The 57671-nt window shown below is 50.6% G+C and carries 56 protein-coding genes and 1 riboswitch (2 of these 57 cut by a window edge); of the genes, 14 read left to right on the top strand and 42 right to left on the bottom strand.

Going from position 1 to position 57671, the window contains the following annotated elements; translation table 11 throughout:
- Positions 1 to 1276, bottom strand: the 5' end (the start) of a protein-coding gene (locus ACAN54_RS21475; protein ID WP_379160192.1) for a glycoside hydrolase family 10 protein. Its footprint begins 2711 nt before the window's first position; the window shows 1276 of its 3987 coding nt (coding positions 1–1276); it begins with the start codon at positions 1274 to 1276; the stop codon falls past the left edge of the window.
- A 165-nt stretch (positions 1277 to 1441) separates the two neighbouring features.
- Positions 1442 to 2632: an Acg family FMN-binding oxidoreductase gene (locus ACAN54_RS21470; protein WP_379160188.1), complete on the bottom strand. Its 1191-nt coding sequence runs from the start codon at positions 2630 to 2632 to the stop codon at positions 1442 to 1444.
- Positions 2633 to 2862: 230 nt separating this feature from the next.
- On the opposite strand from ACAN54_RS21470, the gene ACAN54_RS21465 reads away from it, so the two are divergent.
- Positions 2863 to 3447, top strand: a complete 585-nt coding sequence (locus ACAN54_RS21465) for an LOG family protein (protein ID WP_379160185.1) — start codon at positions 2863 to 2865, stop codon at positions 3445 to 3447.
- 104 nt (positions 3448 to 3551) lie between these two features.
- Here the strand turns inward: ACAN54_RS21465 and tyrS are convergent, their stop codons facing one another.
- Positions 3552 to 4811 carry a tyrosine--tRNA ligase gene (gene tyrS, locus ACAN54_RS21460; protein WP_379160182.1) on the bottom strand — a complete coding sequence of 420 codons (1260 nt, stop codon included), beginning with the start codon at positions 4809 to 4811 and terminating at the stop codon, positions 3552 to 3554.
- A 545-nt stretch (positions 4812 to 5356) separates the two neighbouring features.
- On the opposite strand from tyrS, the gene ACAN54_RS21455 reads away from it, so the two are divergent.
- Together ACAN54_RS21455 and ACAN54_RS21450 are read left to right on the top strand one after the other, a co-directional pair.
- On the top strand, positions 5357 to 6967 hold the full coding sequence (locus ACAN54_RS21455) for a cellulose binding domain-containing protein (protein WP_379160179.1): 1611 nt from the start codon (positions 5357 to 5359) through the stop codon (positions 6965 to 6967).
- 269 nt (positions 6968 to 7236) lie between these two features.
- On the top strand, positions 7237 to 8736 hold the full coding sequence (locus ACAN54_RS21450; protein WP_379160176.1) for an amidase: 1500 nt from the start codon (positions 7237 to 7239) through the stop codon (positions 8734 to 8736).
- A gap of 123 nt (positions 8737 to 8859) precedes the next feature.
- Here the strand turns inward: ACAN54_RS21450 and ACAN54_RS21445 are convergent, their stop codons facing one another.
- Positions 8860 to 9294: a MarR family winged helix-turn-helix transcriptional regulator gene (locus ACAN54_RS21445; RefSeq protein WP_379160173.1), complete on the bottom strand. Its 435-nt coding sequence runs from the start codon at positions 9292 to 9294 to the stop codon at positions 8860 to 8862.
- A gap of 131 nt (positions 9295 to 9425) precedes the next feature.
- On the opposite strand from ACAN54_RS21445, the gene ACAN54_RS21440 reads away from it, so the two are divergent.
- A complete protein-coding gene (locus tag ACAN54_RS21440; protein WP_379160170.1) occupies positions 9426 to 9881 on the top strand; it encodes a CBS domain-containing protein in 456 nt (151 codons plus the stop codon).
- A gap of 172 nt (positions 9882 to 10053) precedes the next feature.
- Entirely contained in the window at positions 10054 to 11259 is a 1206-nt protein-coding gene (locus tag ACAN54_RS21435) for an ROK family protein (RefSeq protein ID WP_379160167.1), read from the top strand.
- A 105-nt stretch (positions 11260 to 11364) separates the two neighbouring features.
- Here ACAN54_RS21435 and ACAN54_RS21430 read toward each other — a convergent pair whose 3' ends face one another.
- Positions 11365 to 12141 (bottom strand): DUF817 domain-containing protein, encoded by a 777-nt coding sequence (locus ACAN54_RS21430; protein WP_379160164.1) that lies wholly within the window; start codon positions 12139 to 12141, stop codon positions 11365 to 11367.
- Positions 12142 to 12548: 407 nt separating this feature from the next.
- Between ACAN54_RS21430 and ACAN54_RS21425 the strand changes: the two genes are divergently transcribed.
- The 3 genes from ACAN54_RS21425 to ACAN54_RS21415 all read left to right on the top strand — a co-directional run bounded on the left by ACAN54_RS21425 (position 12549) and on the right by ACAN54_RS21415 (position 14495).
- Complete coding sequence (locus ACAN54_RS21425; protein WP_379160161.1) at positions 12549 to 13076, top strand: hypothetical protein; 528 nt, start codon at positions 12549 to 12551, stop codon at positions 13074 to 13076.
- Between the two features lie 200 nt (positions 13077 to 13276).
- Complete coding sequence (locus ACAN54_RS21420; RefSeq protein WP_379160158.1) at positions 13277 to 13897, top strand: hypothetical protein; 621 nt, start codon at positions 13277 to 13279, stop codon at positions 13895 to 13897.
- Positions 13878 to 14495, top strand: a complete 618-nt coding sequence (locus ACAN54_RS21415; protein WP_379160155.1) for a hypothetical protein — start codon at positions 13878 to 13880, stop codon at positions 14493 to 14495. The genes ACAN54_RS21420 and ACAN54_RS21415 overlap by 20 nt, the downstream gene beginning before the upstream one ends.
- 141 nt (positions 14496 to 14636) lie before the next feature.
- On the opposite strand, the gene ACAN54_RS21410 is transcribed toward ACAN54_RS21415, so the two are convergent.
- From ACAN54_RS21410 to ACAN54_RS21400, 3 genes are all read right to left on the bottom strand, one after another.
- A complete protein-coding gene (locus ACAN54_RS21410; RefSeq protein WP_379160152.1) occupies positions 14637 to 15026 on the bottom strand; it encodes a collagen-like protein in 390 nt (129 codons plus the stop codon).
- A gap of 101 nt (positions 15027 to 15127) precedes the next feature.
- On the bottom strand, positions 15128 to 16384 hold the full coding sequence (locus ACAN54_RS21405; protein WP_379160149.1) for an acyltransferase family protein: 1257 nt from the start codon (positions 16382 to 16384) through the stop codon (positions 15128 to 15130).
- Positions 16385 to 16594: 210 nt separating this feature from the next.
- On the bottom strand, positions 16595 to 17563 hold the full coding sequence (locus tag ACAN54_RS21400; RefSeq protein ID WP_379160146.1) for a helix-turn-helix transcriptional regulator: 969 nt from the start codon (positions 17561 to 17563) through the stop codon (positions 16595 to 16597).
- Positions 17564 to 17782: 219 nt separating this feature from the next.
- Here ACAN54_RS21400 and ACAN54_RS21395 point away from each other — a divergent pair, with 219 nt between their 5' ends.
- Positions 17783 to 18265: a hypothetical protein gene (locus tag ACAN54_RS21395; RefSeq protein WP_379160143.1), complete on the top strand. Its 483-nt coding sequence runs from the start codon at positions 17783 to 17785 to the stop codon at positions 18263 to 18265.
- Positions 18266 to 18608: 343 nt separating this feature from the next.
- On the opposite strand, the gene ACAN54_RS21390 is transcribed toward ACAN54_RS21395, so the two are convergent.
- From ACAN54_RS21390 to ACAN54_RS21365, 6 genes are all read right to left on the bottom strand, one after another.
- Positions 18609 to 19571 (bottom strand): glycoside hydrolase family 43 protein, encoded by a 963-nt coding sequence (locus ACAN54_RS21390; protein ID WP_379160140.1) that lies wholly within the window; start codon positions 19569 to 19571, stop codon positions 18609 to 18611.
- A gap of 24 nt (positions 19572 to 19595) precedes the next feature.
- The gene (locus ACAN54_RS21385) at positions 19596 to 21071 is read right to left on the bottom strand and encodes an alpha-N-arabinofuranosidase (protein WP_379160137.1); all 1476 of its coding nucleotides are present in this window, start codon (positions 21069 to 21071) and stop codon (positions 19596 to 19598) included.
- Positions 21072 to 21108: 37 nt separating this feature from the next.
- Complete coding sequence (locus ACAN54_RS21380) at positions 21109 to 22476, bottom strand: arabinan endo-1,5-alpha-L-arabinosidase (RefSeq protein ID WP_379160914.1); 1368 nt, start codon at positions 22474 to 22476, stop codon at positions 21109 to 21111.
- Positions 22477 to 22480: 4 nt separating this feature from the next.
- A complete protein-coding gene (locus ACAN54_RS21375; RefSeq protein WP_379160134.1) occupies positions 22481 to 23317 on the bottom strand; it encodes a carbohydrate ABC transporter permease in 837 nt (278 codons plus the stop codon).
- Between the two features lie 24 nt (positions 23318 to 23341).
- Positions 23342 to 24232 (bottom strand): carbohydrate ABC transporter permease, encoded by an 891-nt coding sequence (locus ACAN54_RS21370; RefSeq protein WP_379160912.1) that lies wholly within the window; start codon positions 24230 to 24232, stop codon positions 23342 to 23344.
- A gap of 104 nt (positions 24233 to 24336) precedes the next feature.
- Positions 24337 to 25731, bottom strand: a complete 1395-nt coding sequence (locus ACAN54_RS21365; RefSeq protein ID WP_379160131.1) for an ABC transporter substrate-binding protein — start codon at positions 25729 to 25731, stop codon at positions 24337 to 24339.
- 447 nt (positions 25732 to 26178) lie between these two features.
- Here ACAN54_RS21365 and ACAN54_RS21360 point away from each other — a divergent pair, with 447 nt between their 5' ends.
- Together ACAN54_RS21360 and ACAN54_RS21355 are read left to right on the top strand one after the other, a co-directional pair.
- On the top strand, positions 26179 to 27135 hold the full coding sequence (locus tag ACAN54_RS21360; protein ID WP_379160128.1) for an ArsR/SmtB family transcription factor: 957 nt from the start codon (positions 26179 to 26181) through the stop codon (positions 27133 to 27135).
- A gap of 110 nt (positions 27136 to 27245) precedes the next feature.
- Positions 27246 to 27404 (top strand): hypothetical protein, encoded by a 159-nt coding sequence (locus tag ACAN54_RS21355; RefSeq protein ID WP_025705470.1) that lies wholly within the window; start codon positions 27246 to 27248, stop codon positions 27402 to 27404.
- A gap of 136 nt (positions 27405 to 27540) precedes the next feature.
- On the opposite strand, the gene ACAN54_RS21350 is transcribed toward ACAN54_RS21355, so the two are convergent.
- The 17 genes from ACAN54_RS21350 to ACAN54_RS21270 all read right to left on the bottom strand — a co-directional run bounded on the left by ACAN54_RS21350 (position 27541) and on the right by ACAN54_RS21270 (position 42298).
- Entirely contained in the window at positions 27541 to 28311 is a 771-nt protein-coding gene (locus ACAN54_RS21350; RefSeq protein ID WP_379160125.1) for a class I SAM-dependent DNA methyltransferase, read from the bottom strand.
- Positions 28312 to 28372: 61 nt separating this feature from the next.
- Positions 28373 to 29308, bottom strand: coding sequence for a CvfB family protein (locus ACAN54_RS21345; RefSeq protein WP_379160910.1), 936 nt, complete (start codon positions 29306 to 29308; stop codon positions 28373 to 28375).
- The gene (gene rsfS, locus ACAN54_RS21340; RefSeq protein WP_379160121.1) at positions 29305 to 29652 is read right to left on the bottom strand and encodes a ribosome silencing factor; all 348 of its coding nucleotides are present in this window, start codon (positions 29650 to 29652) and stop codon (positions 29305 to 29307) included. Before rsfS ends, ACAN54_RS21345 begins: the two co-directional genes overlap by 4 nt.
- Positions 29649 to 30227 carry a bis(5'-nucleosyl)-tetraphosphatase (symmetrical) YqeK gene (gene yqeK / locus ACAN54_RS21335; RefSeq protein ID WP_379160118.1) on the bottom strand — a complete coding sequence of 193 codons (579 nt, stop codon included), beginning with the start codon at positions 30225 to 30227 and terminating at the stop codon, positions 29649 to 29651. The genes rsfS and yqeK overlap by 4 nt, the downstream gene beginning before the upstream one ends.
- On the bottom strand, positions 30199 to 30801 hold the full coding sequence (locus ACAN54_RS21330) for a nicotinate-nucleotide adenylyltransferase (RefSeq protein WP_379160115.1): 603 nt from the start codon (positions 30799 to 30801) through the stop codon (positions 30199 to 30201). Before ACAN54_RS21330 ends, yqeK begins: the two co-directional genes overlap by 29 nt.
- A gap of 62 nt (positions 30802 to 30863) precedes the next feature.
- Positions 30864 to 31157: a ribosome assembly RNA-binding protein YhbY gene (gene yhbY / locus ACAN54_RS21325; RefSeq protein WP_019912522.1), complete on the bottom strand. Its 294-nt coding sequence runs from the start codon at positions 31155 to 31157 to the stop codon at positions 30864 to 30866.
- A 51-nt stretch (positions 31158 to 31208) separates the two neighbouring features.
- On the bottom strand, positions 31209 to 32084 hold the full coding sequence (gene aroE, locus ACAN54_RS21320) for a shikimate dehydrogenase (RefSeq protein ID WP_379160112.1): 876 nt from the start codon (positions 32082 to 32084) through the stop codon (positions 31209 to 31211).
- Between the two features lie 22 nt (positions 32085 to 32106).
- A complete protein-coding gene (gene yqeH / locus ACAN54_RS21315) occupies positions 32107 to 33225 on the bottom strand; it encodes a ribosome biogenesis GTPase YqeH (protein ID WP_379160908.1) in 1119 nt (372 codons plus the stop codon).
- A gap of 5 nt (positions 33226 to 33230) precedes the next feature.
- Positions 33231 to 33758: a YqeG family HAD IIIA-type phosphatase gene (locus ACAN54_RS21310; protein WP_379160109.1), complete on the bottom strand. Its 528-nt coding sequence runs from the start codon at positions 33756 to 33758 to the stop codon at positions 33231 to 33233.
- Between the two features lie 91 nt (positions 33759 to 33849).
- Entirely contained in the window at positions 33850 to 36093 is a 2244-nt protein-coding gene (locus ACAN54_RS21305) for a DUF4129 domain-containing transglutaminase family protein (RefSeq protein ID WP_379160105.1), read from the bottom strand.
- Positions 36090 to 37340, bottom strand: a complete 1251-nt coding sequence (locus tag ACAN54_RS21300) for a DUF58 domain-containing protein (protein WP_379160102.1) — start codon at positions 37338 to 37340, stop codon at positions 36090 to 36092. Before ACAN54_RS21300 ends, ACAN54_RS21305 begins: the two co-directional genes overlap by 4 nt.
- 1 nt (position 37341) lies before the next feature.
- Positions 37342 to 38298: an AAA family ATPase gene (locus ACAN54_RS21295; RefSeq protein ID WP_379160099.1), complete on the bottom strand. Its 957-nt coding sequence runs from the start codon at positions 38296 to 38298 to the stop codon at positions 37342 to 37344.
- A gap of 164 nt (positions 38299 to 38462) precedes the next feature.
- Positions 38463 to 39941, bottom strand: coding sequence for a methyl-accepting chemotaxis protein (locus ACAN54_RS21290; RefSeq protein WP_379160096.1), 1479 nt, complete (start codon positions 39939 to 39941; stop codon positions 38463 to 38465).
- 173 nt (positions 39942 to 40114) lie between these two features.
- The gene (gene spoVAE, locus ACAN54_RS21285) at positions 40115 to 40465 is read right to left on the bottom strand and encodes a stage V sporulation protein AE (RefSeq protein WP_379160093.1); all 351 of its coding nucleotides are present in this window, start codon (positions 40463 to 40465) and stop codon (positions 40115 to 40117) included.
- On the bottom strand, positions 40462 to 41496 hold the full coding sequence (gene spoVAD / locus ACAN54_RS21280) for a stage V sporulation protein AD (protein WP_379160090.1): 1035 nt from the start codon (positions 41494 to 41496) through the stop codon (positions 40462 to 40464). Before spoVAD ends, spoVAE begins: the two co-directional genes overlap by 4 nt.
- Complete coding sequence (gene spoVAC, locus ACAN54_RS21275) at positions 41493 to 41993, bottom strand: stage V sporulation protein AC (RefSeq protein WP_379160087.1); 501 nt, start codon at positions 41991 to 41993, stop codon at positions 41493 to 41495. The genes spoVAD and spoVAC overlap by 4 nt, the downstream gene beginning before the upstream one ends.
- 134 nt (positions 41994 to 42127) lie before the next feature.
- Positions 42128 to 42298 (bottom strand): hypothetical protein, encoded by a 171-nt coding sequence (locus ACAN54_RS21270; RefSeq protein WP_379160084.1) that lies wholly within the window; start codon positions 42296 to 42298, stop codon positions 42128 to 42130.
- Positions 42299 to 42451: 153 nt separating this feature from the next.
- Here ACAN54_RS21270 and ACAN54_RS21265 point away from each other — a divergent pair, with 153 nt between their 5' ends.
- Positions 42452 to 43525 carry a M42 family metallopeptidase gene (locus tag ACAN54_RS21265; RefSeq protein ID WP_379160081.1) on the top strand — a complete coding sequence of 358 codons (1074 nt, stop codon included), beginning with the start codon at positions 42452 to 42454 and terminating at the stop codon, positions 43523 to 43525.
- Between the two features lie 143 nt (positions 43526 to 43668).
- On the opposite strand, the gene ACAN54_RS21260 is transcribed toward ACAN54_RS21265, so the two are convergent.
- Genes ACAN54_RS21260 through ACAN54_RS21250 form a run of 3 tightly spaced genes read right to left on the bottom strand, consistent with a single transcriptional unit; the run spans position 43669 to position 46971 of the window.
- Positions 43669 to 44751: an ABC transporter permease gene (locus ACAN54_RS21260; RefSeq protein WP_379160078.1), complete on the bottom strand. Its 1083-nt coding sequence runs from the start codon at positions 44749 to 44751 to the stop codon at positions 43669 to 43671.
- Positions 44751 to 45797, bottom strand: a complete 1047-nt coding sequence (locus ACAN54_RS21255; protein WP_379160075.1) for an ABC transporter ATP-binding protein — start codon at positions 45795 to 45797, stop codon at positions 44751 to 44753. The genes ACAN54_RS21260 and ACAN54_RS21255 overlap by 1 nt, the downstream gene beginning before the upstream one ends.
- A gap of 4 nt (positions 45798 to 45801) precedes the next feature.
- Positions 45802 to 46971, bottom strand: coding sequence for a COG1470 family protein (locus ACAN54_RS21250; RefSeq protein ID WP_379160072.1), 1170 nt, complete (start codon positions 46969 to 46971; stop codon positions 45802 to 45804).
- Positions 46972 to 47176: 205 nt separating this feature from the next.
- Here ACAN54_RS21250 and ACAN54_RS21245 point away from each other — a divergent pair, with 205 nt between their 5' ends.
- Both ACAN54_RS21245 and ACAN54_RS21240 read left to right on the top strand, forming a co-directional pair.
- A complete protein-coding gene (locus ACAN54_RS21245; RefSeq protein ID WP_379160069.1) occupies positions 47177 to 47782 on the top strand; it encodes an RNA polymerase sigma factor in 606 nt (201 codons plus the stop codon).
- Positions 47760 to 48638, top strand: a complete 879-nt coding sequence (locus ACAN54_RS21240; RefSeq protein ID WP_379160066.1) for an anti-sigma factor — start codon at positions 47760 to 47762, stop codon at positions 48636 to 48638. Before ACAN54_RS21245 ends, ACAN54_RS21240 begins: the two co-directional genes overlap by 23 nt.
- Before the next feature lie 169 nt (positions 48639 to 48807).
- Here ACAN54_RS21240 and ACAN54_RS21235 read toward each other — a convergent pair whose 3' ends face one another.
- The 8 genes from ACAN54_RS21235 to ACAN54_RS21200 form a co-directional block, all read right to left on the bottom strand.
- Complete coding sequence (locus tag ACAN54_RS21235; protein WP_379160063.1) at positions 48808 to 49953, bottom strand: mannitol-1-phosphate 5-dehydrogenase; 1146 nt, start codon at positions 49951 to 49953, stop codon at positions 48808 to 48810.
- Positions 49953 to 50387, bottom strand: coding sequence for a PTS mannitol transporter subunit IIA (locus ACAN54_RS21230; RefSeq protein ID WP_379160060.1), 435 nt, complete (start codon positions 50385 to 50387; stop codon positions 49953 to 49955). The genes ACAN54_RS21235 and ACAN54_RS21230 overlap by 1 nt, the downstream gene beginning before the upstream one ends.
- Before the next feature lie 16 nt (positions 50388 to 50403).
- Positions 50404 to 52470, bottom strand: a complete 2067-nt coding sequence (locus ACAN54_RS21225; protein WP_379160057.1) for a BglG family transcription antiterminator — start codon at positions 52468 to 52470, stop codon at positions 50404 to 50406.
- Positions 52471 to 52628: 158 nt separating this feature from the next.
- Entirely contained in the window at positions 52629 to 54086 is a 1458-nt protein-coding gene (locus ACAN54_RS21220) for a PTS mannitol transporter subunit IIBC (RefSeq protein ID WP_379160054.1), read from the bottom strand.
- A gap of 261 nt (positions 54087 to 54347) precedes the next feature.
- Positions 54348 to 55691, bottom strand: coding sequence for a GH1 family beta-glucosidase (locus ACAN54_RS21215; RefSeq protein WP_379160051.1), 1344 nt, complete (start codon positions 55689 to 55691; stop codon positions 54348 to 54350).
- Positions 55692 to 55952: 261 nt separating this feature from the next.
- The gene (locus ACAN54_RS21210) at positions 55953 to 56816 is read right to left on the bottom strand and encodes an aldo/keto reductase (RefSeq protein WP_379160048.1); all 864 of its coding nucleotides are present in this window, start codon (positions 56814 to 56816) and stop codon (positions 55953 to 55955) included.
- A gap of 118 nt (positions 56817 to 56934) precedes the next feature.
- On the bottom strand, positions 56935 to 57249 hold the full coding sequence (locus tag ACAN54_RS21205; RefSeq protein ID WP_379160045.1) for a DMT family transporter: 315 nt from the start codon (positions 57247 to 57249) through the stop codon (positions 56935 to 56937).
- A 1-nt stretch (position 57250) separates the two neighbouring features.
- Entirely contained in the window at positions 57251 to 57595 is a 345-nt protein-coding gene (locus ACAN54_RS21200) for a DMT family transporter (protein WP_379160042.1), read from the bottom strand.
- Between the two features lie 60 nt (positions 57596 to 57655).
- Positions 57656 to 57671, bottom strand: a riboswitch (guanidine-I (ykkC/yxkD leader); it runs 90 nt beyond the window's last position.

Raw genomic sequence — 57671 nt, 5'->3', positions numbered from 1 at the left:
TGGCATCCGCTGCCTCAAAGGTGAATACCCCCTTTACCTGCTGCAGGGCATCCGGTTTCATGGCGTTGCCTGCGGTGGCCACATTGTGATGCATTGTTAGGAGCTCCAGCCGGACACCTTCCAGATCCTCGCTAGAGATCGCGTTGCCGATCAAGAAATCGTTTTGATAGGCATTTTTTACAGGAACCAGATCCTTCTGTATGGCAATGGGGCCTGTGCCGGTTTTCTCAAAGCTGATGTCGTCGATATAGAAGGACGCAGTTGCATTATTGGAGCTTTCGACGTAGAGGGTCAAATACTCCCCGCCTACACTGTTATAGCGGTAGCTTCCCTCAAACTTTACCCAGCCGTCGCTGGTGCTGATGGTTTTGGGTGAAAGAGCCACATAATTGGCACTGCTGCCACTGCCGGTCTGTGTGGATAGCTGGAGCTGGGAGCTTGCGGGATCGATCAGCTTGACCCAGGCCGATATGGTATATTCGCTTCCCTTGTCTACATACTTCTCCACACGCAATGAAGGCCCGTTCCAGGTAGCAGATCTGTTCTCTACCTTTAAGGCATAAGAACCGCCCTGGGTATGGTTATCCTCCCCTGAGAGGGTCAGCTTCTCCGTCCCGGCTCTGCCCTCGAAGCCACCCGTAGTCTGGTCTTCAAAGGTAATGGTATTGAAAGGCAGCGCAGGATCTCTTGGCGGTTCTTCGCCCCCGCCCGAAGCTCTCTTTTCGGTAATCAAGAGGTCCCCGATGTAGAAAGAAACGGCAGCTCCAGCTGTATTGGAGTTCATGCGCAACGCCTGATCTTTACTGGTATCCACGGTAAATTCTTTAGTCAAAGTAACGGCTGAGCCTGCTTCATAAGGAGTTTCTGCATAATTCCCATAGCTGCTTACAGTTTGAAGTGCAGCATTTGCACCAACCGGCAGAGTTATCCCATCATCTACATAGACGACAGCGGTCACTGTGTAGGTTTTTCCATTTACGAGTCCGAGACTGCTGAATTTAAAATCAGCCGCATCCCAGTTGTTCACCCTGTTGCTTACGTATAAAGCTGCTCCGTCCGCATTGCCGTCAAAAACCTTACCGGTGACAGCCGTCAGGCTTGCGCTACCCGATTGAACAGCCTGGCCTGCACCACCTGCAAAGGTTTCATGATAAACCGTTACGGTATCTTCTTGCTGCAAGGGTTCAGCTTTCACAACCGGAGCGAGCCAGCCGAACGGAATAAGCAGGATAGCCGCCAGAAAGGCTGGAAAGACTTGTTTGAACATTTTTCTCATGCGTTGCACTCCTCTGTATGGATTTGGGATGAATGAATTAAGCGCTTACAACTATGAAAGAAGACGCGCCCCCTTTCTCAACCCAAATCGTAGCATACAGAAAAAGAGGCGTCTTACTCAAAATTAAAGAATGTATCGTGGTTTTTTTAGATCATCCGCCATTGGCTAGTCTGCAATAAGCTCCGTAACCTCTCTTCTCATACTCAGCGGAGTCTCCCGTGTCTGCTGGCCCATGCGGACCAGAAGCTGAATCGTCTCACCACCCGGGGCATACTCCTTGTGAATTCTTGTGTAAAGCTCTTTCATCTCAGGGTATTCCTCCAGCACCTGACTCAGCGGCTGCATCACCAGTCCTTGCTCATGACCTGCCAGTATCAGCCTGCTGTAGAGCATACCTGCCTTAACCTGGCTGGTGCGGCTATTGTCCTTGCTCAGAATCAGGGCGTACGCCGGTGAGTGGTCCGCTGCTTCCCGGGCCGACTGAACGGCAAGCTTGGTGGATGCTTTCTCATTATTCATGGACGGAAAGAGGGTGATTAGTCCCTGAAGAAGATGTTTTTTCGCACCTGTGGTCCCTTGCCCTTCGAATGAGAACCCGTAGCGGTATTGATTCTTCTGATATTCATTGGAACGGAAGATACGTGCTGATTCCTCATTCATCCGCGTAAGGCCGGTTTCAATAGCCGTGCCCTCTACTCCATAAGCTCCCAGCTTCTGAATGCTGGCTGAATCCGTCAGTATATTTAGGGTTAAATCCTTATCATCATTCGTCTGCTTCAGCTGTTCTATCTGCTCCGGCGTTAGCGGATCAGGCTTATAAGCCATCCGGTTCGTGTCCGGCAGAAACATAGAGTCGAACAGCGGATTCACCCGGGGCGCTGTCTTAACCAGTGTAATTTCCGCCACAGCCTTCTGCTTCATGCTCTCGCTTAAGTTCTGCTCATCATATTCCCCGTTAGGGAACAGCTTCATCTCCGCCTGATACCCAAGCTGCTCGCCGGCAATCCTAAGGTATTCCAAAAAAGTACCCTGCGAGACCAGAGTCTGCCGGGCCAAGGGGTCTGATTCCAGCGCAAGTCTCGTATAATCTGTATATAAAGAGAGCTTAAGCGGATTGTGCTTGTCCAGGCGAATTGTCCAGGGCTGCATATTGTGTCCATTCGCTGCCAGGAGCCCGTACGCTGCCACTTGCAGGCGCGGATCTTCGAATTGGCTGGCATAATCCCGTTTCCAGGGGTCCAGATATTTCGCCTTCTTGAATGCACCGCTTGCCGTATATAACACCCCGACCAGTAACACGAACAGAACAACGACTGACAGCAGTACGATCATTGATCTTTGAGTACGCTTGCTCATAGCCATCTCCCTTATCTATCTATAATTTATGAACCTATTCCCATTCAGGCGTAAGTGCCTTTCCGGTTACAATGACAAGCCGCACAGTTCCAAGGGTTCAGGACATGAATTGCCGCTTTCTATTCATACCGGTGTGCAATAAGTTCATTGATGTGCTACCGTTAAGAAGTGTGCTCCGGGAGACCGCTTCCGGTGAGTGAATTCACTATGCAAAGGAGAGTTATTCACCTATGAAAAGTATCGCTGTATTTTGCGGATCACGTGACGGAGCTTCTCCCGTCTACAAGGAAAGCGCCCATGCGCTGGGTCAAGCGCTTGCTGAACATGGCATCACCCTGATCTACGGCGGAGCCACTGTTGGCCTCATGGGCGAGGTGGCGGATGCCGCGCTGGGTGCTGGCGGTAACGTTATCGGGGTAATCCCCCATTTTCTCAAAGGCCGGGAAATCGAGCATAAACAGCTCACGGAACTGATCGTGGTGGATTCGATGCATGAACGCAAATTAAAAATGTCGGAGCTGGCCGAAGGATTCATTGCTTTACCGGGCGGGCCGGGGACGATGGAAGAATACTTTGAGATTTTTACGTGGGCACAATTGGGGCTGCATCAGAAGCCTTGCGGTATATTGAACATACAGCATTATTATGATCCGCTGATTTCCCTGTTTGACCAGATGGCCCGGGAGCAATTCATGCTGGACAAACACCGGACTATGTTTCTCACCGATACAACACCTAAGGGGATTCTAGAGCAATTCGCTACCTACTCTCCTCCTTCTGTAAGGACTTATCTCACAGACGAACAGCGTACCTGACCGGGAATACTTTTTATGCAGCTAAAAAAGTAAGGGAGTGCATACAGCCATGAATATGGCTGTGCGCACTCCCTTTTTGGCGAACTGATATCCAGGCACCAGCTCTAGGCCAGCTTCACCAGACTGTAATTCTTCTTGCCCTTGCGAATGATGATAAAACGCCCGCCGATTGCATCTTCGGCAGTTACTTCCACCCCAAGATCGGTCACGCGCTCACCGTTCAGTGAAATCGCTCCCTTGGTGATATCTTCACGGGCCTGACGCTTGGACGGCTCAATCCCCAGATCGACCAGCCAATCCACGATATTCTTCGAATCCCTGCCAGATGTGAAGGTCGGCATTTCCTTAAATCCTTCCTCGATTTCCTCTGCCGTCAGGGAACGTATATCTCCGCTGAACAAGGCTGCGGTTATACGCTTCGCCTGTTCCAATAACTCCTCACCATGAACGAACCGGGTCATTTCTTCAGCCAATGCTTTCTGCGCTTCGCGCTTATGCGGTTCGGTCTGCACCTTCTCCTCCAGTGCGGCGATTTCCTCCTGGGTCAGGAAGGTGAAATATTTGAGGTATTTTACCACATCACGGTCATCGGCATTTGCCCAGAACTGATAGAACTCATATGGCGTTGTTTTTTTCGGATCAAGCCATATCGCGCCGCCTGCGCTTTTGCCGAATTTGGTGCCGTCCGATTTGAGCATCAGAGGGATTGTAAGGCCGAACACCTTGGCGTCCGCGCCCTCTTTTTTACGGATCAGATCCAATCCGCTTGTAATATTGCCCCATTGGTCGGAGCCGCCGACCTGCAGCTGCACATCCTCATGCTGGTACAAATGCAGGTAGTCGAGCGACTGCAGAATCTGGTAGGAGAATTCCGTGAACGAAATCCCGCTGTCCAGACGGCTCGATACCACATCTTTGGCGAGCATGGTGTTGATGCTGAAGTTTTTGCCATAATCTCTTAGAAATTCGATGACGTTAATCTTGTGGGTCCAGTCATAGTTGTTGACCATACGCACCTGATTGTCGCTATCGGTCACAAACAGCTTCTTCATCTGTGCTGTCAGTGCATCCACATTCGCCTGTATTTGTTCCATGGTCTGCAGGGTACGCTCACTCTGGCGGCCGCTGGGATCACCGATGGTTCCCGTTGCCCCGCCAATCAATATGACCGGACGGTGTCCGGCAAGCTGGAAGCGTTTTAGCACCATGAAGGGAATCAAATGGCCGATATGCATACTGTCGCCCGTTGGATCCACACCGCAGTAGAGTGAAACTGCCTTCGTGTTCGTTAATTCCCGCAGTCCTTCTGCATCGGTCTGCTGATTGATGGCGTCGCGCCATTCCAGTTCATCAATAATGTTCAAGCTGATACAGCCCCTTTGTTATGATTTTGGTATTTGTGGGAGATCAGGAAGCAACAAAAAAATCGCCCCCTTGTCTATTCAGACACAGGGACGATTATCATTAACCGTGTTACCACCCAAATTGCGCAGTCCGCCTGACGGCAGGGTCTGCACCACTCACAGCGAGGTATCGTTCGCTTGATCTCCGCTTGGCATTACCCAAGATACTCCAGAGTGTAATTCGCAGTCCATGTGTGTGCCAGGGTTCCATCCCCCCCGGCTTTCTGTAACAGGGACAAAGGCTGCTACTGTCTCGTTCATCGCATATCAGTTATAAGATTACTGAAAGTATAGTCAATTCAAAATTTGTTGTCAATGCAGGCAGGCATGTCCTCTATAAAATTAAATTTTTGTTATCATTTTTACATAACTATTCCCAAACAAACCTCTATATGTTATGTTGGATATATATGGATATTGGAGGTGGTCTGAGCCAGGTACCTCATACACTTCGGGGAGTATGCAGAATTAGATGGCAATTCAAATCCGCAAAGGAGGAACTATCCATGAAACTGAGTAAGCATTTTTCGTTCCGCAGCTTTAGTGTTTTGGCTCTAACGTGTGTCCTCATCCTCTCTCTCTCGCTCCCCCAGAAGCAGGCAGCAGCAGCGGGAACTTCCGTCAAGGGTTTTCATGTAAGCGGTACCAAATTGATTGATGCCACAGGCAGTCCCTTTGTTATGAGAGGGATAAATCATGCGCACACATGGTATAAAAACGACCTGGCAACAGCCATTCCTGCCATAGCAGCCACCGGCGCAAATGTAGTGCGGATCGTGCTCTCTGATGGGGGCCAGTGGTCTCTCGACAGCCTCTCCGATGTACAAGCTATGCTTGCCCTCTGTGATCAGTACAAGCTTACAGCCATGCTCGAGGTGCATGACGCAACCGGCTCGGATAATGCTTCTACACTGAATGCGGCCGTCAACTACTGGATCAGCATCAAGGATGCGCTAATCGGTAAGGAAGACCGGGTTATCGTCAATATTGCCAATGAATGGTTCGGCTCCTGGGGCACGCCGGCCTGGGCCAGCGGTTATCAGTCCGCCATTCCAGCCCTTCGGGCTGCAGGCATCAAGAATACGCTGGTCGTGGATGCCGCAGGCTGGGGTCAGTATCCATCCTCTATTTTCACTAGCGGGAACGTCGTGTTTAATTCCGATCCGCTAGCTAACACGATTTTTTCCATTCATATGTATGAATATGCCGGAGGATCTGCAACAACAGTAAAGAGCAATATTGACAACGCCCTGGCCATTGGGGTGCCGGTCATCGTCGGAGAGTTCGGCTGGAAGCATACCGGCGGAGATGTCGATGAAGCGACCATCATGAGTTATGCGCAGGAAAAAGGCGTAGGCTGGTTAGCGTGGTCCTGGTATGGAAACGGCGGTGGGGTCGAATATCTCGATCTGGCCAGCGGTCCTGCCGGCAGCCTCTCGGATTGGGGGAAATCCGTTGTGAACGGTGCCTATGGCCTGAAGGCAACCTCTGTGCTCAACAAAATCTATACCACACCCGGTTACGTGCCTGTTCCGGACAACGGAACAACACCTGCACCTTCAGCTACCGTGACACCGACTGCAACACCAACACCAACACCAACAGCAACACCGACACCCACTGCCACTGCAACTTCAACTCCAACAGTTGCGCCAACAGCGGCTCCAACAGGTCTTGCACTCTATTACCGCACCGCTGATACGAATGCAACGGACAACCAGATCAAACCCCATTTCAATATCAAGAATAACGGTACCTCCGCCGTCAGCTTAAGCGGACTGAAGATCCGTTATTATTTCACCAAAGACGGGTCACAGACGCTGAATGGTGCGGTTGATTGGGCACAACTGGGTGCTGCCAATATCACCCTTACCTTTGGAACGGCAAATGCCGCAGGTGCTGATTCCTATGTAGAAGTCGGTTTTACCCCGGGAGCAGGCCTTCTTCCGGCTGGAGGGCAGACTGGAGATATTCAGCTGCGGTTATTTAAAAGCGACTGGAGTAATTTTAGCGAAGCAGATGATTATTCGTTTGATCCTGCCAAAACGGCTTACAGTACCTGGAATCATGTAACCCTATATCAAAATGGCATCCTCGTATCAGGCGTACAGCCTTAAGCAAGGTTATTACAATCTGAATCCAACAAAAGGGGAGTACCGGCAGCCGCATCGCGGTCCGCAGTACTCCCCTTTGCATATGGCTTCCCTGACAGCGGGACGGGACAGAAGCGCTCCTCCTATTCTTCAAATATGTAACGGCTGGTGTATAATGCAAGAAGCATCTCTGAAATTCCCTGGTGTAGTGATACATAAGGTTAACCATTTCCAATACTACAACTCAGCGGACCCTGCCATTCAAGAGTCCCTGCCGAAAAGAGGTTGTCATCATGACATTATCTGCTTATTCCACCTATGATGCGCTGGGTCTTGCCGCGCTGGTCCGGGCACGGGAGGTGTCGCCACGTGAGCTGGTTGAGGCGGCTTTCGCCAGACTGGACGAGGTCAATCCCCTGCTCAATGCCGTTGTCCGCACCCGCCGGGAGGCGGCTTTGAAGGAGGCCGATGCCATGCCGGCAGCTGATCCGTCCCGGCCATTTGCCGGTGTCCCCTTTCTGCTGAAGGATATTTCCCAGGCGATTGGCGGCGAGCCGCTGACCTCTGGCGCCCTGCTCCTGAAGGATAACATTGCCAAACGCGATTCGAACTATGTCGCCCGTATCCGCAGCGGCGGGTTTATTCCGCTTGGTCACACGAATACTCCGGAATTCGGGCTAAAAAACATCACCGAACCCCTCCTGCACGGGCCTGCCCGGAATCCCTGGAGCACGGACCGCTCTCCCGGAGGCTCCAGCGGCGGAGCTGCCGCTGCGGTGGCCTCCGGAATCGTGCCGGCTGCGGGTGCCAGCGACGGAGGCGGCTCGATCCGCATCCCGGCCTCCTTCACCGGCCTGTTCGGGCTGAAGCCTACCCGTGGCCGTACGCCGGTAGGACCGGGAGTCGGCCGCCAATGGCAGGGCGCCTCCATCGATTTTGCGCTGACACGTTCCGTACGCGACAGCGCAGCCATGCTGGATCTGCTGCAGATTGTGCAGCCGGAAGCCGCATTTCAGACGCCGCTGTACCCCGGCGTCTATCTGGACGACCTGATGAAGCCCGCACAGCGCAAGCTGCGGATCGCATTCACAACAGCCTCCCCTGTTGGAACGCCAGTCACCGGAGAGGCTGCGGCGGCGGTATTAAAAACCGTAAAATGGCTCCAGGACGAAGGTCATGAGGTCGAAGAGAAGCTGAGTCCGGTGAACGGTGTGCGTCTGATGGAAAATTATTATACAATGAACGCCGGAGAAGTGGCAGCGATGTTCCTGTCACTGGAAACCGGGATGGGGCGCAGCATTGCGGCACATGAAGTGGATATCGTAACCTGGGTGCTGGGCGAAGCCGGTAAAAAGGTCTCCGCCGCTGAATTCGTGCACAGCCTGAATGAATGGGATGTAGCCGCTGCGCAAATGGCGGGTCTGCTGAGCCGCTATGATCTGTATATCACACCTGCGAACGCAGACTCGGCCCCTAAGATAGGGGAGCTTACTCAGCAGCCGGAGGAAATAGAAGCTTTGCTGCAAGTAAGCGAGCTGCCGAAGGAAGCGCAGCGGCGGATGATCTACGAGATGTTCGAGCCCAGTCTGACGTATACGCCTTTCACACAGCTGGCCAATCTCACAGGTCAGCCGGCAATGAGCGTCCCCTTGCACCTTACGCCCGCTGGCCTGCCCATTGGAGTTCAGGTTATGGCTTCCAAGGGCCGCGAGGATCTGCTGCTGCAGCTGGCCGCCCAATTGGAGCAGTCAGAACTCTGGGTCGGTATGCAAGGGAACCCTATGTTTCCTTGACATTGAACCAACCATTCTGCTGTATTTCGTACAATGCATTTCCCGGTTTCGGCCCCAAGGGGCCTTTTCCACGGAAATCCGTTACACAGAATACAGCAGTTTCTGTTTGGCGGCACCCTTCGGCTACTCCGGAACCTCTTCATGAATTGCAGCATTAAATTTCCGCAAAAGCTCGCCAAAAATCACACGTTCCCCATCGCTCCAACTGCTGAGCATTTTTCCGATAATGTCCTGCCGGGCCTTCTTATTCTCATTCAGCACTTCCTCTCCCTCATCCGTCATTTCCAGCGAATACGCCCGCCCGTCTTCCGGATCGGGAATACGCTTAACATACCCTTTTTGCTCCAGCGCTGCCGCCTGTCTGCTGACCGTAGATATATCCAGGTGGAATTCATCGGACAAAGCCTTCACGCCAGCCGAGCCGTGGGAGGCTATTTGATGCAGCAGCAGATAAGCGGAGCGGTCCAGATTGCCGACTTTTTTATAGGTGGTCATTGATACGAGGCGGCGGACCATAACGGCCATCTCCAGCTCTATGATATCTATTGAATTTTCCATGACAGTATTGTCCTTTCGTATACAACATGCATAGTATGATCATTGACATTACCATTCCCACTTGTATAATACAAGTATATACTTTCATCATACAAGTTATTTGACGGAATAGCAGGCTGTGGAGGGAAATTATGAAAGCTCATGAGTTTATGGTCAGACAAGTATACAAAGTAAAGGAAGGCGACACGGTTCGCACCTTTATTGAACGATGCATTCAGTTCCGGATCAGCGGCATGCCGGTAGTGAATGACAGAAATGAAATTGTCGCTTATTTAAGCGATGGGGATATTATGCGGTATATCGGCAAACATGAGGATCTTATCGTCGATTCTTTTTTTCAGATCAATGTATTTGTCGGGGATAATGAAGAGTTTGAGGAGCGGACCCGCAGACTGCTGAACCTGAATGTCATGAATATCGCCAAGAAGAAGGTCATCAGCGTTCCCTGGGACGAAGATATTGAGAGAATTGCTACCATTCTCGGCAAAAAACAGATTAAAAAGGTACCTGTGGAGCGAGATCATGTGCTTGTCGGCATTATCAGCCGCGGTGATGTGATTCGCCACACCTTTAAAACCCTGCTCTGACCCGTATTCTTCCATTATCAGATGCTCCGCAGCCGTTTTCCGGCCGTGGAGCCTTTTTTATTTATGTGATAGAAGTTGCGGGCCCCCCCTTTTTATGTCATTCTGTTATCAAGTTTAATCGGAATTATCCCCCTAATCTGATCGGGATATCTATTAATAAGGAGAGACCTTTGTGCTGCCTATTCATGAACTTATTCCCAGTCCCAGAGCCAAGGATATGTATATGTCCGTCAGAAAAAAAGGGACTGTATCCAAACAAACGCTGCTGGAAGAAAGCGGCCTGACCGTCAGTACCTTAACCCGTATCCTCGATGAACTGCTTGCCCAAAGCCTGCTGCTGGAGGTAGGTTACGGGGAGTCGACCGGAGGCAGACGGCCTACACTATATGAGACCAATCCCGCTTACGGTTATGTATTTGGCCTGGAAATTTCCCGGACACATTCCAGGCTTGTGCTTACGGATCTCCATTTGGTACTGCTGGGTGAATATACTTGGCCCATGGATGAGGATCTTACACCTGAACGCTTGATGAATTCCGTATATACCCAGGTGCTGAGCATGCTGGAGCAGGCTTCCATTGACATCAGCCGGGTCATCGGTCTTGGGATCGGAGCCGTTGGCCCCTTGGACCGCAAGGAGGGAACCATTCTGACACCAGCCGGATTCGCCGCTCCCGGCTGGTCGCAGGTGCGCATCAAAGAACGGCTGGAGCAGCTTCTTGATATTCCAGTGTATCTGGATAATGGAGCTAACACTGCGCTTCTCGGCGAATATTGGGCGGGTGGCGACCGGCGGCAGCATCAGCTGCTTTATCTTCATGCCGGCATCGGCCTGCGCTCGGCTATTATGAATGAGGGCCGGATTCTGTACGGTGTCACTGACACCGAAGGAGCGGTCGGGCAGATGATCATCGAGACTACTGGCCTTCCCTCCAGCGTACCTGGAGGCAATTACGGGGCCTGGGAATCCTACGTGTCCATCCGTACACTGGAAATGCAGGCCCGTGGGGAGTGGAACCGCGGCAGAGCCACTCTGCTCCGTGAACTGGCAAACCGCCCGGAGCATGTGGAATTCTCGCATTTAATTGAAGCCCTGCAGGCCGGTGATTCCGTGGTTAACGAAATCTTCAGGCAAGCAGCGGTGTATTGTGGCATTGGCCTTGCCAATCTCATCAACATTCTCCACCCGGAGGAGGTCATTCTGGGCGGCCCTTTATTCTCATCTGCAGATGTTTTCTATCAGGAGGCCACACGGACCGCCCTCGAAAAAACTTACTACCGCGAGCAGTATAAGGTCCGCTTCACCAAAGGCAGCCTGAGTGACAACGCAGTTGCTGCAGGGGCGGCTGCCCTGATCCTCAATCAGCTTACGTCTTGAACAGGTACATAAAGAAACAGCGACAGCCTGGACCGTATAACGAAGTCCCAGACTGCCGCTATTTTATTACACAATAGTTCTTCGTCAGTATTCGAGTAGCCGCTATCATGAATCTTGCGTGTCCCGGCCGGCTTTAACATGTTTAAGCTGGGCAACAATAATGACGCTGATAATGACCAGAAGGAACCATGAACTGATCTTACTGAAGCTAACCAGATGCCAGGCCTCATGCTGGTTAGGATATTTCCATGCACTAAAGAATGTCGCTATATTTTCAGCTAACCAGATAAAAAAACCTACAATAAAAAAAGCTAGTGTCAGTGGCATTCGGTAAGTAATGTTCTGCACCCGGTAGATGATCCATGTTCTCCAGAAGACAACAACCACAAGCGCCGTCAGCCACCAGCGAAGATCCGGTAGAAAATGATGTGTAAAAAAGTTCAGATAGATAGCCCCTCCCAATAGCCCCGCAAAGCTAAGTCCCGGCCAGCCGGTCATATCCATCTTTAGTCTTCTCCATACCTGACACATGTAGCTTGCCACACTGGCATACATAAATCCGCTATAGAGCGGTACACCGAGTAACTTTGTGAATCCAGGTTCAGGATATGACCACGATCCCATTCTCACCTTATACATTTCCAGCAATAATCCAATAACATGAAATATACAGATCACTTTAATTTCATCGAGTGTCTCAAGTCCACTGCGGTACATAAGATACTGTACTGCAAGCAGTACTAGAAGAACGGCATCATAACGGTAAATGAAAGGTACCTCCGCTACGCTGGAAAGAGCCAAGGTTCCAAAGATCGCAACCGGAAATATACAGCTCATCGCCTGATGATAGCCAAAATGCAGTAGTTGTATGATTGGTTTCAACAATGGTATCTCCTCTTTTAACACACAAACCGCACAACATCCTGACTAGAATCCTGATAATCCTCCAGTTTGCGTCCCGTTTATATTAATATATTCAGATTGACCCGGGATATCACCCGGCCTTATCATACGTTCAAAATACCGCTCTTTGCAACAAAGCTCAGCCATTCACCAGCAATCAGGTCATGACCGGAGTGCGTTAGCAGAATGTCAGGTTCTCATTTAAACAGGAATCCGTTTCAGCACGCAAGCCTAATTTCCCTGTTCCAGAAGTCCGAAACTTTTTGCAACATTTTTGCCGGAACTACGTTTATAGAGGTACAAAGCCCGTTTGAGAAAATCAGCGGAGGGTAATTAGGTATATAGACGTATACCGTGTCATATTCTTATCAAGGGGGAATTTTTACATGTTCAAAAGAAAATCGGTTGTTTTGTTTCCTGCTTTGGTCCTCCTGTTCCTTTCCCTCGTGACTACGGCTAGTACGGTAGGTACACACGCAGAAGCGCATAGCGGATCTAAAAGTCAGGAATTGACGGTTTATATACATGAGCTTAAGACCAAAGACGGACATACGACCATGACCGCCGACCAGATCGAATGGTACGAAGGTACTGAAGCGGACCGTATCTTTGCTGAACGTGAGCCTGAATCCGCAGCAGAGCTGGGCGGCGCACTGGACGGTTATTATATTGTAAATGACAGTGACTCGCTTACTTCGTATCCCGTTGCTGATAATGCTGCTGTAACGATGCAGATTTACGATCATACCGGGAACCTGGAAGATTTGGATATCCGATGGAATGAAAGCATCACGCTTCATAAGTTCTTGGCCGAATTCGCCAAAAAGGACGTCTTCGACCTAAGTCAATCCCCATATCACATTACGATTCAGGATGGCAAGGTAACCTCAATCGTACAGCAATATACTCCATAACTTTTACGGCTATATACCACAAAGAGCATCGTCCATAGGGCGGTGCTCTTTGTGGTATGCAGTAACGCATGGATCAGCTTCACACCATTTCCTGCACATCGTATAAAATCCTGTTGACTTTGAGTCGCCACCCCTTTACATTAATATTAACTTCAGTACATTTATTTACCATGGTTAATATTTATCAAGGAGGTTATTTCATGCTTCATACACTGGCTAAAAGTCTGGAAACTGTAACGTTTAAGCTGTGGTTGCTGTTTCTGTTAGGGTCACAAGCTATTTATGCCATTATGCTAAGCTATTCTATTCCACACATAAGCCAAGAAGCTGATGGCCTTTTGATCTTTGATATGAATTCTTTAGGATATGATTATGAATATGCGCATAATTTTCTATCTCAGTTATCGGAAAAAGGCTATACCATGTATCTGCATATTCAGTTACCCCTCGATATTTTGTTTCCTATCCTCAATTGCTTAACTGGATTATCTACTTTCATTTTGCTGATTCGTCTATATCATAAGGTGAAGCATACATCAGCATTCCCAGTATATTCTTTTTGTACAAAAGCCGCATTATCCCTCCCTGTGGTTGCCATGTTATGTGATTACCTGGAAAACCTCATGATCTTCATGATGCTTTCGTACAAAGCGGCAGTTCCAACAATTCTCGTATATGTTGCAAGTATCTTTACAATCATCAAAAGCTTCGCAACTTCAATATTTTATATGGTGCTTGTTGCTATCTTACTCGTAAACTGTGTAGCCTGGATTAGAAGCAGGATCAGGAAGGAGCAAAGAGATGGAGAGTTTCGGAATTAGAGAAAAAAAGGCTGCTCTTTTGAAGGTATCCATACTGGAAGAGATGCTTCGTCTGCTAACAACAAAAAGTATTAATGACTTAACCCTTGATGAGTTGTGTTCTAACATCAATACGACTAAAGTAACCTTTTTTAAAAACTTCAGCTACAAGGAACAGGTTTTGGATTACTTCATATGTAAGTGGCTTTATGATAGGAGTTTTGATATTCACTGCAAAAGGGATCAAGGCGAAGCCGGATTATATAGAGTCTTTCAATCGATTTGTGATGATACGGTTCCCGGTAAAAAAATCATGATCTCACTCATTCAATATTATAGTAAGCTTACAGAAAGACCACCCGCTATCGAGCCTGCACCTTATGAGTATTACCTGTTTAATAAGGAAGCATTTGGCCAAAAGGTAGAGCCACTAAGCCTGCAGCAGGTTTTTATCTACCATCTTTCGGAGATACCTACGATCCATCCTTCTCAGTACAATGAGTTCGTAAGTCATTTATTCGCTTTAATGTATGGTGTGCCCATCCAAACACATATTATGGAACTGGATGATATGTACCCTTTCTATGAGGCCGGTATTAAGAGGATTATAGGAGGATAATGTGATTTTCTGGAATGTCTTATGGTATGTTGAATGTACAAAGAAACCGCTCCTCTGGAATGGTTGGGTAGTCCCCCATTTACCAAAAAAGTGGTTTCTTTTTTTGCGTTTTTTAAGAATGCAGATACACGTCCCCCTGTCTTAGAAGCACGTGAATGAGCTAATCCGATTCAAATCGATACCATAATATCCCCAGAAGAAACCGAACCATCTGAACCCTGCAATAGAATTACGCCCAACAAATACCGGATAGAACCAGAATTGCTCACCGTTGTTCAGCCAAATGTATGTGTTACGGAACAGGCAGCGTCTGATCCCGCCGGGGTCGACGGCATATGTGGCAGCCTGCATTTGCGGTACGAATTGCGGCGGCGGAGCCGTTGGCGCTTGAACGCCTCCCGGTGCACCTCCCGGAGTCCCTGAAGGTCCTCCAGGAAATCCGCCTGGAAACCCCGGTCCTCTCGGCACGCCAGGTCCACCCGGAAATCCCGGAAATCCTCCACCAGTTCCCGGCGTTGGAAAATATCCCATATATGATCGCTCCTTTCATTGAGTAGGCATTATCATCATATGCATTCGCGGAAAGGGCGCCTGGGCGGATACCATTAAAACATCTGAGAAAGAGAAATAATTTATGCGGCATTAACCGGAGGTGTATCCGTCCCCTTACGCCGGAAGAACGGTTTGCCCTTCGACCAATGGATGAACGGCTGCTCTATGCCGTAATATGATATCGTAGCCGCCGCATATGAGATAGCGACGACAGATACACTGATGCCTAACCATCGCCACACGTCCTCAATCCCGGAATAGCGATAGTCCTTGATGCCGTACTTTTCGATTAACGTAATGAACAAATAGTGCCAAATATACAGGCCGAACGAAATTTTTGCAGTAAACCGGAAAAAGCGGTTATCAAGCAAGCGTCCTAAGATCACACTGAACGGTGCAGACAGCAGCACGACCCCGAACAAAATGGCATAAGCCGGGAAGTAGTATGGCTGGTGCTGAAGGCTGAAGTCAAATTCGCCCTGGTGGCGCATACGCCAGATCAGCAAACCGGCAAGCCCCAATGCCACTGCTCCAACTGCGTCGAACAGCCCGAGCCTGCGGATCCGCTCCGTTGCAGTGCCATGCTGCATGAATGCGGTTGTTACAACTGCAGCCAGGATGCCGATGGTGAAGTGGCCGAAGAATCCGATCGGATTGTAATTCGGCATCCAGAATTTCGCACCGCCAATTAGACCATAATCCCAGCCCCGGCCCTGTTCGCTTGGCGTAAACCATTGATGGACAAAGGAATTGGCGACAAGCACCAATCCAAATGCGACACACCAGAACAAGATCGCCTTTCCGAACGAACGCCGCTTGCCGAGCACAAACAATACAGCCATAAACAAAGGCATAAGCGCATAGCAAAATACCTCGAAGCTGATCGACCAGAAAGGCCCGTTCAAGTCGGAGGGGAAAAACGTTGTATAATGGAAGCCTGACGTAAATGTGAAGCCCGTTATGATTCGCCGCCACAAGAACTCCGCAGGAATATCCAGCCTCCATACAAGCAACAGGCAAACCAGGAATGAAACATAGAAGCCAGGCATAATTCTTGCAGCACGGCGCACTGCATAAGTGCGGATACTCGGATACGGCTCATTCTCTACGTAAGCGCTCCAAAAGGGAAACGAAAGCAAGAAACCGCTTAACAAGAAAAACAAGCTAACCCCGCTGTTCCCCAGTAAGAAAACCGATTGTACCTCTTGAAGCCAAGGCTTTTGTGCGGGCATCATCAGCCGTTGTGACAAATGATGCAGAATGACGGACAGGCAAGCGATCGCACGAATGCCATCCGCTCCTGTTAATCGGGTACTGCCTAACCGAATCTTTGACATCAGTTCATTTTCCCCTTTGTACAAATGATTCCCTGAGCGGGTGATCGCCCGCGTAGACAACGGCAATCACATCTGTGCACACACTACTCCCATTCCCAATAACGCCGCACATCGATTTCAGGTACTCCTATCTTTCAATAAATTACAGGAAAATCCTTCAACGTTTGTATTATTCAGCAATAAAAATTAGGCGGATGTTGAAATAATCTGTTATGACTTTCGCACGGGTCTGATATATTTAAAATACCGTTCCGGATTAAAATAAAAGTAAATGATTCTGCCAGGGGATGGATCAAAGCAGTAACCGGTGCGTGCAAAATCAAACGTTGCCATTGTCTTTTCCATCCGTTCCTCCACACTACGATTTTCCTGTTCATAATCAAAAGCCCCATGTTCAAAAACAATATACTCAGCTTCGGAAACATCAATCATAAGCATTTGTGTGGGTACTTCGCCATTATAATCAAAAGGAAGACGTACACCATAACACTCTGTACGTGGAATACCCCAATCGCAGAGTCTGCCGTCCGGGTCATTCATGTATGCCATAATCTGACCGTTGCCACTATTAGATTCGCTCCCGCCATCGTCATCCAATTTGCCCTTGATACTATCGAGTAAGCCGCAAATGGTCTCGCAGTCCTGCCCCGGAATGAGACTTTGCTTTTGCCAAAAATCCCAATACCCGTTACTCTCATAGTTTTTAATGTGCAAAAATTTATGTGCCGGAATGGTAATAAAATAAACTTTGATATCCTCTGTAGATTTCATCATCCCAATCTCTCCCAATCCTAAAAAGTAGCGGTCGAAAGGATTAATTTTTGTGCGAAGAACGACAGGCTTAGGTTTATTCCGGTATTCGCTTGGAGCTACACCATATACTCCTTTGAAAGCTCTGGTAAACGCCTCATGTGATGAAAAACCATAATCAAAAGCAATATCCAAAAGGCTTTTTTCGCTATCCCGAACCTCTTTTAGGGCAAAGGCTAATTTTCTATGCCGCAGATAATCCCTAAATTGCATACCCGATATTTCCTTGAATTTTCTCGTAGTATGAAATTCGGAATAACCTAACTTGCGAGAAAGAAATCGCAGCGTTATTGCTTCACTGTTACGATTTTTAATACACTCGTCAATCTCATCAACGATGATTTGGATTTGCTTATGCCACTCGTACATTCGTCTATTCACCCCGCTTCAACCACTCTAAGGTCATTATGGAGCAAGAGAAATTACATTGCTTGATTCCACTTGCGAAAAAGAGATAAAGAAACTGCCAATGTGGTTTAAATCGAATAAAATGAATCTAAGCTTTAAATTCGCGAAAAAGAAGAACTGGTCTAAGACCCTCTCTTCTTTTATATCTAAAAATAACGCAAAGAAAGGGCCTTTAGAAAAATGAAACGAAACAGATTGTTTTCATATTTTATTGTATTGGTACTGACAACAATAATATTATCTGCTTGCGGTCAAAAAGTTTCTGAGCATATAACCGGCGACGAAAAGACAGCAGCTGAGTATATTATATCTAAAGGATATAATATACTCTCGTATGAAGGGGAAATTAGCAAATACACGCTTGATAAACAGAAACTTTCCCAGTATGCCTATAAAGAGATTTGGGATGTTCAAGAAGTTAAGCCTGACAGTTATATCGGTGAAGAAATTGTCACCTATGGATTTATAGTTAACCAGCATCCGCTAGATAAAAAATACGCTTCACTTTATAAACAATATAACTATGAAACGGTGTTAAACGTCATGCTTTCTGATGGAAAAATAATTGGAGGCACCTCCTCTCCCGAACAGAAGGACAAAGAGTTTTTGTCAACAGGTGGCTACTATTCCCTTGAGGCCAAAGAACTCGATTCCCCTGAATAATCTCTGCCTGTCACACCAATTCTACATAGCCCTTGTATCATAAAGAAAGGAATAATGTAATGCTTAGCGTCGATCGATGACCACCATTGGTCGAAGGCTTCGAAATCATTCATTGATGATATGTTTCCCGAATTAACGACTTTTAAAGGCGGGAATTCGATTACACGGACCCTCTCCATTTTCACAAAACCTCCATGGAATTGATGTGCTTTACCTTTAAGTGCTTCCTGTCCTCATATAGCAGCAAAAAGTGCCCCGCCACCCTATATAGGGTTGCCAGGACACTTTTCACTTGAAGAATGGCTATTCATTTGCCAATTTTATAATACCAATGTTCGCTTCCTTACTTCCCGCTATCTTTGACCGGCACTCCGAAATTCGGTGTACCGTCTTCATTCCATTTCAGCACCTGGGCACGGGTATGGCGGTTAGGATCATATAGCGGATCTCCGGTGATCTCCTTGTAATTGCGCGCATGGTAGATCAGCACATCTTCCCCATTTTCGTTGACCGTGAAGCTGTTGTGCCCCGGACCATATTGTCCGTTCTCTTCACTGGTTTGGAATACAGGATCAGGGTACTTGCTCCAGGAGGCCGCATCCAGCAGATCGCTGTCTTCGTCGGCCATCAGCAGCCCTAGGCAGTAATTATGGTCCGTAGCACTGGCCGAGTAACTTATGAAGATTTTGCCGCCCCGTTTCAGGACCGCCGCGCCTTCATTGACACTGAATCCAATAACTTCCCATGGATACTCCGGTTTGGATATCATCGTCTGCGGATCTTTCAGTGTCCAAGGATTCTCCATCTCTGAAATGTACAGGTTGGAATTCCCCGGAATGTCCGGGTCCTTCTGTGCCCATACATAGTAGAGCACTCCCTTGTGCTGGAAGCTGGTCGCATCCAAGGCGAAAGACTCCCAGGCAGTTATCACCTGGCCCTTCTCCACCCAATGTCCCTCGAGCGGATTCGCCGATTCGTTCTCCAGTGCATACATGCGGTGATCGAACAGCCCTTCCTTGGTCTCCGTCGTCCGGGCAGCCGCGAAGTAAATGTACCATTTGCCTTGAATATAATGGATTTCGGGGGCCCAGATGTTGGCACTGAGCGGTCCGGTCTCATATTTGCGCCAGGCCACTGCAGGCACGGCATCTCGAAGACCTTCAATGGTATCGGCTCTCCTTACTTCAATCCGGTCGTATTCCGGCACCGAAGCCGTGAAGTAATAATAACCATCTGTATGCTTATATACCCAGGGATCCGCACGCTGCTCCACAAGCGGATTGCTGTACTCTTTATTCCTGCTCATTATAGTCTCTCCTTTATAAGTTCTTTACACCAGGGTAAGGACAACCACCGATGCCGGAGGTAGCTGGCAGTCCAGTACTCCATCCTTCAGTGCAGCCCCTGTAAAAAGAGCCGTCGCAACGGTTTCCGGTGCCTCAAAGGTATTGTGGGCATTCAGATCAGAATGGGTCAGAATTTGACCCGATACGGTTCCCGCCGAAGTACCAATCATCTCAATGCTTAGGCTCGCGCTGTCCGCATGGCTGATGTTGCATAGGGAAATGCAAATCTTGCCGGCCGCATCCCGGGAAGCGGATATGCTCACCTGAGGGAGAGACTCACCGCCCATGCTATACACCGGACTCTCAAAAGCCACCTCAAGAAGCTCGTTATCCTGATGCACCTTGTACATCTCAAAGACATGATACGTAGGTGTAAGCAGCATTTTGTCACCTTCGGTTAAGATCAGCGCCTGCAATACGTTGACCATTTGCGCAATATTCGCCATATGCACCCGTTTGCTGTGGTTCTGGAAAATATTCAGGTGAATCCCGGCCACTAGTCCATCACGCAGTGTATTCTGCTGATATAAGAACCCGGGATTGGTTCCCGGCTCACTGAGGAACCAAGTTCCCCATTCATCTATAATCAATCCTACCCGCTGCTCCGGATCATATTTGTCCATGATCGCTGAATGCCGGGTAATCAACTCATCCATATGGAGGGATTTCTTCATCGTCTCGAACCATTCGCCATGGTCGAAGCCGAGTGCATATCGTTTCTCTTCCCAGCTGCCCGGAATGGTATAGGAATGCAGGCTAAGACCATCCATGTACCGTCCGGCTTCGCGCATCAGCACTTCCGTCCAGTTATAGTCGTCCACGTTGGCGCCTCCGGCAATTTTGTAGAGCTTATTATCACCGTAATTACGCGCATACGTCTGGTAGCGGCGGTACAGATCGGCATAATATTCCGGACGCATATTGCCTCCACAGCCCCAATTCTCATTTCCGACGCCAAAATATTTCAGTGTCCACGGTTGTTCCCGTCCATTCTCAGCCCGTAGCCCTGCCATTGGCGATTCGCCGTCAAAGGTCATATACTCGACCCATTCGGACATCTCCTGAACAGTACCACTGCCGACATTGCCGCAGATATACGGTTCACATTCCAGAAGCTCACAAAGGCGGAAGAATTCATGTGTGCCAAAGTGGTTATTCTCGACTACCCCGCCCCAGTGGGTGTTGATCATCCGCTTGCGGGTTTCCGGAAGGCCGATACCGTCCTTCCAGTGATATTCATCGGCGAAGCAGCCGCCCGGCCAGCGGAGCACCGGAATATCCAGTTTGCGCAGCGCAGCTATTACATCATTGCGGATACCGTCCGTATTGGGAATCGGCGAATCTGCCCCAACCCAAATCCCTTCATAGATACATCTGCCGAGATGTTCGGCAAAGTGCCCGTACAAATGTCGGTTAATTGTTGCTTTACTTACATCTGCAATGATTCTCACAGTATTCATTGTTGTCATCTCCATTCTTTTCCGCTCAAGATATAATTTAATTTCCGGAGCTTCTCTTTCCCCAACTGGAAATTCCATCATCATTCATCCCAGTGAATACCAGGGTTTGTCTATCTTCTTCCCAATCCCAGGAAGGAAGAAGCTGTACCTTCTCGCATCGTCCTTTACCTTCCGGGAGGTCATTCCAGATAAGCGTTAATGTTCTTTTTCCATCAAAAATCCACTTTCCCGTACCCTGCGCTCCGGTCAGGCCGCCGTTCTCATGCAATTCAAGTAGCTCTGACTCTACCTGTCCATCCACAGCCGGATCAAGAAGGAGCCGCTCCCAGCATCCTGGAATCAGGTCTGCAGGAATGTTTTGTTCTGTTTCTCCCGCGTAGCGCTCCGGAGATACTACCGGCCAGCCATCTTCGGTCCACAGGATTTTGCGGATATGCAGATAAGGCCACAGCTTATCCTGTCCTCCCCGTGCGTGGTGCACCATGTAATAGGTCCCGCCATCGTTCAATACGGAATTATGACCCGGCGCAATCCAGCCTGGATCTTGAACGAAACGGTAGCCTCCCAGAATCTTCACTCCCACCTCATACTGCGGCAAATGACGGCTGTCCTTCATATCCCGGCCATGCATATCGACATAAGGGCCAGTGATGGAATCTGACCGTGCAACGCGGACATTGTAATCTTCGAATAGTGAGTCATAGGAAACGAACAGATAATATTTCTTGAACTGTTCATTGTAGACAATGTATGGACCTTCAACCGCTCCGTCTTCCGTCGCTTGATCACGGACGGCCAGCAGCTCTCCGAATCCCTCCTGCTTGGGCTTGCCGGACCCGCTATCCAGCTCGATAATGTGAATGCCGCCAAAAAAGGAACCGTACACCATCCACATCCGGCCATCTGCATCCGTTACCACATTGGCGTCAATTGCATTCAGTGCATCTTCTGCCCGGGTGGCAATCACAACGCCTTTATCCGTCCAGGGACCTTCTATCGAAGCAGCGGTCTGTAATCCTATCATGGACTGACGGCTGCCAAATGTAGAGGCGGAATAGTACATCCGGTATTCCCCGTGCACCTCCACCACATCAGGAGCCCAAAGATTAATGGAATTCGCCCATTCCTTGGCAACCTGCGGAATACCGGGCAGCGCATAATGCACCCACTCCCAGTGGATCAGATCCGCAGATTTACGTACCATCACACCTGGCACTACTTCCCCGCCGACCCTTACATCGGTTGAAAAAACATAGTATCCTTGCTCCGTCTTCACGATTCCGGGGTCATGCGCATTATGTACGCCCCACTCCGACTCCTGATCGAGAATGGAGCTATCATACAGCTTGAATTCACCCGGTGATTTAGGAAATACTAGTCCGCTGCCACTAAGGTTAGACAAAATGGAATCATCCCTTCACTCCGGATATAGCCACGGATTCGATAATTTGCTTCTGGAACACCAGGAAGATAATCAGCATCGGCAACAGGGCAATAATAGAGGCTGCCATGATCAGCGGATAATCCGTCTGAATGGCATAGGTGGCATTAAAGTTGGCAATGACCAGTTGGAGGGTCTGCTTCTCCGGTGAATTCAGATAAATAATAGGTGACAGGTAATCATTCCAGATTCCCATAAACCACAGGATCAGCTGTGCCGCAACCGCAGGCTTGATGAGCGGAAAGGTAATCGAGCTGAACAGCCGGAAATAGGAACTGCCATCAATTTTGGCGGCTTCAATAATAGCATTAGGCACACTGCTCAAATATTGCCGCAAGAAGAAGATCATCACGATATTCCCGAACAGCCCGGGCACGATCAGCGGCAGTAGCGTATCTACCCATCCCAGCTTGGAGAACATGAAGAACTGCGGAATCATGACTGCCGGGTATGGAATCATTAATGAAGAGAGCATGAGCAGAAAAATCTTATTCTTAGCAGGGAATTTCAATTTAGCAAAAGAAAATGCCGCAAGACTTGAGGTGAACGTTCCCACCACAGTTACACTTACTGCGATGATCACACTATTCTTGATACCGCTCAACAGTTGGCCTGCTTCCCAAATCTCATGGTACTTACTAAAAATAAATGGATTGGGAATCCAGACCGGAGGCAATGCGAATACATCCTGTTTATCTTTAAGTGAAGTGGATAGCATCCAGAGCAGCGGTCCAATCATGAATACAGCGCCGATTAATAACAAAGTGAATATGATTGAATTGGTAATTCTTCTTCTTCTTGTCATATTTATTCGTTCCTCCCTCTCATATCAATCGACATCGAACGATTGTTTCTCGTTCATTCGGAATTGGATAAGAGTCACGACAAATATAAAGAAGCCGAGTACGACTGCCATTGCGGAAGCATAGCCCATCTGGAAGTTCCCGAAGGCCTTCTGCCAAATGTAGAACACAACGGATGCTGAAGCATACTCCGGCCCGCCAGTTGGAGTCATAATGTTCATCTCGGTAAAAATTTGCGATCCTCCGATAATATTAGTTACGATGATAAAGAAGGTAACGGGACGCACCATAGGCCAGGTAATGTGCCAGAATGCCTTGAAGCCGTTCGCGCCATCCAGCTCAGCCGCTTCATAGTAGGATCTTGAAACACTCTGTAATGCCGCTAAATACAACAGCATCGTATAGCCGACGCCCTTCCACACTGCCATAATGATCAGTGCGGGTTTGACAGTAAATTTATTGGCCATCCAGTTGGGACCGCTGATTCCGAAGAGATCAAGAAACTGGTTAACCAGTCCATAGTCCCCGTTATAGGCCCAGTTCCACATAATAGATACCGCTGCCAGGGAAGAAATAACCGGAACATAGTAAATCACACGGAAAGCCGTAGTGCCCGGTACTCCACGGTTCAAACCGAGCGCCAATAAAAGTGCAAGAACAATACCGATCGGTATGCCAAGCATCATGAATAGTGTATTGAACAAAGCTTTGTGGAAGAGCTCATCCGTTAACAGATCCTTGAAATTGCTCAGTCCAATAAGATTCATCTGGCCGAGTCCGTCCCAATCTGTAAATGAGCCATATATCGAATAGATCATAGGGTACAGCGTAAAGATCAACAGTCCCAAAAGCGGAGGAAGAATAAATAAGAATCCGTAGATCTTTTCCTTCCGGTAGAGGTTCGACTTGGTTATCAATACAATCACCTCAATTTCAATTTCTCATAGTAGATAAAAGTGATGCTGGCCGCTGTCTATAGTGGCCAACATCACTTTTTAATCCAATTAATGTAAGCTGTAGCTTATTTCTTCGATTTTTCTTCTTGCTGAATCGCTTTGTCTAACAGCTTTTGCATCTTAGGCTGTTCGGATTTCACATAATCAGCAGCCGTAACTTTACCATCGATAACAGGTTGAATATCCGTGAAGAAGAGGTTATACCACTCTGCATTGTAAGTATAGTGGCCTGGTAGCACTCTGCCGTATTCGTTGACCACTTGCAGGAACTCTTCTTTATTAGCTGGTTTAGTTGTAGTATCAGCTGCCCACTCTTTAGCCATATCTATCAGGTTAGGAATCTGTACTTTTGCTTTTACAAGAGCTTCCATACCTTCTTTTGAAGCAGTCAGGTAGTTGATCAGCTCTGTAGCTTCTTCAGGATGTTTGGTCTTGGCAGATGCGCCGATACCCAGTGATCCGGTCCATGTTGCCGGTTTGCCTGTGGAACCGGCAGGGTAAGGAATCAGGTCATAGTCAAAAGGAAGTTTCTCATAAGTACTCATGTCCCAAGGACCAACCGGGAAGAACGCCATTTCGCCTTTCATCCAACGCTGGTAAGTATCAAGGGTCTGAGCTTGTTCAGTAGAAGGCGTGATGCCGTATTTGTTCTGCATATCCGCAAAAAACTGCAGAGCTTCCGCAAATTTAGGATCATCAATAGTTACTTTGGTCTTCGTGGAATCAATCCAGTCCGCCCCATTGCTCCATACGAACGCCTGCAGGGCCCATTGAACGTTGAAGCCCGCGCCGAACTGATCCAGCTTACCGTCACCATCCTTATCAACCGTCAGCTGCTGTGCCACTTTGATGAACTCATCCCATGTGTAAGGTTTATCTTTATCGGGAAGCGGAATACCTGCGGCTTCAAACATAGTTTTGTTGTAACCGAGTGCAAAAGGCCCCACGTCTTTAGGCATACCATAGATGTTGCCCTGGCCGGCCATCGTGCCGTCATAACGGTACAGGTCTACGCCGTACTTCCAAATGTTGTTCAAATCAATGTTCGGGTTATTTTCTACATAGCTGGTAAGATCCAGTAGTACACCGCTGTTGACATACGCTTTCAAATCCCCAGATTCGAAGTAAAAGACATCCGGTACGCTATTGCCTGTAATAGAAGCTTTTAATTTAGTTGCATATTGATCAGCTGCAGTTACAACGATCTTCACCTTTACATTCGGGTGATCTGCTTCAAATTGCTTCACTACACCTTCATAAGCTTTTTGTTCGTCTGTCCCGCCTCTAAACATAAAGGTCAGTTGCTTGGTTTCATTGGATTTGCTGCTCTCGCTGGCGGTATTTCCTTTCTTATTGTTGCTGCCAGATGATGCGTTGTTGTTTCCACCACAACCTGCGAGAATAACGGAAACACACAATACTAACGACAGCAGTGTAAACCAGCCCTTTTTCTTTAACACGGTAACCCCTCCTAGAGTTTTCTGAACAATGTAGATGCTATATAGAAAGAACTAATGCAACCGCTCTCAAAATCTATGCGGGTTAGTTCCGGCTATCCATTTCACATATTCATTAAATAATTAAAAAACATTTGAATGTATTCGCTTACAGATATAAAATAACATACAAGAGGTTGCTTGTAAACAAAATAATATAAATCTATTCATATATATTCGAAACAAAAGGTGAATAAGGCCTATTTTCAGAAAAAAATAGCCTTTTTTATTTTTTTTCACCAATATTTTTTAATAAAAATATAAAACAAAAGGGCGAAATCATCAAAAAACAGCTAAATTTTTAAATTTATAGACAAATAACTGGAGAATACTTCCCTTTTCGGCTTAATTAGTTTATAATTTTATAAAATAGTTTTGTTAATGACGTCTGCGGAAGAAGGTACAGCAATTATGATTTATATTAAAGATCTAATGAGCGGCATCGATATCTTTAAAGCTCTCAGCTCCGAGATCCGGATTCAGATTCTAGAGCTGCTTGCTACCAATCAAGCCCTAAACCTCAACGAAATCGCCAAGAAGCTAAATCTCAGCAATGGCGCTATCACGATGCACATCAAGAAGCTTGAGGACAGCGGGCTGATCGAGATCAATACTTCGGTCGGCAAGCATGGGATCCAAAAGGTGTGTTATCTGAATAAAGACAAACTCATGGTAGATTTACGGAGCAAGGAAACCGACAATTTATACGAAGTCGAAATCCAGGTTGGGCATTACAGCAATTATCAGGCAGTTCCCACCTGTGGTCTGGCCACGAAAGACAGCATTATCGGAGACTTTGACGAACCGCGTTATTTTGCCGACCCCCAGCGGATTGATTCTGAGATCATCTGGATGGCCGAAGGATTTCTTGAATACCGGATTCCGAATTATCTTAAGGCGAACCAGACCTTCCGCGAAATTCAGTTCTCCATGGAGATTGGTTCAGAAGCACCGGGATTTAACGATAACTATCCTTCGGATTTGTATTTTTACGTGAATGGTATCGAAATCGGCTATTGGACCAGTCCCGGCGACTTCGGCGATGCACGCGGCACTTTCAATCCAGACTGGTGGCCTCCTCACCTTAACCAGTATGGCATGCTCAAGCTTATCCGCATCAACAACGAAGGAAGCTTTATCGACGGCTGCCGTATCTCGGATATTACACTGGATGATATCAAGCTGGATTTCAAAAGCGAGCTAACCTTCCGTATTGCAGTTACTGATAAATCGGTCAACAAACGCGGATTAACGATTTACGGCAAGCATTTCGGTAACTACAGCCAGGATCTGATGGCTCGTGTGCTCTACAATGTACACGAAGTGGAAGACGCTACCCCCAGACCCGCTCCAACCCTTGCAGAGTAATCTGTAAGCTTCCGGGAGAAGAAGATAGCCACTCTATCCGCAGTATAAATATCCACCCCTTAGCCCACACTAACTAGGTCTTTCAATCCAGGTAAAAGGGAGTGTTTCGAATGCGTGAAGGTATGATTCCCACCGTTCTTGGAACTGTAGTAACTGCTTCTAGCGCAGCTTTTCTTGGCAGCAGGTATAAGATGGCCGCTACAGGCATTCTTGGATTTGGCCTAGCCCACATCGTACTGGGAGCCATTGATCTGTTCGAGCACCGCTGAAAAAGGTTGAAAGATGCCGGCCCTGTATTCGTACAGAGCCGGTTTTTTTACGAGAAATCCTCATGTGTTCCCATCCAATTGCAAACACCAAAAAGGCCCTTCCCTGAGACAGGTAAGGACCTTATATACTAAGTATTTATTTCACAGCTACATAAAACAGCCGTCCGGCACTATCATCGGCCTCCACCCATTCAAAATCAGCGTAGACCTTTACCTCACTGAAGCCCGCCTTGCGCAACTCCTCCGTCATCCACTCGGGATCATACGCCCGCTGGATGTGAGTCTCTTCAAAACGGCGGTATAAGCCGCTTCCTCCATCTTCACGGGCGAAGATGGACAGATGGTGCTCAATTTCACGGCGGGGTACATCCATTTCGCAAGTCCAGATATAGGATACCGTAGGCTCGTCCAGCACAAACGGCTGCTCCTCCTCATAACGGATAAGTGTATTAGGATGATGCACATCAAACAGGAAGCTTCCTCCCGGCTTAAGACCGGCATAGGTCTGTTCAAATACGGAACGGACGTCCTGCTCTTCCAGCACATAGTTTAGGCAATCACAAAAGGAAATCACCGAATCGACAAGCTCCGGCAGCTCCCACTCTTTCATATCCTGCCGTACCCAGCGGACACTGCCCTCACGCAGAAAGCGTCGTCCCTGAGGATGACGCTCCATCTTCATCTGGGCCACAGACAGCATATCTGAGGACAGATCAATTCCTGTCATGTGGTAGCCGGCAGCGGCAAGCGGAATGGTAATGCTTCCGGTTCCGCATCCCAGCTCCGCAACCGTCAATGGCTTGCCGTACTTGCTCCAGGCTGTCTCTGCAAAGGTCAGCCAATCCGGGTAGGGCATATCCGCCATCAGCTCATCGTACACATAAGCAAATTTACCATAGGAAGACACTGGCTACACCGACTTTCTGTAAATGACACTGCAGGCAAGCTGACCTTCAGCTTCCGGCATATTATTCTTCAGGCTCTTGTTCATTCTTGGTCTGACTCTGATCCGTTCCATCTTCCCCGTTACGGACCAGATAGGTCCAGTTCTCCTTCTGAGTCACGAGCCCTTCCTTCATCAGCTTGCCAAGCGCACGCTTGAATGCCGATTTGCTGATGCCAAACCGCTGCTTGATGATGTCGGGAGGCGTGGCATCGGAATAAGGCATCGCCCCGCCAGGGCGCTCATTCAGGAAGTCCAGCAGTGCTGCGGAATCGACATCCCGGCCCACTTCCTTACGCTGGGACATCGACAGATTGACGCGGCCATCTTCACGGATATGGGAGACCCGGGCTTCGATTTCCTCGCCTAGCCGCAGCAACCGGTTGCGCTCAGACGAATGCACCATGCCTATGATCCCGAAGCCCAGCACACCGCCGTCTACAAGTACAAACGTGCCCATCTGGAGCGGCTTGTATACTCTTGCCTTTACAGTCTGGCCCATCCAGGACTCTGGTGCAGGCAATGCCAGCGGTGCAAGCTCCTGCTCGCCTGCAAGCTTGGCGCGAAGCCGACCCTGCTTATCATGCTCCATCAGCACAAAAACCTTATCACCCACCTGCGGGCGCAGTTCAATCAGCTCTGGCAGCTCGCGGATCGGCAGCAGAAGCTGCCGGCCCAGTCCCATCTCCAGGAAACAGCCCAGACGGGGGTGAATGTCCGCCACTTCCAGCAGCGCCATTTCACCCAAGGTCAAATATGGCTTCTTCATCGTAGCCGCCAGGCGGTCCTCTGTATCGAAGAAGATAAACACTTCAACCTTATCGCCATTCTTCGGCTTACTGCCGACAAGCTCTGTATAATGCAGCATCACATCCTGATCACCAGCACCCAGAAAGTAGCCGTAAGGGGATACCTCACGCAGAACCTCCAGAGTAACCGTCGTTCCGGCAATCAGACTCATACGGTCTCCACAACCTTGGCGTCGGACCATAGGCGCTCAATGTTGTAATATTCCCGCTCGTCGCGGTGGAATACATGCACGATTACATCGCCCAGATCCATCAGCACCCAGCGGGCGGAATCCATGCCTTCAATGCCGCGGATAACCCCCCCGGCTTCATGAACAACCTTGCGCACCTCAGTGGCAATGGATTGAACCTGCGTATCGGAATTCCCGTGGCAGATGACGAAATAGTCACTGATGGGCGACACACTGCGCAGGTCAAGAGCGACCACGTTCATTGCTTTTTTATCCTCGACGGCTTTTAGGGCCAATTGCAAAAGCTTGCCAGATTCTACACTCATATTTTATCCTCCATTATTCTTACTAAGTCATTGCGGGACAGCACGGTCAGCGGGAACACGATACGTCGTTTCTGGAGCAGCAAGCTGATGGTGGAGTCAAATCCTGCGATCAGCCCTTCTTCCAGGCTTACCTTGGACAACTTACGGATATCTTCCACTCCCGGAAAATCCCTACCCGGCTCAATGTAATCAGCCAGACAGACGATCTTCTCCAGCAGGCCCATTCCCTCACGTCCTGAAGTGTGGTAACGGATCGCATCCAGCACCTCAGGATCGGTAATTCCATAATCATGCTCGGCAACAAATGCGCCAACCTCGGCATGCCACAGTTGCTTGTCGTAGCTTAGCAGCTCGATGGACAGCCCATTCTGTTCAATGATCTCCTTCATTCGTTCCACCGGCCAATATTTGGCCACATCATGGAGGATCGCCGCTGTCTCCGCCCGGACCGGATCCCCGCCGTAACGTTCTGCCAGCTTCACCGATGTCTCCATCACGCCCAGGGTATGCTTCCAGCGTTTGTCGGGCATCTGGGCGGAGACAGCTTCAATCAGCGCTTCGCGGCTGAATGCCATACAATCCACTCCTTTGAACATAATCGTATACAGCATCAGGCACCATATATCTTATGGACTTGCCTTCAGCGGCTCTGGCTCTCAGCATCGTTGAAGAGATATCTACAAGCGGCATGTCTGCAAGGAGCACCTTCTCGGCAATGAAACCGGGCAGCGCCGTAAGATCGAGTGGGGTTCCCGGCCGTCCTACTCCGATAAAGGTCAGACGCCGAACCAGCTCTTCAATCCCGTGCCATTTCGGCAAGTACTGGACCATATCGGCTCCGACAATGAAAAAAAATTCATGCTGCGGGAATTTCTCCTGCAGAATGGTGATGGTCTCGAACGTATAGGAGACACCGCCTCTGACAATTTCCAGGTCCAGTATCCCGAACGCGGCATGGCTCCTTACAGCGTCCTCAACCATGGCCAGCCGTTCCTCACCCGATGCCCCTGCCTCATGCTTATGCGGCGGGATATGCGAGGGCATGAACCATACCTCTTCCAGCGCATAGGATTCCCTCGCGGTCTCCGCTGCCATCATATGGCCGATATGAAGAGGATCAAAGGTCCCTCCCATTATTCCAACTCTCAAGAGGTTTACCTCCTCTTATAATCAGGGTATACTGCACTTCCCCGCAAGCTGCGGGAGCCGTATTAACGGGGCAGTTCGATGGTTTTGTTGTCGCGTGATTCCTTGTACAAAATGATGGTCTTGCCGATAACCTGCACCAGCTCGGAACCCGACTGTTCTGCAAGGGCAGCGCCGATTTCCTTCGGATCATCCGCATTGTTATTCAGCACGCTGATCTTCATCAGTTCACGCTTTTCAATAGCCTCTTCGATATGGCGGATCAGATGATCGTTGACACCGCCCTTACCGACTTGAAATACCGCATCCAGATGATGCGCAAGCGAACGGAGATAGCGTTTTTGTTTTCCAGTTAACATAAATGAACAAGCTCCTTAATTAACAAATATTATTACCCTAAATATAGCGAACTAATTAGTATAAGTATCCCCAAGACACTCCATAATCGTCTGCCGCATGATATCTATCGGCGCATGTTGTCCAGTCCAATACTCCAGCGCATATGCTCCCTGATAGACGAACATGCCAAGACCGCCATGAATGATACAGCCCCGTTTCTGTCCTTCCGTTAGCAGCTTGGTATGCAGCGGATTATAGATCAGATCACTAACGATCATCCCTTCATGGAGCAGAGCAGGATCAATGGGTGTGGCATCCATGTGGGGATACATACCGACAGAGGTGGTATTGATCACAATATCCATCCCGGCAATATGAACCGGGGTTTCATGCATTGCGATACCTGAGACCGTACCTTTTGCCTGAAAGGCCGCAGCAAGCTGCTTCGCCTTATCCTCGGTCCGGTTGGCAATGATCACTTCCTGCGGATGCTCCTTCAGCAGCGCGGCAACAATACCTCTTGCCGCTCCTCCGGCACCTATGACCAGAATGCGTGTGCCTGACAATTCGGGTGCAGCCTCCGCCTTCAGCGAGCGTACATATCCGATGCCGTCCGTATTATATCCGGTGAGCACACCATCATCGTTGACCACCGTATTGACTGCGCCAACAGCAAGCGCGCTGTCATCCAGCCTGTCCATATATTCCATTACCGCAACCTTATGCGGAATCGTCACGTTCACACCGCGGAATCCCAGGGTACGAACAGCTTGAATGGCTTCACCCAGCTGACCGGGGACAATATGCAGCGGCACATAAGCCCCGGATATCCCGAGCGCCTTCAGGGCCGCTCCATGCATAACCGGGGATTTGGAGTGGGCAATGGGATCACCCATTACCCCAAGCAATATCTCCTTGTTCCTGTAATCGCTGTTTGCGCTTGCCACAGCTTATTCACCCTCCTCTAAGTCAGATCAGCGATGGGCGGGTCAGAACCTTGATTCCCCGCGGAACATGAATCGCTACAACTGCACCGCTTGTGCCGTTCACCTTAATCCAGCCCAGCCCGGAAATGAAAAGATCCGTCTGGCTGTTCCGGCCGATGCGGAACTCGTGCCGCTGCCATTGCGGCAGCTTGTCCATGTCAGCGGTTCCCGGCGGAGACAGCAGCTCGCCGCGGTGCTCCTGATAGAGGGAATCGGCACGTTCCAGCTTCGTGCGGTGAATCTTCAGCGTTCCGCTGATGTAGCAGGTGAAGGATTGCCGCTCACCTTTTACGAAGTCAAAGCGGCCCAGGCCGCCGAAGAACAGCGACTGCCCCTCGTTCAGCTGATAAGCCGCCGGTTTCAGCGGATTCTCGGGCATTACTGCCCCCAGGTCTTTGCGTTCCACCAGCTCACTATACCGCCAAGGATATACAATCCCCGGGGTGTCAATGATGTAGTGTCCGTCATCCAGAGGAATCTTCACCATATCAAGTGTGGTTCCCGGATAACGGGAGGTGGTCAGCTCCTGCTCCAGATCGCTGTAATCAGAGATCAACCGGTTAATCAGCGTAGACTTGCCGACATTGGTAGCACCGACAACATATACATCCCGCTGGCCTCTCAGTTCAGTGACTGCCTCCAGCAGCCGGTCAAACCCCTGATTACGCTTGGCGCTGCATAGAACAATCTCTGCAGTCCGCAAGCCCTGATCCTTACAGCGCTGCTGCATCCAGTTGCGAAGCTTGTTCCAGTTGGTCACCTTGGGGAGCAAATCGCTTTTGTTCACTGCCAGAATGACAGGGTTGTTGCCTACGAAGCGCTGCAGACCGGAGATCAGGCTGCCTTCAAAGTCAAAGAGATCAACAATATGAATGACAAGCGCATTCTTCTCTCCAACTCCGCTCAGCAGATGCAGAAATTCATCCTGATCCACCGAGACGGAAGAGGCTTCATTGTAGTTCTTGATACGGAAACAGCGCTGGCAAATCACGGGTTCCCGCTCAAAAGCCACCTCCGGAATATATCCCGGAATGTCCTTGTCCGTAGTCTGCAGCTTAATGCCGCAGCCGCTGCATTTCTCAGGGTGCTTCGATTCATTCATTGAATTCATTCAGGTTTATCCTCCTCGTGCCACAATCCTTGCTTGCGAAGCCGTGTGGTTGCAATGCGCTCCACCCGGCGGTTGAATCTGGTGCCGATCCCTTCATCTTTCACGGAGATGGGGAGCACGAGCACCGTGTACAGCCCCAGACGGTTGCCGCCATATACATCCGTGAGCAACTGATCGCCGACGACAATGGTCTGTTCCGGCTTAAGCTCCATCTGCTTCATGGCTTTTAGAAATGGAGTATTGCTGGGCTTGCGTGCCTGGTGTACGAACTCAATATTAAGCGGCGTTGCAAAGCGTGACACCCGGTCCATGTTATTGTTTGATACGATGATGAGCTTGAATCCCAGCTCTTTCACCTTCGCGAACCATAACAGCAGCTCCGGAGTAGCCAGAGGCGCTTTGGCGCCGACCAGCGTATTATCCAGATCCGTAATGATGCCGCGGTATCCAAGAGCGTACAGCTCTTCCAGAGCTATGTCGAATACCGTATTCACCCGGAGTTTGGGTATTAACCTTTCAAACAATACGTTTCACCTCGATTTCATACGAAAAACTATATCATACTCTTTGCGCTTCGCAAATGAATCCGGAGCGGCCTTTCCCGCGCTTCTGCCGCTACTTGCCGGACTTGATGCTTGTGCGCAGCCGCAAAGCTTCAGTATACACGTTGCGCCAGTCTTTGTCTTCAATAACCTCAGGGCTGTACTTTGCCCGTTCGAACATCCGCAGAAGAGCCGTGAGATTACCGGATGCTGCAGGGCGTTCCTGGCTCCAGCGATCAACGGATTCGCGCAGCGTTTCATGCTCTTCCTTAAGCATGCCCTTTCTGCGTGCATACCTTACCCAGCGCGCGGTTTCCGCCTCAACTTTCTGAACCGGAGACAATGGCTGGCCGTAGCGCAGACGCTGTATGAAGAAGCGCAGGCTGAAGCGGCGCTGCCAGAGCACAAAGCCTGTCCAGGACAAAAGCACAACGGCTGAAGCGGCTACCCCCCAAGTTCCCAGACGATAACCTTGCTCCTGTGATGGTTTGTTCACCTTCTCGGGCTCAGGACGGCTTTGTTCTTCTTCCGGTGCCGCAGTTTCTTCAGGTACGGCTTCCTGGCTCTGTGTCAGCAGCGGTGCCGTGAAGCCGGGAGTAGCCTCGATCGGAACCCATCCATACTCCCCAAAATAAACCTCAGCCCAGGAATGGGCATCTGCATTCGTTATCGTGTAATTGTTGTTAATGAGATCACTTCCCTGCTGAATAGCAAGGTTGTCCGGCAGCTGCGCCTGTTCACCCGGCGCATAGCCCTTGACCCAGCGGGCTGGAATATCCAGGGAACGGGCCATGGTAACCAGCGCAGTCGAATAGTAGTCGCAATACCCTTCCATAATTTCGAACAGGAAGCTTTCGACCAGATCCTTGCTTTTGCGCCGTGAGAGATCGGGCTGGTTGGTATATGGAAAGCTCTGCTGCAGGTACTGCTGCAGAAGGACTGTTTTCTCATAAGGCGTTTTTCCCTGGGCTGTAACCTTCTCCGCCAGCTCTTTCACCCGTTTCGGGAAGTTATCCGGCAGCTGCAGATACTGTTGGTCAATCTCAGCCCCTCCATACAGCTGTTCGTAAGTCTGTCTGTTCAACTCCTGAACGGGAACAACCGGCACCTGCGAGGTCACTACATATTCCCGGGGAAAAGCCCTGCTGTTCTCGTCAGATTCCCATAGTAGCTCGCTGCCTTCTTTTCTCCAGAACAGGTTGCCGCTTGTATCCTGTCCATTCACCGAATTCACTTCCGAGATGGAGTAGCCTCCGAAGATGGCAGGATAAGAATTGCCCCCAAGCACCTTTACAGTCTGCTTCAGCTCTCTGGTCTTTATCTTGGATGCCTTATATCTGTCAAGCTTCTGCCCGACTTCCGCCTCAGTAATAGGCCCTCTGTCTTCACGGTCATCATCACTCCAGCCTTTACCGGAATATACACTGCGTGTCTCTCCGCGCATGTACGTTCGCAGATTCGAGTTCACCGTCATCACCGGCGAATAATCGAAGTTGAAGCCTCCACCGAGATTATTGTCATCCGTACTGTAACCGGAAGTTGTGCTTCCAGTAGAAGCCGCTCCTATTCCGTTATCAGCTGAGCCGGTGCGGCCGGAGCCTGAGTTACCTCCATTGCCGTTCCATTCCTGCCATGCCGTATACGGATCAGTCAGCGTTGGACGTACATCAGGCATATTCACACCGGTAATGATCACAAGAGAGAAGATAATAGCTACGTTAATAGCAATTTTGAAAGGGTATTGCAGCAAATGAGTCCAGCCGCGCGGGTAATGCAGTTGAAAGCTTCTTAAATGCTGGGTCACCAGCCAACCCATCCCTGCAGAAACCGTCCATGCAACTTCCTGCCATAGTATAGAAGAAGTAAAGGAATCCAGCGCCGCAAATGCCGCAATATTCATTCCGGTAAACATCAGAATCCGCGCTTTCGAGGTGACCCACCAAGAAGAGATAAGAAGCAAGGCCACAGCTCCAAAAGCAAACCAGATATATGGCGCCAGATTCGAGAGGATATCCGGCAGCCTGTCTTGCAGACCAGGACTCCAGGGATCGGGAACGTACACGGCGTAATGAAGGATCATCCGATAGGTCAGGAATACTGCAGCCGCAGCTTCAAACAGCAGGCGATAGATCACTTTGACAGGTAAAAGGATTTCAATTACCGCCACTGCTACCAGTGCCAGAAGCACGGACGCGGTAGTCACTTCAAGCCAGTAAGTCTCTGTGTAAGAAATCCATTGGAGGGCAATTACCATCAGCCACAGCAGGCTGAAGGAATGGTGCCAAGAGGATTTTATTCCGTTCCACCAGCGTATCATATGACTTTGTCACCTCCGAGCACAGCGGGGAGCTCCTGCAGTGTACTGACGCTGTAGCCCGTAACACCGCGTGATCCCAGCACGTTCATCCATTCCTGGGTACGGTTCATGGCAGCCGGATTGCGCACATAAATTTGCGAAGGTGTCATTCCCCGGCTCTCCGCCCAGCGCAGCACATCCAGCACAGGCTGGCCCGACTGGGGACTGATCAGGACAAAATAGGAGCCTTTGGGGAACATCCGGGAAGCCTTCTCCAGCCTGGTAATCAGCGGTCCGCGGCCCTCCGCGTTGATGTCGATCAAATATTGGATCATTTTCTGGCGTTCAGCACTGCCTTCAGCAGGGGTGAACACTTTGGTGTTTTTGTCCAGACAGCATAGGCCGATGCCAATCCGTTCCCGAATCCCATAACCCAGCAAGGAGGAAGTGATGGAAACAGCAAGCTCGAAATGATTGGAGCTGCCATAAGCCGTTGCACTTCCATCGAGTACCAGTACGGTTTTGGGAATCGATTCATGTTCGAATTCCTTCGATTTCCAGTCACCTGTCTTCGCCGTTGCATTCCAGTGAATGCGGGTCAGCCGGTCACCATAGACATAATCGCGCACACCGTTAATCTGCGTAGTCTCACGGCGGGAGGGAACCAGAGAAGCCTGGGGCCCGGCCAGCCGGGCTCTCCGTTCATATAACTGCCAGCGCGATACAAACACCGAACGCGGCAGCACACGGAACTGGCCCTCTGCCTGAAAAGTCCCCTTGTGCTCCACGAGCCCGAAGATGTCCTCGGCAAGAATCTCCGTACTTTCAAAGGTATAATGGCCCCGCTCCAGTGCTGGTGTCTGGAAATGCAGTTCTCCCCGGCCATTCAAGCTGGGGATGATACTTTCCTCGAATATCCACGATTCTCCGTTGTGGCGCTTCAGTATTTCTCTCACCACTACATACGGCAAGGGTAAAAAGCCGGGAATAGTGATGTTCAGCTTCACACGAAGGAACCCGCCTGCATATATCAAATCAGGCTTGTCCTGCTCCGAGTACAGGTTACGGGTGCCTCTTGCACGGCGGACACCGCCCAGGCCTCCGATAACTAAGTAAAGCAGCAGCACGGTGACCATAATAAACAGCATAAAGGAAGTCTTGCCGCCCTGGAAAAGCACATAAAGCAGTGTGATGCCCCAAATGGCGAGAACGCCGGCCATTTTGCGGGGTTGAAGTAGCGCGGCCGCCCCAGACAGATAGCTTCTCATATTACTGCCTCATCGTGACAGGCACATGAATGCTCTGAAGAAGCTTCTGCAGCAGCGAATCTACATTGACGTTATCCAGACGTGACTCCGGCCGCAGCAGAATACGGTGTCCCAAGGCATAAGGCGTAAGAATCTTCACATCATCGGGCAGCACATAATCGCGTTCCTGCAGGAAGGCATAGGCTTTGCAGGCCATCATGAACGATAAGGAAGCCCGGGGACTTGCCCCAAGCAGTACCAGGGGATGCTCCCGGGTCTGCCGGACGACATCCAGCAGATAGTTCAGTACAGGATCGCTGATGTAGATGGAACGGATCTCTTCCTGAATCGCAGCCACCTCTTCCATTCCTGTCACTGGAGTCAGCCTGTCCACCGGCTGGCCCTGCTGATGGCTCATCAGCAGATTTTTCTCAGTGTCCGCATCCGGATAACCAAGGCTGATCCGCAGCATGAAACGGTCAAGCTGGGCTTCCGGCAGCGTATACGTACCTTCAAAATCAATCGGGTTCTGCGTTGCACACAGCATAAAGGGATGCGGAAGCGCATAAGTCTCTCCATCAACCGTAACATTTCTTTCTTCCATTACTTCAAGCAGTGCAGACTGTGTTTTGGTAGTGGCACGGTTAATCTCATCGGCAAGCAGAATATTGGTCATGACCGGACCCGGACGGAAATGGAACATTTCATCGCGCGGATGATAGACCGAGACACCGGTAATGTCACTTGGGAGGATATCAGGGTTGCACTGAATCCGGCGGTATTCCCCCGACATGGATCTGGACAGGGCCCGTATCAGCTGAGTTTTGCCCGTTCCGGGTACATCCTCAATCAGGACATGCCCGCCGGCAAGGAGAGCGGTGAGCAGCAGCTCTATCTCAAATGATTTACCAAGGATGCAGGATTCCAGATTATTGCGTACAGCGTTCATAATTTGCATGGATTCTTGACGTACGGGCATATAGGGTAAACCTCCTATGTCAGAATGAGCAATATATACATGTTCTATAATAATTATATTTTACATGATTAGGGACCCCAAAGTACATTATTAGAGCCTCCACGAAAAAAAGAAGCCGAACAGGGTTTCCCCCAGCCGGCTTTAGAATCTTACCTATTCTATTCTTACTTAGAATCTTCACCTTTACCCGAGACCAGATCGTTCAACCCTACAATCAGACTCTCCAGCTGCTTGAAGCTCTCCACCATTTGATGCGTAATATTGCGCTGCTCCTCCACACCGGCCAGAATCTCTTCCGTTGCGGCACTGGACTGCTCGGTCACACTGGAGAATTCGGTAATTTCACTAACAACCTTCTCCGAGAAATGCTTCATGCCTGCTGAGCTTTGCTCTACATCCCCGGCCTGTACCAGCACCCTGTTAGCGTTCGTCTGGATAGACTCGAACACCTTCTCCGTACTCTGAACAGACTCACTGCCTGTGCGGAGAATCTCAAGGCTCTGTTCAAATTGCGAGATCAGCCCTTCGGTCTGCTGCTGGAGACTGGCGAGCACCTCACTGATGGAATCGGTAATATGTGCAGAGTTTTCGGCCAGCTTGCGCACTTCTCCAGCCACAACGGCGAACCCCCGGCCATGCTCCCCGGCGCGTGCCGCCTCTATAGAAGCGTTCAGTGCCAGCAGATTGGTCTGCCGAGAAATTTGCATGATTCCGTCCAGCATCGAATGCATATCCAGACTCCGCTGAGAGAATTCCTTCATCTGTTCCGAGGTATGGTTCATCACTTCACCCAGCTCGGTGAATTGCCCTGTGAGCAAGGAGACATTGCTGCTGCCTTGTTCGCTCACCTCTGCTGTGTCAGCAGACAGCTGCTTCATTTCCTGGGAATAGCCGGCGACATCGCGGATATGCTGATCTGACACCGAGATGGACTCGGTAATCTCCGCGATGCTGCTGGCCTGATATTCAATGCCTTTGGATACTTCCTGAAACCCGATCACAACTTCATTGGTGATGGCATCGACCATCTGCACTTCCTCTTTGAAATTCCCGGTAAAAGCATACAATCCGTCAACCGCCGTTTTGACGCGGTCCAGCATATACTTCACCTGTAAGCCGGAAGCCTCAACCTCCTGCTGATGCCGTTCACTTTGCAAAAACAGCTTGCGGTTAACAATCGATACACCGAGCATGGTACCGCAGATTAGGACAAATATCCCAAAACCGCCTACATACGCCATAAAACCGGGATTCGCACCAGCGTCGGAGTGGCCCGAAAAGATCTGAATGAAAATATTGACAGCATTTGCGCCAGCGGTTATCGCAAAATATTGATAGCTCGGATAAAACAGCAGCATCGAGCACAGGAGCAGTGAAGTCCCAAATTCATCCGAACCCTGATTCATATAAATGGCGAGGACTGTCAGAATAACGGTATACACCCAAGGCAGGACAAGTGTTCCTTTTTTCTTCAGATGAAGTACAGTTAAAACCACACTTAAGGGAACCGCAAGAGCACTTGTAGTCCATAACTCCGGCACTTTAAATGCCAGAATCACGCCAATTAGCGTTACAACCCAAAAAGCACAGAGAATAATCTTGTTTCTCATCCAAATAATTTCGGTAAATCTTTGATTCTGCAAGTTACACTTCCCCCGTCTTCATATATTGAATCTATTCTTTAAATTCTATATCGTCATTGTTCGACAGTTTTTTAACTGCAAATAGAATCAATTCGCCTCCTTTATTCCTCTTTACGCAAAAAAAAAGACCGTCTAATGACGGCCCTAAAAGAAATTTGCACTTTTGCACTGCTCTAGCCCTTCGGGCGCACAACAAGCGCAGCCAGGAAAGAGAACACTATAGCTGCCGAGATTCCTGCACTGGTTACTTGAAATATTCCAGTAACCACTCCAATCCAGCCTTCCCGTTCCAGCTCGGTCAGCGCCCCATGCACCAGTGAATTCCCGAAGCTGGTGATCGGTACACCAGCACCGGCGCCAGCGAATTTCACGAGCGGATCGTATATTCCAAACGCATCAGCAAGCGCTCCGGCGACTACAAGCGTACTCATGGTATGGGCGGGTGTCAGCGCCAGCACATCCATCATTAACTGTCCGATGACACAGATTGCGCCGCCGATCAGAAAAGCCCACAAGTAGATCATGCTCTGTCACCCCCCATCTCCAGGGCCACGGCGTGGGCTACACAGGGAATGCTCTCTCCCTGTTGGTATGAGAGGGGCGAGAGCAATGCTCCAGTAGCCACAACCAGCACCCGCTTTAACTCGCCTTTTTTCATCCGGTTGAGGATGTGTCCATAAGTTACAGTTGCCGAACAGCCACAGCCGCTGCCTCCGGCAATCACATATTTCTGCTTGTCCAGATCATAAATCATTAAGCCACAATCCTTAAAAGTCGTCTGTTCCATAGGAATGCCTTCCTTGGCCAGCAAATCCTGGGCAATCGGCAGCCCTACCGTAGCCAGGTCTCCAGTCACAATCAGATCATAGTGGCCGGGGGAGAGCGCAGTATCGCGAAAATGGGCTGTTATTGTATCTGCAGCAGCCGGAGCCATGGCCGCACCCATATTGAAGGGGTCTTTGAGACCCAGGTCCATAATGCGTCCCATCGTTGCCATAACTACATGAGGTCCTTCCGCTGTTCCGTCATTACGCCCGACAACCGCACATCCTGAGCCGGTTACTGTGTACTGGGCAGTGGGAGGTTTTTGCGAGCCATATTCCGTTGGATAACGAAACTGCTTCTCCACTGTACAGTTATGGCTGGATGTTCCCGCCAGAGCGTATTGGCCGCCGCCGGAATCGATGATCATCGCAGCAATGGCCAGGCTCTCCATGGATGTAGAGCAGGCTCCGAATACGCCAAGATAAGGCACCCCAAGCTTTCTTGCGGCAAAAGAACTGCTGATGATCTGGTTCATCAGATCACCGCCGACAAAAAACTCCAATTTATCCTGATCCAGCGATGCATTCATCAGTGCCAGCTTGGCGGCTTTTTCAAAAAGGGCACGTTCTGCCTTCTCCCACGTCTTCTCTCCCATCTTCAGCGAGTCGTAAATATAATCAAAATCCGAAGTCAGCGGACCCTCCCCTTCCTCCGGGCCGACGACTGCAGAGGAGCCAAGAATAACGGGCCGGGTCGTATACTCCCAGGTCTGTCTGCCAAGCTGCCTCACAAATGTCCACCTCCAAGGCCAAGGATGGCATAGATCACGCCCACAATAAAAGCGGCGACTACGCCGAACACTATAACCGAACCGGCCAGCTTGAACATGTTCGCACCTACCCCAAGGACTAGACCTTCTGCACGGTGTTCAAGAGCTGCGGAGCACATACTGTTGGCAAATCCGGTGACAGGAACTGCCGTCCCGGCTCCACACCATTGCGCAAGCTTGTCATAGACCCCGAAGCTGGTCAGAATGACGGAGAGCAGGATCAGCACAGCCACCATCGGGCTTGAGGCTTCACGTGCGGTCATATCAAAAATAGCCATAAAAGCCTCCTGAATGCCTTGTCCAATCACACAGATCAACCCGCCGGACAAAAAAGCACGGACACAGTTTTTGAACACCGGCCGGCTGGGAACGTAAGGCTTGGACAATTGTTCATAATCCGCCGGAGTCAAGGTATCAAGCCGCAGCTTGACACCGGATTTTCTCGTTTTCGCTGGCACAAGGGGACACCTCCTGAAAAAGATGCGAAAGGGATGACCTGTATTACAGATTCAGTCTCTCCCTCCCGGAATATGCTTCGTTAGAAGTTTTTCCTTATTCTTCTCCATTTCCGGTTTCGTTATGTCCCGCCAGCTCAGGTAAAATACAGCAGTACAACAATCAGCAGCAAAAACAGAATCACAACAAGCACAGCTTCACGCTCTGCAATATGCCGCAGGCTGTTTCTGCGGTGCATTTCCCGGCTGCGCACCCTGCCGGAGAAGCCGAATCCCCTGGCCCGGGGCACGGTTCCTGCTACCCTCATCCGCTTCGCTTCCTTTCCCGGCTCCTGCGTGCTTGAGCCGCTGCTTTCATAATATTCGGATCCCTAGGGCCCGGTGTTCATTTTGCCCTCCAATCATGGACAATTGACGCCGCAATGTTCATACTAGATGATAGTAAAGGAGCGAATTGTACAATGAATCCAGAAACATTAGAACTATTCAAAACACTGACTGAATTCCGCGCCGCACCGGGGTTTGAGCGCGAACTGCGTGCTTACGTCAAGGATGCGCTGGCACCTTATACTGATGAGTTCGTACAGGACCGCCTCGGCAGCCTGTTCGGTGTCCTCCGCGGGGAAGAGAATGGCCCGAAGATCATGGTGGCCGGACATTTTGATGAAGTCGGCTTTATGGTTACAGGCATTACCGACAAGGGTATGATCCGCTTTCAGCCGCTGGGCGGCTGGCTGGCTTCGGCAGTGGCTTCACAGCGGCTGCAGATCGTTACCCCTAAAGGTGTACTGACAGGTGTGGTCGGCAGCACTCCGATCCACTTGCTGAGCGACGAAGAACGCAAGCAGCCGGGCGATATCCGTAAAATGTACATCGATATCGGCGCGGACAGCCTTGAAGAAGCACAAAGCTTTGGCGTAGCTCCGGGTCAACAAATTCTTCCGATCTGTCCGTTCACTCCCCTGGCCAATCCCAAGAAGATAATGGCCAAAGCCTGGGACAACCGCTATGGCGTGGGGCTGGCGATTGAGCTGGTTCAGGCATTGCACGGGAAGAAATTGCCGAACACTGTCTTTGCAGGGGCTACGGTACAGGAAGAAGCTGGCCTGCGCGGAGCGCAGACCGCAGCAAATCTGCTACAGCCGGATATTTTCTTCGGCCTGGATGCCAGCGCAGCTGCCGACATGACCGGCGACCGCCAGGCTTTTGGACATCTCGGTCAGGGGGCCTTGCTGCGTATCTATGATCCGACAATGATCACGCACCGGGGACTGATTGAATATGTACAGGATATGGCAGACACCCACAAAATTAAGTATCAGTATTTCGTCTCGCAGGGCGGAACTGATGCCGGTAAAGTACATGTTAGCGGTATCGGTGTACCGTCTGCCGTTATCGGCATCTGTTCCCGCTACATCCATACCGCATCCTCCGTCATTCACAGCGATGATTACGCTGCGGCCAAAGAACTGCTGATCAAGCTGGTGGAAGGGCTGGACCGCACAACGCTGCAGACCATCCTCGAGAATAGCTAATTTCTGGGTAGCTGGCTTACGCAGAAGATCATTTACTGCTGCGAAGCGGCAGAGATGTTATGAGATTTGGTAATTGTAAAACGGGCTGACCGGGAATGATCTTTCCCGGCCAGCCCGTTTTGTATAGATATGAATGCCTCCAATCAGTTCCGCGAACGCACCTCCTGGCGCATGAACAGGTAATAGGACAGTCCGAAACAGAGTACGGTAGCCGCAAGCAGACCCGTCAGTTGCGGCCAGACCAGCAATAGGCTCTGCCCTAGAGACAACGGACTTGAGATTGCACCAACCAGTTGATCCATAGTCAGTGGCCCAAGGGAACGGACACCCGGGGAGAGCAATGTGGTGATGGTCTCCGAAAACAGCTCCGTTGGCGAGAGCCGGTTCAGAGCAAGAATGAAGTGGACATGACGGAGCTGCTCGCTGACGGAAGCCGTCTGAGACACAGCGGTAGCACTATCGATCAGGCTGATAATCATGCTGTAGAATAAAGTCAGGAACAGCCAGGCGGCGATTCCCGACAATGCGGAGGTGGCTGCCTGGCGGAACCGGATCGAGAACAGGATGGACAGATTCAGCCAAAAACCAATGTAGACCGTGGCGATGATCAGGAAGAACAGGATGCGCCAGAATTCCTCCGGAGTGGGCGGATAACCGATCGTCAGAAGACCCAATCCTGTTACCAGCAGTCCCAAAGAAAATACCACAACGGCAATGAGCAGCAATGAGGCGGTGAACTTGGCCTTCAAAAAATCATCCCGGTAGACAGGCTGCGAGAGCAGCCTCCCAAGGGTGCCTTTATTCCGCTCCGAATTCACTGCGTCGAACCCCAGCGAGATGCCAATCAGCGGACCCAGCCAGGATAAAAAGGTGGTAAAGGTCGGAATGGACAGGGTGCTGCTCGACAGGGTGAACATTTTTAGAAACAGAAAAGCCGTTGTACCCTGATCCTCCTGTCCCCCGCTCTTAATGGAACTGATGGAGGAATAAATGGAGCCGATACAAGCCAGTACAATAATGCCGATCAGGATGGTAAACCTCCAGCTGCGGACATGATCCCCCATCTCCTTTTGCACCATAACCCAAAAGGCCGTGCTGCTGCCGCCTTCGCTTTCTCCCTGTCTGTTGTTTACACCTTCGGGGGATTTGCCACCCTGCAGCCAAGCACGCAGCCTGAACCAGCCCACGCGCAGTGGCGCTGCAGCATTTTGTGCTTTTATGGACATCATCCTTCCTCCCTCCTTTCAAAATAACGGTGATAAATCTCATCCAGTCCAAATTCCTTGCGGGTAATGAAATGCAGCTCCGCACCGCTGTGTATCACCTGGTCGGCGATTGCCGAGGTCAGGTTCCGGTCACAGATCAGTGTCACCAGCATGCTGCCCGGCGGCGCATTCTCCCCTTTCCACTCCTCTGTTTCGAGCCTTAGCACGCCTTCGATAGCCTCAAGACGTCCAGCCAGTTCCCCGCTCCATGGCTGAACCGCCAGTTCTACCTCGAAGCGCAATTCCTGATTAAGCTCCCTGGACAGCGTTGCAATATCCCCGCAGGCGATGAGACGGCCTTGGACAAACAGCCCCACCCGGTCACAGATCTGCTGCACCTGCTGCAATTGATGGGAGGAGAGCAGTACGGTAATGCCTTCATTCCGGCTCAGATCAGAAATTAGCACCAGCAGCTCTCTCACCCCTTCAGGGTCGATGCCCAGTGTCGGCTCATCCAAAATAATGACCTCGGGATTCTTGATTAGCACATCGGCCAGACCCAGCCGCTGACGCATCCCCCGGGAGTAGGTACCCACCTTGGCACGAGCGCTGCCGGCCAGACCGACCTTTTCCAGCAGCCGTTTTGCACTCCGGGCCGCTTCCTCTACTTCAATCCCGTTAAGCCGTGCCGTATAGATCAGATTATCCAAGCCGGTACGGTCTTCGTAGAAGCCGATATCATCCGGCATGTATCCCACTCGGCGTTTGACCTGAAGCGCATAGCGGGCAGGATCATACCCGCAGATTAACGCACTGCCGGAGGTACGCTCCGTCAGGCCAAGCATCATTAGAATGGTTGTTGTCTTGCCGGCACCGTTCGGACCCAGCAGCCCAAAAACCTCTCCTTTGCGGATCGAAAGGCTTAGGCCGTCTACGGCAGTGAAGTTGCCATACCGCTTCGTCAGACCGTTCAATTCAATAACAGATGATATATTCCCGTTGTTAACAGAATAATCTCCCGTATCTGCTGTTCCCGTTAATAAGCGCTGCTCGATATTTGTATCCATAAGCTCACCGTCTTCCGAATTTGCGGAACAGGTAATAAATCCCGCCAATGACAGCGGCAATGATCAGCACACCAATCCAGCCCCAGAATACAGAGGTCTTCACTGTAACCCGCAGATCGGCTGTTGCTGATTTGGCTGCAGAAGCGGCACTAAGACTGACCACATAATCCCCCGGCAGCGAATTACTGCTGGATTTGATAACGGCCTGCGTTGTAGCCGTTGCTCCGGGTGCAATCGAACGGATGGTAGAAGGATCGAAGGAAACCTCCCAGCCTGTTGGCGTACCTTGCGAGGTGAGTGAAACATCCTCTAGCGGTGCACTGCCCGTATTGGTAATCACCAGATTAATCCGCCGCTCACCGCCTGCTTTCACATCTGTGCTCAGCAGATTGTCTGAGGTGCTCAGCTGAATGCCGTAGGTTCCCGTAACCACGGCCTCCAGCTCCGCCTTAGTCTGAGTAGAGCCGCTTGTTGCAGTTACCGGGATTTTGTAGGTGCCCGCCTTCACCTGTTCCGGCGGTTTGGCTTCAATGCTGATATTCTTCTCTGCTCCGGCTTCCAGCTCTACCGAGGTTACGCTGTTGCCGTCTGCCTTAATCCGCACATCCCATCCGTCAGCCCCCTGTGCCGCAAGCGCGTAGGATTGCTTCTGTGCCGTGTGGTTCCGCAGCACCGCACTATACGTAAAAGTGGTATCGGAATGCCCCTCCATATTGGCTTGATCGACCGCCAGCTCGGTTTTGAAGGTCCCCTGCTCGGAAACGTTGACTTTAAGCTTCAGAGAATCCTGTCCCGGAGCGTTAACCGCAAAGGTATAGCTTCCCTTATTAATCTCCAGCGGCACCTCCAGCTGAAGGTTGACGCTCTGTGTATCCCCGCCCTTGACGGCGAGCTGCTGAACCTGGCGTCCACCTGCGGTCAGCTCATACTTCCAGAAGTTCCCTCCTGCGTCAAATGACAATCCAACCTTCTGCGTAGCAGCCCCATGATTGATTACATCCACCGGGTAAGTCACCGATTCTCCAGGTGCCGCAGACAACTCAACATAAGGGGTGTACAGCTCCACTGCTCCTGCAGCCGCCGCTCTAGGCAATCCCGCATTTGAACTCCAGACCAGGCCCGTCAGCAGCAGAATCATCAGTGCAGCCAGTGGTTTACCGCATCGTTTCAACATCAATAATTCCTCCTTCGGTAGTTCATCCGATAAAGATACGAACGAAAACCGGCTTTGGATTTACTGTGGAAAATATATTTTTGAAGGTCTTTTAAAAAAATTATTTTAGTGGTACAAAGAAGAAAAGACAGCTAAAAAATGAACGGCGGAGCTTCAATCTCTCAGATATGAACCGAAGAATGTTGCTAAGGGAGGAACACGAGCGATGGATCCCCACAACGAGGCAATGACCGAAGCACTGGCACAGATGTGCGAAGGCTCTACAGCCGCGTTTGATGAATTTTATGGATGCTATGCGCCTTTCATCATGCAGATCGCCTACAGGCAGACTCAGGATTGGATGGAAGCAGAAGATATCTGCCAGGATATTTTTCTGGAGGTCCTGCGAAAGGGAGGTGCCTATGACGCTTCTCGCGGCACGATCAAGGCCTGGCTGGCAGTGATGACGCGCAGCCGCTGCATCGACAGACAACGCCGGAAGTCCCGGACAGAGCCGATTGCCGATCCCGAGACTTTGCGCCGTGAACCGGATGCGTCGCCACAGGAGGATGCTGCGGTACGAAGGCTCCAGCACGAAGCACTGAGCCATGCGCTGCAGACGCTTCCGGTCAACCAGAAGAAGGCGATCCTCGGCTCCTATTACGCCGCACACACACATCAGGAGCTTGCAGATTCCTGGAGCGTTCCGCTGGGCACGGTGAAATCTTGGATCAAATACGGCGTTGCCAATATGCGCAGGCAATTCATCAAGCAAGGCTGGATCGAGCAGCCGGAAGGAGACTCCTCCCATGAACCGTTACAGAAACGATAATTCTGAATACCCGCATAACGGCAGCGGCCCGCTTGTCCCCTTCCGCCATTACAGCGAAGAGGAATGGATCGATTGGATCGGAAATGACATCCAGGGAAACAAGCGGGCAGAGATGGGCTTCCATTTGGAAGAGTGCCCAGTCTGCCGTGAACGATACCACACCTGGTTGCCGCTGCTTGCACAGCCAGCACCGTATGAAGATGAAGGTCTAGCGGGTACAAAGTCAGCCGGAGAACCGACCTGTTCCGCAGAATCCGAACCTCTCTCTGTCTCTGCTGAACAGCAGTACCCTCTCTATCCGTCAGGTTCGGTGCGGCGGAATGTCAGACGCCGCGTCCGGTGGACAGGTTGGCGGCGTAGACTAGCCAACCTGCGTCCCGCTTACCGGCGCGGGGCAGCGGCGCTAGCCCTCTGCTGCGCCGTTGGCATCATGCTCCTGGGCCTGGCCGGAACCGAGCGGGACGGGCGCTCAGAACGCAACCGCTATGTGAGCAGCTATGAGCCTCAGGCGATGGCCGTGCTGAACAGGCCGGAGACCGTAGCGTATCCGCTGGACTGGAGCCGGAAGGACCAATTCTCCGGCAATGTATGGTACAACGGCAGCTCCGGAGAGCTGTTCGTGCTGATCGAGGATGTCGCGCTCAGCGACGGCCTCTCTATCCAGGCCTGGGCTGTGAAGAATGGCAGCCGGAACACGCTTGGACTGGTCCGGATTGAAGAAACCAAAGGCCATCTGTATGTAAAAGGCAGCCAGCTGGGGGAAGCAGATAACATCGCGCTGACCGTGGAGCCGACCGGCGGAAGCCTTAAGCCGACTTCTCCCGATGCGGCTTGGGTCCATCTGATTAAGCGGTAGTCACTCCCCCTGCCTAACGAAAGCTGTTGGGAGTGAGTTCTACATGCAAGGTTTCCCAGAAAGAGCAACAAGCCTATGTATTGATCTATTCCACGTTCAATAATAAAAGGGGTTTTGCGCCTCGGCCACATAAGCTGCCGGAAGTGCAAAACCCCTATTTATCGAACAATCATTTCAATTTGTTATACTCTGCCATTACGGACTGATGTACCTCATGGTCAGCGGCAAGGCCAGTGTATTTCGTTACCGCAGCTTCGGCGCCAAGCTCTGCAATCGCGGCTTGAAGCTCAACGGCTTCCGGATCATCCTTCACATCAAACAGCAAAGCACCGGCCATGGAACGGGTCAGAGCGGTGTAGCTAAGCCCGCGGTCATAAGCCTGCAGAGCCGGCGAGACGAGACGGTCGTTCGGTGACAGCTTGCGCAGCGGTGAGCGGCCTACACGGGATACTTCATCGGTCAGCGCCGGATTGCGGAAGCGTTCAAGGATTTTATCGATATACTTGCTATGCTGCGCTTTATCGAAGCCATGCTTTTGAATCAGTACTGCACCGGTTTCCTCCAGCACTTCACGCACCTGTGCAGTCAAAGCCTCATCGGCCATAGCCTGCTGGATCGTCTCATACCCGCGCAGATAACCGAGATAAGCCGCAGAGCAGTGTCCTGTATTCACCGTGAACAATTTGCGCTCAATGTATGGCTCCAGGTTCTCCACATAATGAACGCCCTCCACTGGAATATATCCTGGAATCATCTGCGAAGAGTCAATAACCCACTCATAGAAAGGCTCTACCACTACCTTCAGAATATCCTCATGCTGCTGCAGCGGCACAATCCGGTCCACTGCGGCATTCGGAAAAGCAACGGACGCATCCGCTTTCGCGCGGGACTCCCCGTCCAGCTTGGCATATACCAGCTCTTTGAGCTGGGCACTGCCGCCAATGGCATTTTCGCAGGCGATCACATGCAGCGGAGCTGAGGAGACAGCCACCCGTCTGCGGATGCCTTCCGCGATTGCACCGGCAATATGCTTAAGAATCGTGACCCCGACTGCCGTCGTTACCAGATCGGCTTCCGACACAGCCGCTGCCACTTCCTCCGCATGTGTGACACTGCTCAGCGCAGTTACATTTTTGACAATAACCGTCTCCTGGCCTTCACTGGCCAAAGTCACCGGGTACTCTTTGCGCTCCTTAAGCTGGGATACAAAGGCCTCATTGACATCCACGAAGCATACTTCATAACCCGCCTGCGACAGCAGCAAGCCGATAAACCCCCTGCCGATGTTGCCGGCACCGAAATGAACAGCCTTCATTATTCCAATCCCCCTTCAAAAATAGCAATCACATCAGCAGGTGTAGGTGCGTTCATAACCCGTTCAATGGCGTCATCTTCCGTGAAGATCATCGCCACATTCGTCAACACTTCCATATGCCCGTCACCGGCTGCTGCTATGCCAATTACCACAAATGCAGGCTCATCTCCGCCAAAATCCACGCCGTCCGGGAATCGGATGACAGACAATCCGGTAGATTTGATAAAAGGTCTGGCTTCTTTGGTGCCATGAGGAATAGCAAGGCCTCCGCCCATATAGGTGGATACCACTTCTTCACGTTCCAGCATCTTCGGCACATATTCCTCCGTAACGTGTCCAGCATCGACAAGCAGTTTTCCGGCCATGGTGATCGCTTCATATTTATCTTTGGCGGCACCGTTCATAATAACTTTGTTCTCAGACAGTATATTCATATGGTTTCTCTCGCTTTCACATTTTATTTTCGAAAAAATGAAGCAGCTCTGACGATAAATATCGTCTGATCTCAGGCTCCGTCCGTTCCTCCAGCAGTTTGACCAGCTCTGAATTCAGCAGCAGGGCGCTGATCTCGCTGAGTACCTCCAAACTTTCCTTGGACAGCCTGCGCGGGGCAAGCATAAGCAGAATGACACGAACCTCGGTTCCGCCCTCCAAAATCACGGGCTGTCGCAGCCGGTACAGCGTCAAAGAAGACATAATGACATGGCTGCTGCGGGTGTGAAACAGTGCAAGGCCTGTATCCGGGATCACCTGGCTGGCCATCCGCTCCCGCTCCAGCAGGCGCTCCAGGAGAATGTCGGCATCACCGACTACACCGCTGCCACTCAGCAGACTAAGCATACTGGCCAGCGTCCCGGGTAATGAGAGGCCGCTGTTGTCGAGCGGATGGAAGCGGAAGCGGTCGAGCAGGCTGACCATTTCATCCAATGTCCCTTTGTAGCTCTTTAACCGGCTTAGAGCGGCCTCATCCCGGCTGGCCTTAACGGATTCCCCCTGTGTGGCTGTATCCTGCTCTTTAAATGTTATATTTTGAATATAATTCAGCAGCTTCTCTATCTCTTCCGCTGTAAGCAGAGGGCTGATTTTGATATAGCGTTCCTTGTCGATCGGCAGATCAATCGTTGAAATAATCAGGTCATAGTCCACATCCGGCAGACGGGCAGCTTCATACCAGGAGATGTTGCCGAGCACCTCGATCTGCGGCATTTCTTTGGCCAGCCTGGTGGCCAACAGCCGGGAAGAGCTGAGTCCGCTGGCGCAGACCAGAATGGCCCGGACATTGCGCCTGAGCTGGTTCAGCCTCTCCATGGATGCGCCAAAATGCATCACCAGAAAACCAATCTCTTCGTCGGGAATCGTAAGCTCCAGCTGCATATCCTGGGCCGCCGCCCGGACAACCGCGAATAAATATTCATAATCCTTGCGGATGGGTCCAAGCAGCGGATTCCGGATACGTGTGCCCTCGCGGATACGCTTCAGCGCCGGGTCCATGTGCTCAAGCAATCCTTCCCGAAGCGAACGGTCCCTCTGAAAAGGCAGCCCAGTACGCTTGGCCACGCTCTCTGTAAGTCTGTATATAATCTCCATCAGTTCAATATCACCGTAAGCAACTCCGCTTGAGGAGAAAGAGTCCTGTACCCTGTCAAACAATCCGGCAAAATAGAGAATTTCCGCCCGGGGGAACTCCTGCCCCAGCGCTGTCTCCAGCCGGTTCACGAACTGCTCGGCTCCGGTAATGTTACGGTGATCGGAGATCCGGGAGTGCCCGGCTTCTTCGCCGCTAACCATTCCCCGGCCGATTTCGATCCGCCTGGTGCTCACGGCCAGCCCCAGCAGCATCTCCATGTAGACAATTTCGGGGAGCTCCGCAGTCCATGTCCATTCCATGTCCCACAACAGACTCTCCACGCTCATCAGATTGGATTTGCCGACTGTCGTGAGCAGAAGGCGGAAGACCGGGTTGCTCTCGGTCTGCGGAGTATGGCCCACCAGATCGGACAGATCCAGATGCTCGGCAGCCAGCCGGCAGATGGCCCGGCGTATGTCGGCCTCAAGCCCTGTAATCTCTACTCCATACCCTCTCCTTCGGACCAGCTCCAGCCCGAATTTGCGGACCCACGGCTCCAGTTCATCCAGATCATAGCTTATAGTAGCCACTGTAACCTTAAGTGAATGGGCCAGCGCGAACAGCTTTACCGGCTCTTCAGCCTCCAGCAGCGAGCAGAGCTCATAGATTTTGCGGTCCTCCCCGGAATACTCGGCAGGCTTTTCTTCCCGCAAAAACAGGCGCAGCTCCGCAAGAGCCGGTTCAGGGCCGCTCAAAGCGATGCCTTTTCCTGATTTCCGGATCAGATCGAGCCCAAACTCCCCCAGCAGCTGCTCTATATCCTCCATCTCCCGGTGAACGGTTCTCACGCTCACTCCGGTAGACTCAGCAATTTCAGCGGCGGTGATCTCTTCGTTAACACCCAAGAGGATCCATAAGATCTGGCGCTGCCTCGCGGTTATTTTCTTCATAGCCTGTGTACCCTCGCCTTAACTGGAGACAAACGCTGGCTTGTGAAGGCCAGCGTCTCCTAATTTAGCTTTATACAGATTGGACCTTCATCACGAATCAGCTTGCCTGATACCTTTACCTAATTGGTAAATATATTATAGTTGTACACACCGTATTCTTACTTTAAACGTTCCACGAGCTCGTCATATTTCGGGCTCTTCAGGAAGTTGTCAATCGAGATATGCTCTGCCTTCGGATTGCTGGCAATCGCACGGTCGGTCAGTGTTTTCTGGGTCACCACAATGTCAGCATCGGCAGGAATTTCACTCACCGCAGCGTTCACAACCGTAATGTTAACCCCTGCATTCTGCAGCTTCTTCCGCAGTACGGAAGCACCCATGGCACTCGAACCCATACCGGCATCGCAAGCAAAGACGATTTTGTGCACATCCGCTTTGTTCCGCACGTTGGCTGTTACATTAGGAGTGATTACATTAGCTGTAGTTGCAGCAGTTGCTGCTGCAGTACCGGCAGCTTTCATGTCACGCATTTTTGCAGCTGCTTCTTCCAGATCTGCTTCTTCCTCGTTGTTTTTGCTGCTGGTCTTAAGCAGAACTGAAGCAATCAGGAAGGATACTATGGTTGCAACAACAACACCGGCAAACATTGGGCCGTAGCCGCCCTTAGGCGTCATGGCAATGTAAGCGAAGATACTGCCTGGAGATGGTGAAGCGGTAAGTCCTGCGCCCAGAAGCTGGAAGGTGAAGGTACCACTCACGCCGCCGCCGATAACTGCCAGAATCAGGCGGGGATTCATCAGGATATATGGGAAGTAAATTTCATGAATACCGCCAAGGAAGTGGATGATAATCGCACCTGGAGCGGATGATTTGGCCGAACCTTTACCAACCAGCCAGTAAGCAAGCAGGATACCCAGACCTGGACCAGGGTTCGATTCAAGCATGAACAGAATAGATTTCCCGATCCGCGCCGATTCTTCAGCAGCGATTGGACTCAGAATTCCGTGGTTGATCGCATTATTCAGGAACAATACTTTTGCCGGCTCAATAATGATGTTAACCAGCGGCAACAGATTGTGATTGACGAGAACCTCAACACCATTGGACAAAATATTGGTCAGTCCCTGAACCAGCGGCCCGATCCCTTTGTAAGCACCCAGCGTCAAGGCACCACCGATAATCCCGAGCGAGAAGTTGTTAACGAGCATTTCGAAGCCTGCCTTGATTTTACCGTCAACCGCACGGTCGAACGTTCTCAGTATCCAGCCTGCCAATGGACCGACGATCATCGCTCCAAGGAACATTGGAATATCTGACCCTACGATAACCCCCATGGTCGCAATCGCACCGATTACACCGCCGCGTTTGCCACCTACCATCTGTCCACCCGTAAACCCTATCAGCAGCGGCAGCAGGAACTTGATCATTGGATCAACCAGCGTAGCCAGATCTTTATTCGGGAACCAGCCCGTCGGAATGAATAAAGCCGTAATTAACCCCCATGCGATAAAAGCGCCGATGTTCGGCATAACCATACCGCTGAGCATGCGGCCGAATTGTTGAACCTTCACCCTTACACTACCGGACGAAGTTTGTGTTGTTGCCGTTGTGGCCATTTGAAATGCCCCCTTATGTTATTGAATAGGACGCCCTTGCTAGATACATCTGAAAGGTAATCCCTTATGACCACATCGTAAATCAAAGCGCTTTCTTTGTCATTAAATTGAAAACACGGTTTCGTCATGAACATTGTTGACATCATTTAAGAGCTCCTGCCAAAGGGCTATTTACAGGCATTTTCCTGCTGCGAAGGGCCTACTTATGTAAAAACGGAAGCCTGCATGTATCCGCAAGACCTCCGTTGTTTCATTCCGTATTCAGATGTAAACCCCGTTATGGGCAATCGTATCCTGGTACCAGTAAAAGCTGTCCTTCTTCGTTCTTGCCAGTGTGCTGTAATCCACATGAATCAGACCGAACCGCATGGTATAGCCATATGCCCATTCAAAATTGTCCATCAGCGACCAGGAATAATAGCCTTTGACTGGAATGCCCGAAGCGATGCAGCGCTCCAGCTGAATCAGATGCTTATGAATAAAATCAATCCGCTTCTGGTCCGCCACCACACCGTCTGACGGCTCGTCATTATAGCATGCACCATTCTCTGTAATATAAATCGGAATATCTCCGTACAATTCATGAATGCGGCTGAGAACGGTGTAAAACCCTTGCGGATAAATCGGCCAGCCGATATCTGTGTGCTCATACCCCATATCCAATGTGGCAATCTGCATCAGCCCCCCTTCAGAGTCGTACCGGGCAACACTTCCGTTATAATAGTTGATGCCCAGGATATCGATAGGCTCGCTGATCACCTCCATGTCGCCTTCGGCAATGTGCAGCTGTGCGCCTGCTTTTGCAAACCATTCTACCAGGAAGGAAGGGTATTCTCCCTTGAACACGGGGTCCATGAACCATTCCAGAAACCAGCCGGTCTGCCGCCGGCAGGCATCTATATCCTCCTGACGGGTGCTGTAGGGTTCCATCCACGTTACATTAGGCGCATAACCGATTCTGCCGTCATAACCCAGCTCCCGGAATTTCCTCACAGCCCTCCCGTGGGCGACAAGTAGATGATGGGCCACGTCGAGAGAGGTCTGCAGGTCTTTATTGCCGGGGGCATGCTCTCCGTAATAGTGGGAGAGAAAAGACGCACACCAAGGCTCATTTATCGTGTACCACTGTTTGATTTTGCCATGGAAAGCCCGGAATACTGTCTCGCAATATCCGGCAAAAGCATCTATGGTGCTGCGGTTGCTCCACCCTCCCTGATCCTCCAGGGCCTGCGGCAGATCCCAGTGATACAGAGTACATACCGGCTCAATACCGTTCTCCAGCAGCGTATCAATGAAATCCCCGTAATATTCCAGACCCTTGGAATTGACTTCCCCCGTCCCTTGCGGAAAAATACGCGGCCAGGCGATCGAGAACCGGTATGCCTTGATACCCAGCTCCTTCATGAGTGCGATATCTTCCCGGTAACGGTGGTAGCTGTCGCATGCCGTATCCCCGTTGTCTCCGTTAACCACCTTGCCGGGAATTCGGGAAAAGGTATCCCAGATGGACAACCCCCGCCCATCCTCCTGATAAGCCCCCTCGATCTGATAGGCGGCAGTAGCAGCCCCCCAGGCAAAATCCGCCGGAAATTGAATCTTATTCATGTATTGAGTACCCTCCTGTTATTCTTGTTAGCATGAAAGAAAAAGTTTTGTCATTACTTGTAAAACTTATATCAATGCTATTTATAATTTATTTCATTATAAATTGAAGGTGGATTTTTGAATACTATTTTGTTTTGTTAGTATAATTTCAATTATCATAGCAAACATAATTTCACGAATGAGTAATACCAGTTGCGGCCACGTCCCTGGACGGACATAAAAAAAGGCCGTCCCGCAACCGGGACAGCCCTTCCACTCTGCTCAAATCATATCCAGCGGCACTTTCCAGGCCGGCTGCGGAAATGCATCATCGAGCTGCCAGTACTCCTCATCGCTCAGACGGATCTTTGCGGCTGCAGCATTTTCGGTTACATGCTCACGGGTTGAAGCTTTGGGAATGGCGATCACATCGCCTCCATGGATGCTCCAGGCCAGCATGATCTGCAGCGGTGTCGCTCCATGATTCTGCGCGATCTCCCGCACGGTCGCATTGTCGGCCAACCCTTTGCGCAGCTTACCCGCCTGGGCCAGTGGAGAATAGGCCATTACAGGAATCTTATGGGTGCGCTGCCAAGGCACCAGCTCATGCTCAATACCTCTAGAGCCTAGATGATAGAGCACCTGATTGACAGCGCAGTGCTCCCCGCCGGGAATGCGCAGCAGCTTTTTCATATCCTCCGTGTCCAGGTTGGAGACGCCCCAGCGGGCAATTTTGCCGGAGGCTACCAGCTGCTCCATCCCCTCTACCGTCTCCTCAAGCGGAACCTCCCCCTTCCAGTGCAGAAGATACAGATCCAGATGATCTGTGCCCAGTCGGTTCAGACTCTCTTCACAGCTGCGGGTAATCCGGTTCAGGCCGGCATGATGCGGATACACCTTGGAGACCAAAAATACCTGGTCACGGATTCCCCGGATTGCTTCTCCTACCAGTTCTTCCGAGCGGCCATCCCCATACATTTCTGCCGTATCAATCAGGTTCATGCCGAGCTCCACTCCCAGCCTCAGAGCGGCAATCTCCTCGTCACGCGTTGCCTTATTCTCGCCTATATTCCAGGTTCCCTGGCCCATCTTCGTCAGTGCTGTTCCGTCTTTAAGTGTAGCGGTGCCGGATATATCACTCTTCATCATGAAAGTCTCCCTTAAATGTTTGTTGGCTTACGTTAATATACATAGTATATATACTTACCATGTTGTACCCGTCGAAACACAGCAAAGGTGTCCATTTCATTACTTTCAGCAGTAATCAGCCTGTTAACTTGAGGCCGACGGCTGCTCCTAGAATCATTACAATACAAATAATCCGCCGTAATCCGCGCCCCTCCCCATATAGCAGCATCCCCAGCACCGCTCCCCCGGAAGCGCCAATTCCTGTCCATACCGCATAGGCCGTACCCATTGGAATGGTGTCCATCGCCTGAGACAACAGTAGCAGACTCCCGCCAAAACCCAGCAGAAACAGGCACAATGTCGGTAAGTCGCGGTTCCGGTGCAACCTGCCCAGCATAGCCACCCCGAGCATCTCGCAGCAGCCTGCTGCAATAAGCATGATCCAAGCCATGTTACAACACCTCCTTCGAATGGGAATCTCCGGTAACAAGCTTCAGGCCAATAACCCCCGCCAACAGCACCAGAATTAGCACCAGCTTGAGCAGCTTGACCGGTTCCCCGAACCAGATCATATCCGCAAGAACCGTTCCCACCGTTCCAAGTCCGACAAATACAGCATATACCGTTCCTGCAGGCAGCTTGCTGCTTACCACAATCAGAGTATAGAAGCTGACCAGAAGCGCCAGTCCCGTAACCACCCACTCCCAGGGAGCGGAAGCATGCTTCAATCCGATGACCCACACCACCTCCAGGCAGGCAGCACCTGCAATACTCAACCACGCCTTATTGCTTTTCATAAAGGATTCTCCTCCTGTAAAATAAAATAAGCCCGGAAGGCCATCATCCAATTGGACGATACCTCCCGGGCTTTTA

The organism is Paenibacillus diazotrophicus, from assembly GCF_042610465.1.
The sequence above is the reverse complement of the archived record's forward strand: the minus strand, read 5'-3'. Positions and strand labels throughout refer to the sequence as shown.

What these genes read in the sequence shown, in the direction of transcription:
- ACAN54_RS21470 (WP_379160188.1), bottom strand. Translation starts at nt 2,632, where the DNA reads ATGAGCAAGCGTACTCAAAGATCAATGATCGTACTGCTGTCAGTCGTT.
- ACAN54_RS21465 (WP_379160185.1), top strand. Translation starts at nt 2,863, where the DNA reads ATGAAAAGTATCGCTGTATTTTGCGGATCACGTGACGGAGCTTCTCCC.
- ACAN54_RS21455 (WP_379160179.1), top strand. Translation starts at nt 5,357, where the DNA reads ATGAAACTGAGTAAGCATTTTTCGTTCCGCAGCTTTAGTGTTTTGGCT.
- ACAN54_RS21450 (WP_379160176.1), top strand. Translation starts at nt 7,237, where the DNA reads ATGACATTATCTGCTTATTCCACCTATGATGCGCTGGGTCTTGCCGCG.
- ACAN54_RS21445 (WP_379160173.1), bottom strand. Translation starts at nt 9,294, where the DNA reads ATGGAAAATTCAATAGATATCATAGAGCTGGAGATGGCCGTTATGGTC.
- ACAN54_RS21440 (WP_379160170.1), top strand. Translation starts at nt 9,426, where the DNA reads ATGAAAGCTCATGAGTTTATGGTCAGACAAGTATACAAAGTAAAGGAA.
- ACAN54_RS21425 (WP_379160161.1), top strand. Translation starts at nt 12,549, where the DNA reads ATGTTCAAAAGAAAATCGGTTGTTTTGTTTCCTGCTTTGGTCCTCCTG.
- ACAN54_RS21420 (WP_379160158.1), top strand. Translation starts at nt 13,277, where the DNA reads ATGCTTCATACACTGGCTAAAAGTCTGGAAACTGTAACGTTTAAGCTG.
- ACAN54_RS21415 (WP_379160155.1), top strand. Translation starts at nt 13,878, where the DNA reads ATGGAGAGTTTCGGAATTAGAGAAAAAAAGGCTGCTCTTTTGAAGGTA.
- ACAN54_RS21410 (WP_379160152.1), bottom strand. Translation starts at nt 15,026, where the DNA reads ATGGGATATTTTCCAACGCCGGGAACTGGTGGAGGATTTCCGGGATTT.
- ACAN54_RS21405 (WP_379160149.1), bottom strand. Translation starts at nt 16,384, where the DNA reads ATGTCAAAGATTCGGTTAGGCAGTACCCGATTAACAGGAGCGGATGGC.
- ACAN54_RS21400 (WP_379160146.1), bottom strand. Translation starts at nt 17,563, where the DNA reads ATGTACGAGTGGCATAAGCAAATCCAAATCATCGTTGATGAGATTGAC.
- ACAN54_RS21395 (WP_379160143.1), top strand. Translation starts at nt 17,783, where the DNA reads ATGAAACGAAACAGATTGTTTTCATATTTTATTGTATTGGTACTGACA.
- ACAN54_RS21390 (WP_379160140.1), bottom strand. Translation starts at nt 19,571, where the DNA reads ATGAGCAGGAATAAAGAGTACAGCAATCCGCTTGTGGAGCAGCGTGCG.
- ACAN54_RS21385 (WP_379160137.1), bottom strand. Translation starts at nt 21,071, where the DNA reads ATGAATACTGTGAGAATCATTGCAGATGTAAGTAAAGCAACAATTAAC.
- ACAN54_RS21375 (WP_379160134.1), bottom strand. Translation starts at nt 23,317, where the DNA reads ATGACAAGAAGAAGAAGAATTACCAATTCAATCATATTCACTTTGTTA.
- ACAN54_RS21360 (WP_379160128.1), top strand. Translation starts at nt 26,179, where the DNA reads ATGATTTATATTAAAGATCTAATGAGCGGCATCGATATCTTTAAAGCT.
- ACAN54_RS21355 (WP_025705470.1), top strand. Translation starts at nt 27,246, where the DNA reads ATGCGTGAAGGTATGATTCCCACCGTTCTTGGAACTGTAGTAACTGCT.
- ACAN54_RS21345 (WP_379160910.1), bottom strand. Translation starts at nt 29,308, where the DNA reads ATGAGTCTGATTGCCGGAACGACGGTTACTCTGGAGGTTCTGCGTGAG.
- rsfS (WP_379160121.1), bottom strand. Translation starts at nt 29,652, where the DNA reads ATGAGTGTAGAATCTGGCAAGCTTTTGCAATTGGCCCTAAAAGCCGTC.
- yqeK (WP_379160118.1), bottom strand. Translation starts at nt 30,227, where the DNA reads ATGGCATTCAGCCGCGAAGCGCTGATTGAAGCTGTCTCCGCCCAGATG.
- yhbY (WP_019912522.1), bottom strand. Translation starts at nt 31,157, where the DNA reads ATGTTAACTGGAAAACAAAAACGCTATCTCCGTTCGCTTGCGCATCAT.
- yqeH (WP_379160908.1), bottom strand. Translation starts at nt 33,225, where the DNA reads ATGAATGAATCGAAGCACCCTGAGAAATGCAGCGGCTGCGGCATTAAG.
- ACAN54_RS21305 (WP_379160105.1), bottom strand. Translation starts at nt 36,093, where the DNA reads ATGATACGCTGGTGGAACGGAATAAAATCCTCTTGGCACCATTCCTTC.
- ACAN54_RS21300 (WP_379160102.1), bottom strand. Translation starts at nt 37,340, where the DNA reads ATGAGAAGCTATCTGTCTGGGGCGGCCGCGCTACTTCAACCCCGCAAA.
- ACAN54_RS21295 (WP_379160099.1), bottom strand. Translation starts at nt 38,298, where the DNA reads ATGCCCGTACGTCAAGAATCCATGCAAATTATGAACGCTGTACGCAAT.
- spoVAE (WP_379160093.1), bottom strand. Translation starts at nt 40,465, where the DNA reads ATGATCTACTTGTGGGCTTTTCTGATCGGCGGCGCAATCTGTGTCATC.
- ACAN54_RS21270 (WP_379160084.1), bottom strand. Translation starts at nt 42,298, where the DNA reads ATGAGGGTAGCAGGAACCGTGCCCCGGGCCAGGGGATTCGGCTTCTCC.
- ACAN54_RS21265 (WP_379160081.1), top strand. Translation starts at nt 42,452, where the DNA reads ATGAATCCAGAAACATTAGAACTATTCAAAACACTGACTGAATTCCGC.
- ACAN54_RS21260 (WP_379160078.1), bottom strand. Translation starts at nt 44,751, where the DNA reads ATGTCCATAAAAGCACAAAATGCTGCAGCGCCACTGCGCGTGGGCTGG.
- ACAN54_RS21255 (WP_379160075.1), bottom strand. Translation starts at nt 45,797, where the DNA reads ATGGATACAAATATCGAGCAGCGCTTATTAACGGGAACAGCAGATACG.
- ACAN54_RS21250 (WP_379160072.1), bottom strand. Translation starts at nt 46,971, where the DNA reads ATGTTGAAACGATGCGGTAAACCACTGGCTGCACTGATGATTCTGCTG.
- ACAN54_RS21245 (WP_379160069.1), top strand. Translation starts at nt 47,177, where the DNA reads ATGGATCCCCACAACGAGGCAATGACCGAAGCACTGGCACAGATGTGC.
- ACAN54_RS21240 (WP_379160066.1), top strand. Translation starts at nt 47,760, where the DNA reads ATGAACCGTTACAGAAACGATAATTCTGAATACCCGCATAACGGCAGC.
- ACAN54_RS21235 (WP_379160063.1), bottom strand. Translation starts at nt 49,953, where the DNA reads ATGAAGGCTGTTCATTTCGGTGCCGGCAACATCGGCAGGGGGTTTATC.
- ACAN54_RS21230 (WP_379160060.1), bottom strand. Translation starts at nt 50,387, where the DNA reads ATGAATATACTGTCTGAGAACAAAGTTATTATGAACGGTGCCGCCAAA.
- ACAN54_RS21225 (WP_379160057.1), bottom strand. Translation starts at nt 52,470, where the DNA reads ATGAAGAAAATAACCGCGAGGCAGCGCCAGATCTTATGGATCCTCTTG.
- ACAN54_RS21220 (WP_379160054.1), bottom strand. Translation starts at nt 54,086, where the DNA reads ATGGCCACAACGGCAACAACACAAACTTCGTCCGGTAGTGTAAGGGTG.
- ACAN54_RS21215 (WP_379160051.1), bottom strand. Translation starts at nt 55,691, where the DNA reads ATGAATAAGATTCAATTTCCGGCGGATTTTGCCTGGGGGGCTGCTACT.
- ACAN54_RS21210 (WP_379160048.1), bottom strand. Translation starts at nt 56,816, where the DNA reads ATGAAGAGTGATATATCCGGCACCGCTACACTTAAAGACGGAACAGCA.
- ACAN54_RS21205 (WP_379160045.1), bottom strand. Translation starts at nt 57,249, where the DNA reads ATGGCTTGGATCATGCTTATTGCAGCAGGCTGCTGCGAGATGCTCGGG.
- ACAN54_RS21200 (WP_379160042.1), bottom strand. Translation starts at nt 57,595, where the DNA reads ATGAAAAGCAATAAGGCGTGGTTGAGTATTGCAGGTGCTGCCTGCCTG.